General features: G+C 31.3%; 43 protein-coding genes, 8 tRNA genes and 2 rRNA genes (2 of these 53 cut by a window edge). 45 read left to right on the forward strand and 8 right to left on the reverse strand.

All coding sequences use genetic code 4. The features are described from left to right. The 5 genes from EXC45_RS03345 to EXC45_RS03365 form a co-directional block, all read left to right on the forward strand. Window positions 1-1,063 carry the 3' portion of an MAG1360 family OppF-related protein gene (locus tag EXC45_RS03345; protein WP_036434270.1) on the forward strand. The gene continues 1,358 nt to the left of window position 1, outside the view, so the window shows 1,063 of its 2,421 coding nt (coding positions 1,359-2,421); its start codon lies beyond the left edge, outside the window; it ends in the stop codon at window positions 1,061-1,063. Between the two features lie 125 nt (window positions 1,064-1,188). After that, complete coding sequence (gene deoD / locus EXC45_RS03350; RefSeq protein WP_036434267.1) at window positions 1,189-1,893, forward strand: purine-nucleoside phosphorylase; 705 nt, start codon at window positions 1,189-1,191, stop codon at window positions 1,891-1,893. A 1-nt stretch (window position 1,894) separates the two neighbouring features. Continuing rightward, window positions 1,895-3,190: a pyrimidine-nucleoside phosphorylase gene (locus tag EXC45_RS03355; RefSeq protein WP_036434263.1), complete on the forward strand. Its 1,296-nt coding sequence runs from the start codon at window positions 1,895-1,897 to the stop codon at window positions 3,188-3,190. 9 nt (window positions 3,191-3,199) lie between these two features. After that, window positions 3,200-3,862: a deoxyribose-phosphate aldolase gene (gene deoC, locus EXC45_RS03360; protein ID WP_036434260.1), complete on the forward strand. Its 663-nt coding sequence runs from the start codon at window positions 3,200-3,202 to the stop codon at window positions 3,860-3,862. A 92-nt stretch (window positions 3,863-3,954) separates the two neighbouring features. Continuing rightward, complete coding sequence (locus EXC45_RS03365; protein WP_036434257.1) at window positions 3,955-4,554, forward strand: FMN-dependent NADH-azoreductase; 600 nt, start codon at window positions 3,955-3,957, stop codon at window positions 4,552-4,554. Window positions 4,555-4,637: 83 nt separating this feature from the next. On the opposite strand, the gene EXC45_RS03370 is transcribed toward EXC45_RS03365, so the two are convergent. From EXC45_RS03370 to metK, 5 genes are all read right to left on the reverse strand, one after another. Beyond that, window positions 4,638-7,085 carry a DEAD/DEAH box helicase family protein gene (locus tag EXC45_RS03370; protein WP_036434255.1) on the reverse strand — a complete coding sequence of 816 codons (2,448 nt, stop codon included), beginning with the start codon at window positions 7,083-7,085 and terminating at the stop codon, window positions 4,638-4,640. Next, window positions 7,078-8,760: a site-specific DNA-methyltransferase gene (locus tag EXC45_RS03375; protein ID WP_036434253.1), complete on the reverse strand. Its 1,683-nt coding sequence runs from the start codon at window positions 8,758-8,760 to the stop codon at window positions 7,078-7,080. Before EXC45_RS03375 ends, EXC45_RS03370 begins: the two co-directional genes overlap by 8 nt. Before the next feature lie 127 nt (window positions 8,761-8,887). Then, on the reverse strand, window positions 8,888-9,439 hold the full coding sequence (locus EXC45_RS03380; protein ID WP_129693799.1) for a hypothetical protein: 552 nt from the start codon (window positions 9,437-9,439) through the stop codon (window positions 8,888-8,890). A 320-nt stretch (window positions 9,440-9,759) separates the two neighbouring features. After that, a complete protein-coding gene (locus EXC45_RS03385) occupies window positions 9,760-11,130 on the reverse strand; it encodes a dihydrolipoyl dehydrogenase family protein (RefSeq protein WP_036434248.1) in 1,371 nt (456 codons plus the stop codon). 157 nt (window positions 11,131-11,287) lie between these two features. Then, entirely contained in the window at window positions 11,288-12,439 is a 1,152-nt protein-coding gene (metK, locus tag EXC45_RS03390) for a methionine adenosyltransferase (protein WP_036434245.1), read from the reverse strand. Window positions 12,440-12,729: 290 nt separating this feature from the next. Between metK and EXC45_RS03395 the strand changes: the two genes are divergently transcribed. The 13 genes from EXC45_RS03395 (at window position 12,730) to EXC45_RS03455 (ending at window position 30,886) form a co-directional block, all read left to right on the forward strand. Beyond that, a complete protein-coding gene (locus tag EXC45_RS03395; RefSeq protein ID WP_036434244.1) occupies window positions 12,730-13,011 on the forward strand; it encodes an antibiotic biosynthesis monooxygenase in 282 nt (93 codons plus the stop codon). Window positions 13,012-13,234: 223 nt separating this feature from the next. After that, entirely contained in the window at window positions 13,235-15,535 is a 2,301-nt protein-coding gene (locus EXC45_RS03400; protein WP_036434242.1) for a P68 family surface lipoprotein, read from the forward strand. 67 nt (window positions 15,536-15,602) lie between these two features. Then, on the forward strand, window positions 15,603-17,009 hold the full coding sequence (locus EXC45_RS03405) for a thermonuclease family protein (RefSeq protein WP_051616951.1): 1,407 nt from the start codon (window positions 15,603-15,605) through the stop codon (window positions 17,007-17,009). A 13-nt stretch (window positions 17,010-17,022) separates the two neighbouring features. After that, window positions 17,023-19,110, forward strand: a complete 2,088-nt coding sequence (locus EXC45_RS03410; protein ID WP_036434239.1) for an ATP-binding cassette domain-containing protein — start codon at window positions 17,023-17,025, stop codon at window positions 19,108-19,110. Next, window positions 19,097-20,116 (forward strand): carbohydrate ABC transporter permease, encoded by a 1,020-nt coding sequence (locus EXC45_RS03415; RefSeq protein ID WP_036434237.1) that lies wholly within the window; start codon window positions 19,097-19,099, stop codon window positions 20,114-20,116. The genes EXC45_RS03410 and EXC45_RS03415 overlap by 14 nt, the downstream gene beginning before the upstream one ends. Continuing rightward, a complete protein-coding gene (locus EXC45_RS03420; protein ID WP_036434235.1) occupies window positions 20,091-21,119 on the forward strand; it encodes a carbohydrate ABC transporter permease in 1,029 nt (342 codons plus the stop codon). The genes EXC45_RS03415 and EXC45_RS03420 overlap by 26 nt, the downstream gene beginning before the upstream one ends. A gap of 2 nt (window positions 21,120-21,121) precedes the next feature. After that, a complete protein-coding gene (locus tag EXC45_RS03425; RefSeq protein WP_036434231.1) occupies window positions 21,122-21,394 on the forward strand; it encodes a hypothetical protein in 273 nt (90 codons plus the stop codon). A 3-nt stretch (window positions 21,395-21,397) separates the two neighbouring features. Next, window positions 21,398-23,143, forward strand: a complete 1,746-nt coding sequence (locus tag EXC45_RS03430) for a hypothetical protein (protein WP_051616950.1) — start codon at window positions 21,398-21,400, stop codon at window positions 23,141-23,143. Between the two features lie 70 nt (window positions 23,144-23,213). Continuing rightward, window positions 23,214-24,020: a TIGR00282 family metallophosphoesterase gene (locus EXC45_RS03435; protein ID WP_036434439.1), complete on the forward strand. Its 807-nt coding sequence runs from the start codon at window positions 23,214-23,216 to the stop codon at window positions 24,018-24,020. A gap of 139 nt (window positions 24,021-24,159) precedes the next feature. Continuing rightward, window positions 24,160-25,665 (forward strand): 16S ribosomal RNA (locus tag EXC45_RS03440). A gap of 282 nt (window positions 25,666-25,947) precedes the next feature. Continuing rightward, a 23S ribosomal RNA gene (locus EXC45_RS03445) occupies window positions 25,948-28,830 on the forward strand. Together the 16S and 23S rRNA genes form the textbook arrangement of a ribosomal RNA operon. Window positions 28,831-28,988: 158 nt before the next feature. Continuing rightward, window positions 28,989-30,662, forward strand: coding sequence for a PTS transporter subunit EIIC (locus EXC45_RS03450; protein WP_051616991.1), 1,674 nt, complete (start codon window positions 28,989-28,991; stop codon window positions 30,660-30,662). Further along, on the forward strand, window positions 30,662-30,886 hold the full coding sequence (locus tag EXC45_RS03455) for a hypothetical protein (RefSeq protein WP_036435268.1): 225 nt from the start codon (window positions 30,662-30,664) through the stop codon (window positions 30,884-30,886). The genes EXC45_RS03450 and EXC45_RS03455 overlap by 1 nt, the downstream gene beginning before the upstream one ends. 1 nt (window position 30,887) lies before the next feature. Here the strand turns inward: EXC45_RS03455 and EXC45_RS03460 are convergent, their stop codons facing one another. Then, window positions 30,888-31,634: a MurR/RpiR family transcriptional regulator gene (locus EXC45_RS03460; RefSeq protein ID WP_165163212.1), complete on the reverse strand. Its 747-nt coding sequence runs from the start codon at window positions 31,632-31,634 to the stop codon at window positions 30,888-30,890. A gap of 41 nt (window positions 31,635-31,675) precedes the next feature. Between EXC45_RS03460 and EXC45_RS03465 the strand changes: the two genes are divergently transcribed. The 17 genes from EXC45_RS03465 (at window position 31,676) to rpmA (ending at window position 40,527) form a co-directional block, all read left to right on the forward strand. Then, complete coding sequence (locus tag EXC45_RS03465; RefSeq protein WP_036435275.1) at window positions 31,676-32,509, forward strand: PHP domain-containing protein; 834 nt, start codon at window positions 31,676-31,678, stop codon at window positions 32,507-32,509. A 190-nt stretch (window positions 32,510-32,699) separates the two neighbouring features. After that, a tRNA-Pro gene (locus EXC45_RS03470) sits at window positions 32,700-32,776 on the forward strand. Window positions 32,777-32,781: 5 nt separating this feature from the next. Continuing rightward, window positions 32,782-32,858 (forward strand) — tRNA-Ala (locus EXC45_RS03475). Window positions 32,859-32,863: 5 nt separating this feature from the next. After that, window positions 32,864-32,940: transfer RNA gene (locus EXC45_RS03480), tRNA-Met, on the forward strand. A 29-nt stretch (window positions 32,941-32,969) separates the two neighbouring features. Beyond that, window positions 32,970-33,045: transfer RNA gene (locus tag EXC45_RS03485), tRNA-Ile, on the forward strand. Window positions 33,046-33,048: 3 nt separating this feature from the next. Beyond that, window positions 33,049-33,141 (forward strand) — tRNA-Ser (locus tag EXC45_RS03490). 21 nt (window positions 33,142-33,162) lie between these two features. After that, window positions 33,163-33,238, forward strand: a tRNA-Met gene (locus EXC45_RS03495). Window positions 33,239-33,241: 3 nt separating this feature from the next. Beyond that, a tRNA-Asp gene (locus EXC45_RS03500) sits at window positions 33,242-33,318 on the forward strand. A 4-nt stretch (window positions 33,319-33,322) separates the two neighbouring features. Next, a tRNA-Phe gene (locus EXC45_RS03505) sits at window positions 33,323-33,398 on the forward strand. A gap of 114 nt (window positions 33,399-33,512) precedes the next feature. Next, entirely contained in the window at window positions 33,513-34,166 is a 654-nt protein-coding gene (locus tag EXC45_RS03510; protein ID WP_036435278.1) for a hypothetical protein, read from the forward strand. Window positions 34,167-34,231: 65 nt separating this feature from the next. After that, window positions 34,232-34,711, forward strand: a complete 480-nt coding sequence (locus EXC45_RS03515; protein ID WP_036435280.1) for a hypothetical protein — start codon at window positions 34,232-34,234, stop codon at window positions 34,709-34,711. A 12-nt stretch (window positions 34,712-34,723) separates the two neighbouring features. Then, entirely contained in the window at window positions 34,724-37,399 is a 2,676-nt protein-coding gene (gene ileS, locus EXC45_RS03520) for an isoleucine--tRNA ligase (RefSeq protein WP_036435433.1), read from the forward strand. After that, the gene (locus EXC45_RS03525) at window positions 37,389-38,171 is read left to right on the forward strand and encodes a signal peptidase II (RefSeq protein ID WP_051616992.1); all 783 of its coding nucleotides are present in this window, start codon (window positions 37,389-37,391) and stop codon (window positions 38,169-38,171) included. The genes ileS and EXC45_RS03525 overlap by 11 nt, the downstream gene beginning before the upstream one ends. 57 nt (window positions 38,172-38,228) lie before the next feature. After that, the gene (locus EXC45_RS03530; RefSeq protein WP_051616993.1) at window positions 38,229-39,491 is read left to right on the forward strand and encodes a YitT family protein; all 1,263 of its coding nucleotides are present in this window, start codon (window positions 38,229-38,231) and stop codon (window positions 39,489-39,491) included. A 90-nt stretch (window positions 39,492-39,581) separates the two neighbouring features. Further along, entirely contained in the window at window positions 39,582-39,833 is a 252-nt protein-coding gene (locus EXC45_RS03535; protein WP_036435283.1) for a hypothetical protein, read from the forward strand. Window positions 39,834-39,950: 117 nt separating this feature from the next. Further along, window positions 39,951-40,250 carry a 50S ribosomal protein L21 gene (rplU, locus tag EXC45_RS03540; RefSeq protein WP_036435286.1) on the forward strand — a complete coding sequence of 100 codons (300 nt, stop codon included), beginning with the start codon at window positions 39,951-39,953 and terminating at the stop codon, window positions 40,248-40,250. Window positions 40,251-40,266: 16 nt separating this feature from the next. Continuing rightward, complete coding sequence (rpmA, locus tag EXC45_RS03545; protein ID WP_036435289.1) at window positions 40,267-40,527, forward strand: 50S ribosomal protein L27; 261 nt, start codon at window positions 40,267-40,269, stop codon at window positions 40,525-40,527. A gap of 24 nt (window positions 40,528-40,551) precedes the next feature. Here the strand turns inward: rpmA and EXC45_RS03550 are convergent, their stop codons facing one another. After that, the gene (locus tag EXC45_RS03550) at window positions 40,552-41,274 is read right to left on the reverse strand and encodes a hypothetical protein (protein WP_036435292.1); all 723 of its coding nucleotides are present in this window, start codon (window positions 41,272-41,274) and stop codon (window positions 40,552-40,554) included. Window positions 41,275-41,529: 255 nt separating this feature from the next. On the opposite strand from EXC45_RS03550, the gene EXC45_RS03555 reads away from it, so the two are divergent. The 7 genes from EXC45_RS03555 (at window position 41,530) to EXC45_RS03585 (ending at window position 52,060) form a co-directional block, all read left to right on the forward strand. After that, window positions 41,530-42,567: a 2-hydroxyacid dehydrogenase gene (locus tag EXC45_RS03555; RefSeq protein WP_036435295.1), complete on the forward strand. Its 1,038-nt coding sequence runs from the start codon at window positions 41,530-41,532 to the stop codon at window positions 42,565-42,567. Window position 42,568: 1 nt separating this feature from the next. Further along, window positions 42,569-43,537 (forward strand): aquaporin, encoded by a 969-nt coding sequence (locus EXC45_RS03560; protein ID WP_051616994.1) that lies wholly within the window; start codon window positions 42,569-42,571, stop codon window positions 43,535-43,537. Between the two features lie 73 nt (window positions 43,538-43,610). Continuing rightward, complete coding sequence (locus EXC45_RS03565; RefSeq protein WP_036435297.1) at window positions 43,611-44,339, forward strand: nuclease-related domain-containing protein; 729 nt, start codon at window positions 43,611-43,613, stop codon at window positions 44,337-44,339. Then, entirely contained in the window at window positions 44,332-46,479 is a 2,148-nt protein-coding gene (locus EXC45_RS03570) for a Tex-like N-terminal domain-containing protein (RefSeq protein WP_036435300.1), read from the forward strand. Before EXC45_RS03565 ends, EXC45_RS03570 begins: the two co-directional genes overlap by 8 nt. A gap of 84 nt (window positions 46,480-46,563) precedes the next feature. Next, on the forward strand, window positions 46,564-49,611 hold the full coding sequence (gene secA, locus EXC45_RS03575; RefSeq protein ID WP_084272244.1) for a preprotein translocase subunit SecA: 3,048 nt from the start codon (window positions 46,564-46,566) through the stop codon (window positions 49,609-49,611). A gap of 155 nt (window positions 49,612-49,766) precedes the next feature. Continuing rightward, complete coding sequence (locus EXC45_RS03580; RefSeq protein WP_036435303.1) at window positions 49,767-51,383, forward strand: ABC-F family ATP-binding cassette domain-containing protein; 1,617 nt, start codon at window positions 49,767-49,769, stop codon at window positions 51,381-51,383. Continuing rightward, on the forward strand, window positions 51,383-52,060 hold the full coding sequence (locus tag EXC45_RS03585) for a 16S rRNA (uracil(1498)-N(3))-methyltransferase (protein ID WP_036435306.1): 678 nt from the start codon (window positions 51,383-51,385) through the stop codon (window positions 52,058-52,060). The genes EXC45_RS03580 and EXC45_RS03585 overlap by 1 nt, the downstream gene beginning before the upstream one ends. Window positions 52,061-52,076: 16 nt before the next feature. On the opposite strand, the gene EXC45_RS03590 is transcribed toward EXC45_RS03585, so the two are convergent. Continuing rightward, on the reverse strand, window positions 52,077-53,039 hold the full coding sequence (locus EXC45_RS03590; protein WP_036435309.1) for a LacI family DNA-binding transcriptional regulator: 963 nt from the start codon (window positions 53,037-53,039) through the stop codon (window positions 52,077-52,079). A 265-nt stretch (window positions 53,040-53,304) separates the two neighbouring features. On the opposite strand from EXC45_RS03590, the gene EXC45_RS03595 reads away from it, so the two are divergent. From EXC45_RS03595 to EXC45_RS03605, 3 genes are all read left to right on the forward strand, one after another. Beyond that, window positions 53,305-55,056, forward strand: coding sequence for a hypothetical protein (locus EXC45_RS03595; protein WP_129693800.1), 1,752 nt, complete (start codon window positions 53,305-53,307; stop codon window positions 55,054-55,056). A 62-nt stretch (window positions 55,057-55,118) separates the two neighbouring features. Continuing rightward, window positions 55,119-56,924 carry a translation elongation factor 4 gene (gene lepA / locus EXC45_RS03600; protein WP_036435315.1) on the forward strand — a complete coding sequence of 602 codons (1,806 nt, stop codon included), beginning with the start codon at window positions 55,119-55,121 and terminating at the stop codon, window positions 56,922-56,924. An 8-nt stretch (window positions 56,925-56,932) separates the two neighbouring features. Further along, window positions 56,933-57,671, forward strand: the 5' end (the start) of a protein-coding gene (locus EXC45_RS03605) for a M13-type metalloendopeptidase (protein WP_036435318.1). 1,166 nt of this gene lie beyond the right edge of the window; only the first 739 of its 1,905 coding nucleotides appear in the window; it begins with the start codon at window positions 56,933-56,935; the stop codon falls past the right edge of the window.

Raw genomic sequence — 57,671 nt, forward strand, 5'->3', positions numbered from 1 at the left:
AGATTTAGATTGAAACAAATATTCTGAACAAAAACTTTACAAAAACGCACTAAAAAATAAAAATTTAAAAGTTAAAAAACTTATTTCAAATACTAAGAAATCGCTCAAAGAAGCTAACAACTTTTTTAAATTTTTCCGTGAATTTATAAATTCGCATCCAAATAAAAGTGTAGTGCTCTCAAGTGATGAATATATTAAATTTGAAAATTTCTTTACTCAGTACATTGATTTAGATTTATTTAATGATTTTATAATTCAACTTGGAGAATTTACACTAGATCGTAACAAAGGAAGTTCAAAATTTATCAATTACTTTGTAGCAATGATCAAGTTTGTTAAAGCTTATGAATACTTATCAATAAATAACATTAACTTTTTCAACCGATTTAAAGATTTAAACTTTCTAGAAGCTACTAAATTCAAACTAGTTAAATATTATTTAAACCCTACTAAAGTATTATTTATCGAAGATGATTCAAATATTAATAATTACAATATCAAAAATGAATTTCTAAGAGTTTTTAAAAACATTGCAATGGATAATGGAATAACATATGTGTTTTTAAGTGAAGATACTAAGTTTATAGTTAATAATTTTGAAGATATTCACATTTTTTACAACAATACAGCCATTGAAGGTGGTAAGTTAAGAGATGTAGTTAAAAATCCAATTCATCCAATTACTAAAAAGATTTTTAATAAGAGTGCTCCAAAGAGAAATTCACTTTTAAAAGAAACTGAAGATTATATTTTTAACGAAATTATCCCAATTGAAACTGATAGTGATCATTATGTTTACAGCAAGTACAAAAACTTTAAACAATGAACTAATTCTTTGATTGAATTTCATGAAAATTATTCAAACTCAAGCACTGGTACTTTTAATTTGAATTTAAATGATTTCATTAATACAAATTATCAGTCTTTTTTAGAAAATCAAGAGTTTTTATTGACTAATTTTCAACAAAATCATCGTCCTGAACGAAAAGTTTTACCTTTAGACTTTAAAAATGATCATTTTGAAACAAACAAAGAAACTGCAGATACCGAAAAACTTCTTTAACACCTTTAAGGGTGTTTTTTGTGGTAAATTTTTCATTTGTGCTGTTAAATCGGTAAAACTGGTAAAATTTATATGCAATCTATATATAAATAGATGTGTGCCAACGGTAACCAAAGGAGGAAAAAATGACACCACACATTAATGCAAAAAAAGGCGAAATTGCTAAAACAGTAATTATGCCAGGAGATCCACTTAGAGCAAAATTTATTGCTGAAACTTATTTAGATCCTGGATATAAATTAGTTAATTCAGTAAGAAATATGTTTATGTACACTGGTACTTACAAAGGGAAACCAGTTACTATTGCCGGAAGTGGAATGGGTTGTCCATCAATTGGAATTTATTCATATGAATTGTTTAAGTTCTATGATGTTGACACCATCCTCAGAATTGGTTCAGCTGGTTCTTACCTTAAAGAACTAGGACTTTATGAAGTTGTTCTTGCAACTGAAGCTTATGCTGATGGAGATGCTTTTAGAAGAATTGCTTTAGGAAAAGAAGGGAACGTTGCTTACCCTTCAACTGAAGTAAATGAAGAACTTCAAAGCATTGCCCAAAAATTGGGTGTAAAACTTAATTTAGGAAGAGTACACTCTTCAGATGTGTTTTATTCAGCTTTATCTGTGGAAGAAAGAATTAAACTTTCAGAGTCAATTTGTGTTGAAATGGAATCATATGCTTTATTTACTAATGCAGAAGCAACTGGTAAAAAAGCCGCTTGCTTATTAACCATTTCAGATAATTTAATCACTCATGAAGAAACTTCTGCACAAGAAAGACAAACAGCATTTACAAAAATGATGGAGATTGCTTTAAATTTAGCAAAATAATATGCGTGTAGTTGATATTATTGATAAAAAACGCCACAACTTAGAATTAAGTAATGAAGAAATTAAGTTTTTAATTACTTCATACGTAGAAGGTAAAACACCTGATTATCAAATGAGCGCTTTTTTAATGGCGGTTGTATTTAATTCAATGAATGCTCGTGAAATTGCAACTATGACCAAATACATGATGCATTCAGGAGATGTTATTGATTTAAGTTCAATTCCTGGAATTAAAGTAGATAAACACTCTACTGGTGGAATTGGAGATAAAACTACTTTAGCAGTAGCACCAATTATTGCTGCTTTAGGAGCTCCTGTAGCAAAAATGTCAGGAAGAGGACTAGGTCACACAGGAGGGACAATTGATAAACTCGAATCAATTCCTGGATTTAATGTTGAGCTTAGCGAAAGCGACTTCAAAGCACAAGTTAAGGAGCATTTAATTGCGGTTATTGGTCAAAGTGGTTCACTTGTGCCTGCTGACAAAAAACTGTATGCTCTTAGAGACGTAACAGCTACTGTTGAATCTATCCCTTTAATTGCTTCAAGTATTATGAGTAAAAAATTAGCTACTGGTGCTGATGCAATTTTACTGGATGTTAAATGTGGTAATGGAGCATTCATGAAAGATTTAGCTTCTGCCAAAGAATTAGCTACCACAATGATTAACATCGGTAAAGAATTAAATGTTGATGTTAGAGCTGAAATTACTAATATGTCAAGACCAATTGGTCGTGAAATCGGAAATAAAAATGAAGTTCTCGAAGCTATTTTAACCCTTAAAGGACAAGGTCCTCAAGACTTTAATGAATTAGTATATTCTTCATGTGCAACTATTTTAGAACAAGCTAAAATTGCCTCTTCACATGAACAAGCTTTAGAAATGGTAAAAGAAGCAATTAAAAGTGGTAAAGCATTAGATAAATTCTATGAATTTATTGCTTTACAAGGTGGAGATGTTAAAGCGCTTCAAGATCCTAACTTTTGAGCTCCAAAATACAAATTAGAAGTTATTAGTGATCAAGAAGGCTATTTAGAAATTTTTGATGCTTTAACTTTTGGAATTGTTTCAATGAAATTAGGTGCTGGAAGAGCAACTAAAGAAGATTCAATTGATTTTGAAGCTGGAATTACTTTAAACAAAAAAACTAATGAATTGGTTCAAAAAGGTGATGTATTATTTACTTTATACTCTTCAAAAGAAATTGATCCAACATTAGTAAACGAACTTAAAGAAGGTTACAAATTTAATAAACAACCAATTGAAAACAAAATTATTTTGGATAAATTGGCATAAAGGAAGAAGATGAATTACAACAAAATGATTGATCATACATTTTTAAAAGCTGAAGCAACACACAAAGACATTGACAAGCTTGTGGATGAAGCTAAAGAATATGGATTTAAAACTGTATGTGTAAATTCAGCATATGTAAAATATGCTAAAGAAAAATTACAAGGTAGTGACATTGGTATCACTTCTGTGGTCGGATTTCCTCTTGGGGCTATGATTACTCAAGCTAAAGCTTTTGAAGCTAAATTAGCAATTGACCATGGTGCTGATGAAATTGACATGGTGATTAACATCGGAAAATTCAAGCAAGGTGAATACGAATATGTTTTAAATGACATTAAAAAAGTTAAAGAAGCATGTGGAAGTAAAGTACTTAAAGTAATTATTGAAACTGCTCTTTTAACTACTGAAGAAATTAAAAAAGCTACCGAAATTGTTATGAAATCAGGAGCTGAATTTATTAAAACCTCAACTGGATTTAGCTACCGTGGAGCTACTTTAGAAGATGTGCAAACAATGAAAAGCGTTTGTGGAGATTCTTTATTAATTAAAGCTGCTGGTGGAATTTCAAATATGGATGATTTAGTGGCGATGTATAATGCTGGAGCAACTCGTTTTGGAACCAGCCGTTCAGTAGCTATTGTTAGTGGAAAAAGCGCCAAAGGCGGATATTAATTTTTAAGATGCACATTTGTGCATTTTATTGTGCTTTTAGTAATTATGGTTTATAATTAAAATATTAAAAATACAAAAAAAGGAGTAAATTTATGGCAAAAGTGTTATTTTTAGAGGGAAACCTTAGTAAAAGTGAAGCATCATACTCTTCACAAATGTTATATGAGTTTTTAAACCAATACAAAGTTGCACACCCAAATGATGAAGTGGAATTAGTTAATTTAAACGAAACTGAATTTGCTAAAACTTTCTTACTTAATTCAAATATGTCAACTTTTTGGACTGATGTAAATTCAGATAAATGAATTAATAAACTCAAAGAAATAGATAAAGTTGTTATTTCATGTTCAATGACTAACTTTGGACCTACTGCAGTGGTAAAAAACTTTATTGATGGAGTTGCGGTAGCAAATAAAACTTTCTCATACAAATATTCTAAAAAAGGTGAAGCTAAAGGTCTTTTAGAAAACCTTTCAGTGATGGTTGTAGCTTCTCAAGGAGCTCCAAGAGATTGATATTTATGAGGAAGCCACATTGAATGACTTAAAGGAACATGAAACTTTTTAGGTGCTAAAAAAGTGGATACAATTGAAATTGCAGGAACTAAATTGGCTCCAGTAAATGAAAAAACTCCACAAGAATACGCTGCAAGCAAACGTGAAGAATTACTTGAAAAAGCAAGAAACTTTTAATTGATATTTTTAGAACATTCCTTTGCGGGATGTTTTTTTATACAAAAAACAACACACCGAATTTTGATGTGTTGTTGAACATATTAATCTTCAAATAGTTCAAAAAATGAATCTAAATGTACACCATCATCATTTTTAAGAAAATCATTAACCTTATCAATTGAACTATAACCATCTAATTTGACAAAATAACTGTTTTCATTAACTTTACAAATGATCATTGTTAGAGATTTCACATCTGATTGTGTTGCATTTTTAAAGGATTTAACATAATTTTCATACGAATTTAATAAATTCTGAGTTTTATTGCTATCTATATCTGAATTTCCGCTTTTTATTTCAACAAATAAAGCATGTTTAGCATTAATTAAAAAGAATGTATCAGGATAAGATTTTCTAATTGTATTATCCTCTTGTGTTTCTAAATAATCAAAAGATGAACCAACTAATTTGGGATTGATACTTCATAAAGTTACTTTTTCTTTAACTTTGTTTCTTTCTTTTAATATGGTTGTAATTAATGAAAAAAACTTTTGTTCAGCAGAAGAGTCTAAGTAAAGTTTTTTATCTCCCTTAGTACTGATTTTTTCATACGCAAAACTTTTAAATTCATCTGATTTAGTGTTTACCTGATTAAGTGCCTTTATGTTTTTGTTTTCTAACTCAAGCATTGCTAAATCAACGGATTGATAAAATAATTCAGGAATATCTTTAAAACCTAAATTGTAAGAATCATTTGATATATTACTATTTGCTAGTTTTGTATAGTATTTAAACTGCTCGATAATTAAAGGCATCAGTTTTTTATAAACAATATATTCGAAAATGTCATATGAAAAAATGTCGTTATTAATTTTTTGAGACAAACTTTTGTAAATATCCTCTAAAAAAGATTCATTAAACATATTAAAATATTTGTTTAATTCTTTTTTTTGGTAATTTACATAAAATCTTAAGTCTAATTGATTTAATAATTTTGAAACAATATAAGTTTTGGTTTGACCATTTCCAATATTATAATTTCTCTCTTCTCCTATGATATATCCGTGAGTATCATAATATTTAAGTAAATAATCAAATTCGTGATTTATGTTAGTATAGTTTATTATTTCAGAAAGTTTTTTTGCATAAGAAGTTTTATCAAAATTAATTGTTGTTAAATTGTAAACTAATTGTCCGATAGGAACAGAATAATTCTGCTTTGCGATTTTTTTCTTAAGTCTTCAATAATCGGTCTTTTTGTTAATGGTAGATGTGGCATTTGAATATATATAATAATTTAAGGCAACACTATTACTTGAAAATTTAAATTGAGGGTTTGGGTTTCTTTTTATTCTCCCGATTGTTTGTATGTTTAAAGATTCTGAAAACACCTTACGTAGTTGAACAAGCATGCAAGCACGAGGTATATCTCAACCTGTTGCAGGACCCACTTTAAATATGATAACATCTATAGAAGAACTATTATCAGAAAGTGTGTTTAGAGTTATTTTTTCTCTAGTGTTTGAAGAAGTCTTATTTTCACTGAAATATTTAGCTCAAGTTAATCCGTGCTTTTCGATTATTTTAATATATTCTGTAACTACGAGATCGTATTTGTCCTCTTCTTCAGGTTTTAGATCTTTATCTTTTTTTCTGCTTCGTACTTGTATTAACATTGCAGGATTAATTCCTAGTAAACCAGGCTCTTGTTTTTCATTTCCATATTCTTTTTTTAAAATTTTAAATCTTTCACATGCTTTTTCTAAAAGAAAAATATCATCTAATGATTCAGCATTTTCCAAATCTATATTAAAAATGCTGTTTCTTTTCAGAAGAATAATATCGTCATCAAAAATGTCTTCTTCGGTTATTTCTACTAAATTTTCATTTGATGTAGGAGTTGCAGTCATATGGACAGAAAAGGAAGCAACATCAGACACTAATTTTTCAAAATTATTAAGATTTTCGAGTTCCTTTTCATCATTAGTTTCGTTAGAATTCTTTTTATTATTATTTGATTTTGTTAGTTTTGTTCCAATGTGTGCTTCGTCACGAATGTAAATCAGATCTACGCTAGGATCGTTTTTTATTTCATCTAATAACGCTTCGAAAACTCCCGTTTCAGAATAAATTCTTCCTGATCCAAATGAAGATTTTCCGACTATCATTACATCGGTATTTTTATAGCTTAAATTTAAATTTTTGTCTTTTGTCTTTGTTTCTTCATTAGAAGGAGAATTTACATACAAAATGTTAATACTGTTATTTTGTAAGAAATTCTTATATATATTAAATTTATATTCTAATTGTTTAGGCAATTCGGCAACTGAAATAGTAGCTACTAAAAAGAATATTTTTTTATTGGTAAAGTTATTCGAAATTACTCTATCAATAAAGTTTGCTATTATAAATGTTTTACCGCTTCCGGTTGGAGCTTTAAAATTTACTTTTTTGTGTTCGTGATCATTGTTCCTATTTTTTCAATAATTAAATAAATTGGATACAGTATTTTCTTGTGAATTAGATAATTTATACTTAAAATTACTCATCTTCTTCACCTTTCGATGAAATAGGCAATAATGATCTAAGTTTAGGAATAATGTTGTTGAGTTCGGAAATAGTAATTTTTATATTAAAATCATTAAGCATTTTTTGAATTTCATTTAATAATGATTCAACTTTATTCGTCTTACTTAAGGATATATTTGAATAAAGTACTCCGTATGTATTTAAATTTTGATTAAATGGATTATTTGTATTTATTCAATCAATATTTTCTCCATTTGAACCTTTCCCGATGTTTATTCTATAAAGCCTTTCAAATGTAATATTTTTCCCAATCTTATTTTCATCATTTGTTATTAAAGTAAAAATTCTATTCCCTTCATCACTTTTGTTTAATTCTAACACAGCATGTCCGGTGGTTCCTGATCCTGCAAAAAAATCTAAAACTCGAGCATTTTTATTTGGATGCAAATTTAAAAGGTAAACCATTAAATTCACTGGCTTAGGATGGTCAAACACTTTTTTTCCGAAAATCGCTTTTTGTTCGTTTGTACCGACTGAATTTTTTACTCTTTTGTCATTTGGCACGAAGTTTTCAAACAAGGAAGTTTTGCTTTTTAAATTATCTCAGTTATCAACAAATTGATAACTTTTAACCTTTATACTGTTTTTATCGAAAACGATATAATCGTTTTTTATTCCTCATTCTAAGTGATCTTTTTCTCACATTCATGTTCAATCTTTTTCTGCACGTATTCCATTTTTTCTATCAAGTCACCTTTTTTCGCTTCCTCCTGGATAATATTTAATTTTGTTATACTCAAAGCAATAATCTAAAGATTTGCTTCATCTATGTGAAGCGTTATCTAATTTGGTTAAATAATATAATCCCCTTCTGTCAAAATGTTTGTCTTTTAATTTGAATTTTTTGTTATGTATATCTGCAGGTTTTTTGTTTATTTTAACTACATTTATATCTTTTGCATATAAAAGAACATATTCAAAAGTAGTTTTAATAAATTTGGCGTCGTTTGAACCGGTAGTGTTCTGTCAAGTCAAATTGCAAATAAAATTTTCTTCACCAAACACCTCGTCCATCAATACTTTTAAATAAGCATGTTCATGATCGTTAATAGAAATCAAAATAATTCCATCGTTTTTCAAAAGTTGTTTAGCCAAAAGCAATCTTTCGTTCATCAAGTTCAATCAGCCATTTCGACTAAACTTATCACGATAAATAAACTTTTTATTTTTGATAAAGTCTTTGTCGTTAGCAATGAAATTACCTTCAGCAAGAGAATGTTCAGTATTATAAGGAGGATCGATGTAAATTACATCATAACGAGCGTTAACGCTCTCTCTCTCTCTCTCTCCTTCTATAAATAATAGGTTTTTAAGAGCATCATAATTTTCACCGATAATTAAGGTGTGTTCTAAATTTGAATCATTTAATTTAAATGATAATTCTTCATTTTTCTTTAAATATGCGATAGTATCTACCTTAGCAGTTGGTGCTGCGTCAAAAGTAAATCCAATTTTTACCCTTTGGATTAAAAGTTGGTAAACATTTTGCAACATTTCTTCAGTTGCGTCTTCTTTTTGAGCAATAGTTCTTAAAATTTCTTTAATTAATTCTTTTTGATCTAAATTTAAATTTGATTTTGAAATCTCATCTACTTTGAGTAGATATTGATTTAAAATTTCTTTAATTTGACTCATTGTTCCTCCAATATAATATTTTTAAAATTATAACGATTTATAATCTAATGTTTGTTTGATTTTTAAAAATGAATAAGCATTTAAGTAAAAACTACATTAAAAAAGAGGTCAACTGACCCTTTATGCTTTAGACCTCTTTACGAAATTGGTTTTTAATTATTTTAGAAATTAATACTCAAAATAAGTAAGCAAATGCTCAAATTGTGTTTACAAGTGAAACTACAGTAATCGCTGAAACAACTCCATGCAATCAATTAAATAACATTGGTTTTTCCGAATACAAACTATGAGCGTTTCATTTAGGTGATAAATCATATGTTCCACCACTTGTTAAATAGTTATTAGTAAATTTGTCATCAAATGTAAAGGAAGATTCTAATAAAAGAAACATTACAAAGAATCCTATCATTGAAATACCAATAAAAAAGACCCCTAAATTATTAATTTGAATTTTTCTATTATTTTGCAGATGCTTACTTTTTAAATATCAAAATGGAATAAGCATTTCAAGTATGCTTATATATTTTTGTTTGATCAAATACAATGAGTAAATAAGTTTTAAAAAAGAAATTCAAAACAAAATAACTAGCGAAACACCAGATAAATATGAATATAAAGATTTTGAATAATTGTGATTTATGTTGATGCTTAGAGCTAAAAGATAAAAAACCCAAAACATTATAAAAGCAGAAAGTAATATTAAATCTATAAATACAAATTTTAATTTGGTTTTTACCATTATTTAATCCTTTTGCTCTTGTTAAAGAGCTATTATTTTTTAACTATAATTAAATTTTACAGAACTTTCAACATAAAAACCTAATATCAGATAAAAACGAAACAATTGTGAAAAGAAATTTCATTTTTTAACATTTTCTAGCGAAAATTTAATTTTTATTAATTGTATATTACTTTGTATCTTGATTATACGCGGATACTTTAATATAAAAAAACAACCCGATTCTATTTGAAAAATCGAGTTGAGTTACTTATTTAACATTAATCAAGAAGTTCGTTTAAAGATTCAGTAAAAATAGGGTGAGTGTAAATAAAATCTCTTAGTTCTTGATATTTAAGTTTTTTAGAAATTGCAAGCGATAAAATGTTAATCATTTCGGCAGCTTGATAGTGGAACAAGGTTGCACCAATGATATAACCATTTTCATCAATTAACACTTTTGAAAATCCAGCAAGCTCATCAATTACATGAGCTTTAGGAATTTTTGCTGTTGGAAGCATTTTAACTGTGTAATTAATATTTAAAGCTTTAGCTTGTTTTTCGTTTAAACCAGTACGCGCATATTCAGGATCAATAAATGATGTAAAAGGCACATTAGTTCTATTTGTTAAATTATATTCAACTTCTTTACCTAAAATTTGTGGCAATACAATTCTACTGTCATCTAGAGAAATATAGGTAAATTGAGCTCCTCCCTTAACATCTCCTACGGCTCAAATGTGTGATTGTGAGGTTTGTAATTTTTCATTTACAGCTACAGCATAGTTTTTAACTTCAACTCCAGCAGCTTCTAAATTCAATCCATCATAATTTGGAGTTCTACCCACTGACACAAGCACTTTGTCAAAGTTGTGTAATTCACCGTTAATTTTTACATTAACTCCATTTTGAGATTCCTCAAAACCTTCAATGTTAGCGTTAAACACAAATTCAATTCCTTGTTTTTGCATTTGTTCTAATACTGCTTTAGCATCTGATTCATCTTCAGAAGGCATGAATAAATTGTTGTTTTGAGCAATAGTTACTTTTGTTCCGAAGTTATTAAAGTAAGTAGCAAATTCTAAACCGATAAATCCAGCTCCAATAACAAGCAATTTTTCTGGTAATACATCTAAATCTAAAATTTGATCACTAAGTAAAACGTTAGGGTTGTTTCTACCTGGTAAGTTAATATCACGAGATTTAGCACCAGTGTTGATAATAATTTTATCTGCTTGAATCAAGTGTTCTTGATCAAGTGATTGCACTTTTAATGTATTTTGATCTACAAAAGATGCATCTCCTAAAAGTAAGTCTACATTTGCTTTGGTATCTAAATTAGCAAAGTTAACTTTATTTAATCTAGCCACAAAGTCAAATTTATGTTTAATAGCATGTGCATATGCTTGCTTGTTTAATTCAAAATCTCTTTTGATTCCTAATTTTCTTGTTTCTTTAAGCACTTTTGAAAGGTGTGTAAGCGCTTTAGTTGGTAAACATCCAACGTTAATGCATGTTCCTCCATACATTTTAGGGTCTTTTTCAATTACAAGTACTTTTAAATTAGTGTTACCTAATTTTGCAGCAATTGTTTTTCCACCCTTTCCTCAACCAATAATGGCAACATCATATTTTTTAACTAATTTTTCCATACTTTAATTATATGTCTATTGGAATTTTTATTAGGTTTCTTAAAAAGTTTTTTGAGTGCTAAAAATGTAAACAAAGGAAATTTTAATTTAAAAAATAAAACACACTTAAAATCAAAAAGTGTGTTTTTGCATATTTTTTAGGTAAAAAATGATGTTTTTACTTATTTAAATGTTTTTGGACATATTCTTGTAATTGTTCTACTTTATCAAGTCTCTCTCAAGTTAAATCAACATCAGTTCTTCCAAAGTGACCATAATAAGCAGTTTGTAAGTATTTTGGTTTTCTTAAATCAAGTGATTCAATAATTCCTTTAGGAGTTAAATCAAAAAGTTCATTAATAGCTTGTTCAATTAGTTCATTTGGGACTTTGTTGGTTCCAAATGATTCAACCATTACTGAAACTGGTTTAGCAACTCCAATAGAATAAGCAATTTGAATTTCAATTTTATCAGCTAACTTTGCTGCTACGACATTTTTAGCAATTCAGCGAGCAGCATACGCTGCTGAACGGTCCACTTTAGTGGCGTCTTTTCCTGAGAAAGCTCCTCCACCATGACGAGCCGCTCCTCCGTAAGTATCAACAATAATTTTTCTTCCGGTTAATCCTGTATCACCAATTGGTCCACCAATTACAAAGTTTCCAGTTGGATTAATTAATAATTTATCTGGAGCTTCCATATTGTATTTTTTAAGCACTTCTCCTACAACATTATTTTTGATGTAGTTTTCAAACTCTTCTTTGTTGTATTTTGGAGAATGTTGAATACTAAATAAAATAGTATCAATGGTTGTTTTATTAGGATTTGTGTAATCTAAAGTCACTTGTGATTTCATGTCTGCTTTAGCTCATTTAAATTGACCACTTTCTCTTAATTTATCAGCTGTTTTTACAATTTCGTGAGCAAGCATAATTGCTAGTGGCATATATTCTGGAGTTTCATTAGTTGCATATCCAAACATAATTCCTTGGTCTCCAGCTCCGAGTTCTTGTCCTTTTTCGCTACCAAGTTCCACCCCTTGGTGAATGTCGCTTGATTGCTCTTTAATGTCAACGATAATACTGGTTTTATATGAATAATATCCCAGTTTTCTTAAAATATTTTTAGCAATGTCAATTACATCAATATCCACATTAGAATTAACCTCACCAGCAATAACAATCATATTTCCGGATGCTAAAGTTTCAATAGCTACTTTCGCATATGGATCCAATGTTAAATATGAATCTAAAATTGCATCAGAAATTTGGTCACATACTTTGTCGGGGTGACCTCTACCTACTGATTCGCTAGTAAATAATTTTCTCATAAAAAAATCTCCTCTCAAATTAGCAGGAGAACATACATGTATTCAAGCATGCTGGATTTCTCCCTGACTATCCACCTTACTTAAAAGGTTGGCTACGGTCAATGCTGTCAAGCTACCGTACTCTTTATGCTAATTGGACTTTAATTATAACATACACAAAAGCAAAAATAACATTAAATTAATATTTAAAATTTTAATTTTTTAAGGGTTTTAGTGTTGATTTTGATAAGATTAAATAGGCAATTTGGTTGCGACATTTACAGAATAATACCATCATAAAAGGAGAGTTTATGATCTTTGCTAAAGCATCACTTTATCAAGTCAATGAAGAAAAGCTAAAAGGTTTTATTGACTATTTATATGTTCTTACTAAGAAGACCCGTATGCTTGCGAATAATTTATCATTTGAATACGGCTTTAATGGCAAAGAAGTTATTCTAATTGAAAGATGAACAAATGCTTCAGATTACGAAAATCACATCAAAACTGAAGAATACTCAAAAGAACTTTCAACTTTAGCGAAAATGTCAAAAAATGTAACCGTTTTATATCAAATGGAGACACTATCATAAAAATAGTTAGCATCACTTATTAAAAGTGAACCCTTTTGCTAGCTATTTTTTATTTATCACCAAAGTGCATAAATGAAAAATGTTCTTAGATCACTGTAAAAATGTGGAAAATTTGTGGAAATAAATAGCTAATTTCGCATGAAAAAAACGAAACTGCTATAATTGTATTACCTTACTACAGGTAAGAAGTAAATTTAAAAATTTACAAATAAAGGAGAATTAAATGACTTCAAAATTTAAAAAAATTATATTAGGTACAGCTACCATTTTAGGAGCAACAGGTATTGCTGCTTCTTGTGGTTCATCAAATAATGCTGATACACCTATTAAAGAAGGAGGAAACACAAGCGGAGGTTCAAGCAATTCAAATCAAACAATCAGCGAAGCTGAACAACTTAGAATTGATAACGCTTCTAATGGAGCAAATCCTTCAGCAGACGGAAGATTTAACACCAACGTTCAAGACACAATTAAATTAGGAACAACTTTCTCTTCAGGAGGTGCTCAAGCTCAAACCCTTGACAAAATTCTAGAAGTTTATAATAAATTAGTTTCTGATAAATCTGCAGATCTTTCTGAAGGAGCAAAAGCTGTAGAACAAAAAAACCTTGGTTCAGGATATGATAAAGGGTCAGAAAAAGTTACTAGTGACTTAAATGCTAGAAACACTGATAATTTCTACAACCTAATCATGAACTATGGAGATGTTGCTGCTAAATTAGCAGAAAAAAACATGCTTTTAAGTTTCAATGATGAATTAGACGGATATAACGTAGATATTGATGACTTTTCAAGCGTGTTTGCAAAAGCTAATACAAGCATTGAAAATGTGCGTAATGAATCTACTTACTTAATTCCTTTAGCTAAAAGTACTAATTTTTTAGCTGTTAATGCGCCAGTTCTTTCATACCTTATTGACTCAATGGTAAGCGCTGGAGCAAAACTTGCTGATGATCAAGAAACAAAAGAATTTGTTGACACTATTAAAGCAAAAGGAGAAGCAGATAGAAGTGGAGTTGTTTCTATTTGAGGAAATCCACGTAGTGGAGTTTCAATGAGTGATGTTACTATTTCAAAACAAACATTTGAAATCTACAAAGATACCTTAGACTTTGCAGCCAAAGCTCAATCACTTTTTGAAAATTCATACAATAACAATGATCCGGTTAATGCTCAAGTTCACGTATTTGGAGTGGATGGTTCACCTTCATTATTATTCCAATCTCTTTACTCAGAAATTGATGCAGAAGATTTAAAAATGATCTCTTATGCAACTAAATCTGAAGGAATTACACAAGTAAACTTTGGTTCACTTAAAAACACCGCAAGTACCGCTTACACAAAATCATCTGAAATTTATTCAGAAATTGCTAAAGCAGTTCAAAGTGGAGGGTTAAAACTATTCCCTGGTGGACAATTCTCTTCTGGAGACCAAACACACCACAGAATTGCCTTTTCAACTGGTTCAACTGCTGGATACACCCACAACTATATAGCAGATACTAAAATTTATTCAAAAGGTTCATCAATTAAATTTAATGGAGATTTAATTCAAGATAGATCAACAATGGTAAGTATCAATACCAGAAAAAATGGAACTGATGAAGTCGCTCGTTTATCAAGATTTGGAAACCCATTGTACAAATCAACTCACAAAATTGATAAAGACGATAAATATGGGCTTATTTTCTTGGATGCAGAAAATGAAAAAGCATTTACAGATCAATTAGCTGCTTCAACTACAGTTAATGGTAAAGACTTATTAATTAAAGTTTTATACAATGAAGATGTTCAAGAACACAAAGATTTCCTTAAATTAGTTAAAGAAAAAGGTGTTTTTGGAGGACTTGTAAGACAAGCTAATGTTGATGCTACTACTGGTTCAAGATACATGCTTATTTATGTAAAAGAAGGTAGAGATTCATTAACAATTAACCAAAAAACTAAAGATTTATTAACTAATGACTTACAATTAGTTGAATCTGGAAAAGACAGAACTAAAGAACTTAATAGAGAAGAACTAGTTTCAATGTATACTCCTCTTAAATGAAGAAAAGAAAATAAAGTTAAAGTTATTTACGGTCAAGGTCCTTCTTTAATTGGAATTCACGCAAATGATACTGATGATAAAGCTACAAAAGCATTTGTTAAATGATTATTCACAAATAAAACATATACATTTGCTTCACCTGTTGGTTCAGATGACAGTACATACACATTAACACCAATTCAATTCTTTAATAAATTCGCTTCTTATGTAACCCCTTACAAAGGATTTGAAACACAAGATTCAAGCGAATTATATGGTGACAATGAGTACTTAAAAACAGCAGCTGACTTATTTAAAACTGCTACATTAAACCCAAAAGAATACGTTGTATTTGAAGAACCTTCATCAATTCACTCTTCATTATTTAGAAAATCAATTGAAGCCGGATTTGATTCACTTCAAACAGCAGCAGTTTCTAAGAAAACTCAATCATTTACCGAATTTATTAGCAAAATTTCTTTCCCTAAAAACTAATTGAACTTATCCAAAAATAAAATTTACTTTTTAAGTAAATTCTATTTTTTAAACTTAAAGGATTTTTATGAAATTAAATAGAAAAATTAGAAAAAACTTACTAGTTTTTTCAAGCGGATTTTTGCCTGTGGTTTTCGCGCTTTCAGCTACCACATGTGCAAAACCAGAACAAAAAACTAGTGGTCCTTCACTTCCTGGAAAAAGCACCACAAGTTTTGATTATTCATTACGTCAAAATGGTTCTTCTGATAATTACAGAATTGACTATAACAGAGATGCATTAAATGCTTATATTAATTATGGTTCAGAATCTATTTCAGATCAAAATCAAAGAAACTCATATATCTCAAAGCGTAGAAATGAATATATATCTGCTTGAAGAGCTGCTTTTGAACAACAAGCAAAAGAGCTTCAAACTAAGTTTTCTCAAGAATATTCAAGCAAATTAGAATTTCAAAATTTAGATACATTTTCTGTATCTTCAGAAAACATTAAGGATTTTCAAAAAGAAATTCAAATCGATTTTTATGGTAAAAAAGCTACTTTAAAATTCGTTCAATTATCACACGTAATTGAAAATACAGATTATGTAACTCCGAAATTACCTCAAGCTAAAAGAGATTCTTTAACAACCGAATTAGAAAATGCCAATAGTGTTGGTATTGTTGTAAAACTTAGCTACGAAATGTTTCTTGATGATAAAAAAATCACTAACATTGGATTGACCTTAGAAAAAAACGCAAATATATCACTAGCTAAAACAATCGGGCAAGCTTATAAAGAATTAACAGCAAATCTAAGTGATTTACCAAAATTAAATATCGATTGAAATAACCAAACAGTAAAAGCTAAATACTTTGACGCTTATTTATCAGGAACTTCTGATGGAGATACAATTACTGTAACTGCAAGAACAGCTTTAGATTCTCAAAATATTAAAGTTGGAGATACTGTTAAAATCAGATTGGCTGGAATTGACACCCCTGAAAAAGCGGTAAGCTCTGAACTTTCAGCACCATTAGAAAACTCTTTTGCCGTAATATCTTCAAAATTTGCAAAGGATGTTTTAGAACAAACTACTTCTGCAGGCAAAGTTGTTAAACAAAACCTTAGAATTGGATTTGTTGAAGGTAAAGACGGATATGGTAGAGTCTTAGCTGATGTATTCTTTGGTGATAATTACGAATATTCATACAACACTTCAATTGTTAGTCAAGGATACACCCTTCCATATATTAATGGTTTTGGTTGAGTAAATAAAATCAACGAAGCTAATACTTATGAAAATGTTCTTTATCCTTATATGTATGACGCTTTTAATAAAGCAATCGAAAACAAAAAAGGATTCTTTAGATTCTTTAATTCTCCTGAAGATGTCCAAAAATTTGTGTACTTAATTAAACCAAACAATGAATGAAGACCTTTCTGAAGTCAAACAGAAGATAATGTCTTAACAAAAATTACTAAAAACTAAATAAAAGGAACTTATGAAAATAGTAAAGAAAATTAATGATTTAGTTAGTTATTTAAAAGTTTCTGAGTCTGATTTATATGTTCAAACTCTTCAGCAATATAGAGAAGAATACAACAAAAGAGACCATCAATCAATTCCCGCTATTGAGCTTAAAAATTTAAATATCGATTTTGGTGAAACTCTTGCTGTTGATAATGTTAGTTTTAAAATCCCAGAAGGGAAACTAGTTACTTTACTTGGTCCTTCTGGTAGTGGAAAAACTACTACTTTAAATGCTATTGCTGGTTTATTAACTGCTACATCAGGAAAAATTTTATTCCGTGGTAAAGATGTTACCGATTATACTCCTCAAAAACGTAAAATCGGATTCGTTTTCCAAAACTATGCTTTATACCCACACATGAGTGTTTACGCTAATATTGCTTTCCCTCTTAAAAATGACATGGAATGACAAAAGAAAATGTTCATGAAACGTTTAAAAGCTAAAAATGATATTAGATGTATCTATTTAAAAGCTTTGGGAGCTTCTGAAGAAGAAATTCAACAATTACAACAAGCGTATTTTGATTGAAAAATTGTTGAAAGAGAATCAAAAACTAAATTAGATGAAAAATATGCTGAATTAGTTGCCGAATATGAAAAAGCAAACACTGAGTACAAAGTAGTTAGAGTTCATGAAACTTCAGAATTATCTCTTTTAGCTAAAAATGTGCTTAAAACTAACGGTTTAACTAAAAAAGATACTAAAAACAAAATTCAAGTTGTAAAAGACAATTACAAACAAGCAATTGCTAATAATGTATTAATTGAATCAGAACTTCAAAAATCACAAATTTTAGCATCTCTTGATAAAAACATTTTAAAATTCCAAAAAGATCTTAATAAGGAACAATCAGACGCTAAAGTGCAAGAACTTCTTGATTTAAATGCTCAGTTATTAAATGAAAATTTTGATAACTTAACTTTAAAAGATAGAATTGAAATAATTAAATTAGAAGAAAAAATTGTTAATTTAATAACAAGATATCGTTATGAAGTTAAAGTACAAGAAATAATTGCCAAATACAAAGTCTTAAAACATGAAACTCATCTTAAAAACAAAGAAACTAAAGATGCCTTCAATAAAAGTTTAAAAACTGATGCTGAGTACAAAAAATTATTAGACTTAGATAAAAACCTTAAATTTTACGCTGAAAAACACTTTAGAAATTTAGTTAAGGAACTTGAAACTAAATATGCACTTAAAGAGGCTCTTAAAAAAGAAAGAAATTCTTCAGAAAGCATCTTAACTGCTGAGCAAAAAGAACAAGTAAAAGAAATTTCTAAAGCAGATATTCCTTTAAGCAAATCAATTCATAATGAAGTTATGGAAGTTGCTAAAAGAGTTGAAATTGTTCCAATTTTACAAAAGAAACCAACCAGATTATCTGGTGGTCAACAACAAAGGGTTTCAATTGCTCGTGCTATTGTTAAAAAACCTCAAATTCTTTTAATGGATGAACCTCTTTCAAACTTAGATGCTAAGTTGAGAATTTCAACTCGTCAATGAATTAGACAAATTCAACAATCTCTTGGAATTACCACAGTATTTGTTACTCACGACCAAGAAGAAGCGATGTCTATTTCAGATATTATTGTCTGCATGTCTACAGCAAAAGTTCAACAAATGGGTTCCCCACTTGAGTTATATAACAAACCTAAAAATCAATTTGTTGCTCGTTTCTTAGGAATGCCTGAGATGGGACTTTTTGCTTCAGAATACAAAAACAACAAACTTTTTGTAGCTGGTAAAGAAATTAAAGGAGTTACTTTTAAAGACAAAGATGCTCTTTCACTAAATGTGGGTGTTCGTTCAGAAGACTTCCTTATTAAAACAGCTAAAGAAAAACATGATTTTGTTGGAACTGTTTTAGTTCAAGAAAACTTTGGTAAAGAAAGTAAACTTGTAGTTGAAATTGAAAACGTAGGTAAAATTAACTTCTTATTAGATAACAATTACAACTACAGTGTAAATGACAAAATTTACTTTAGTTTACCAATTGAAAAACTTCATGTTTTTGACTCTCTAACAGAAGAAAGGCTCGAGTATGAAATTATTTAGTCCAGAAAGAATTAATTTTCTGACCAAAGTATTTCCTTTTACATACAATTGAGCGTTAAAAAAACTTGCTTCTGCTAAAGGAACATTATCTTATTCTATTTTAGATAGAAGAAGTAACATGTTAATTCCACTTATGCTTTTAATGCCTGGAATTATCTTGTTATTAATGTTTACTATTGTTCCTATGGGGCTAAACATTTATAGCTCATTTACTGATGCAAAAGGGAACTTTACTCTGCAAAACTATGTTAATGTTATTACTGATACAAAATTTGCATTAGGGGTAAGAAACTCATTTATTTACGGAATTTTCACACTACCAATGGTTATGATTATTTCGCTGGTAGTTTCATCAATTATTGCCAAGTTATATCGTAATTATGCAAGAGGATTTTGACAAACAGTATTCTTCATGCCTTATGTTACTAATGGTGTTGCTGTTTCTCTTGTATTTATCCAATTATTTAGTCCAACTGGAATTTTAAACTCAGTACTTGGAACTAAAACTGGATGATTAACTTCTGGAGATGAAAATTCATTTAATGCTTTAGTTGCGATTGTGATTAATGGAATTTGAAATGGTTTAGCGTTTAACATTCTTATTTACACAACTGCAATGTTATCAGTAGATAAAAACTTATACCGTTCTGCATCTATTGATGGATGTTCAGAAATTAAACAATTTTTTACCATCACTTTACCTTCAATTAAAGGAACAATTAACTTTATTATTACCTTAGGAATCATCGGTGGACTTAAAGTATTCCCACTTGCATTATTTGAAAACAAACCACTTAATGCCTTTAACAATGGTGGGGCTTCAATTATGCTTTATGTATACTTGATGACAACTCAAGGTCAACTTGCATTAGCTGGAGCCTCAAGTATTTCGCTATTTATCATTGGAGTAACCTTCTCTTCAATTATTCGTGGTGGATTCTTCATGGCTCAAGTAACACTTAATGTTTTAGGAGAAAGAAATGTTTGAGTTAAAACTAAGAGCTAATCGTTATTTTGTTGGTAAAAAATTAAAAAGAAACCAAGAACGTGTTTCTTCACAAGTTAGAGAAAAAAACCTTTATTCAGTTATTTTATCTAGCTTACTAAAACTATTTGTTTTATGTTTATTTGGGGTAGCAGTTATTTTCCCGTTCGTTTTTATGATTTTAATCTCATTTATGAACGATACAGAAGCTGGTTCTCTAAAAACTACATTCACTTTACTCCCTTCATTTAAAGGAGGAACTTCATATGTTTATGGTGAAGGTAATGTAAATTTAGACACTTGAAGTGCTGTTGTAGCCAACACTTATAATAAAGCCATTTCAAGTGGATACTGAGATTCATTCATTTTAACCACCGTTAACGTATTTGTATCAGTATTCTTAAAAGTGTTTATTACTTCTTTAATGGGATATGCATTTTCACTTAAAACTTGAAGAGGTAAAGGGCTTATTTGATTCTTAGCTCTTGCTTTATTAGTGCTTCCAGAAGTAGCATTATTATCAGGTCAATACATTGTTGTTTTAAAAACTGGATTATTTAAAACATTCTTCTTATTCGTTATTGCCGTAGCTGCTCCTTTTAGTGCAAGCATTTTCAATACAGTTATGTACAAAAATGCTTTTGAAGCAATTCCAGGAAGAATTAAAGAAGTTTCTCTTGTTGATGGAGCTTCAGGAGCTAAATATTTCTTTAAAATAGCTCTACCAATGGTTGTTCCAACAACATTAACTATTGTTATTTTAACTTCACTTTCATCATGAAATGCTTACTTGTGACCATCAGTTATTTCAACAATTGGTGATACTAAATTTGAAGTTATTTCAGTGTGATTATTTAAAGCTGGATTAAACCCAGATGATCCAAACTCAGGAGCTAACATTGCTGTTAACGTTAAATTAGCCGCAAGTATTATTGTTATTTTACCGATGTTTATTGTGTACTTATTTGCTAGAAAATGAATCATGAGAGCTGTATCAAGACAAGGATCTACAATTAAGGGGTAAAAATGAAAAATTATAAAAGAAAAGTAATTATTTGATCAATCCTTAGCGTAGTTGCCTTTATAGGAATTATTTTGCTTTCATATTTGGTTAACTTATCACAATCTACTTTAGATTCAACTGCTAATGTTAATTTAGATGAACAAATTTTATCAATTTATAGATTTGTCAAAGCTTATGCGATAGGAGGATTAGCGTTTTGCTGTATTTTACTTGTCATTGGTTCTATCATTACATATGCTGGAATTAGATCTTGAAAATACGCTGAAATGTTTTAGATTATGAAAAAGAAAAATCTATTTAAATTTTTATTTGCTAGCGTTGCTGTAACTTCGACCTCAGCATTTGTAGCTTCATGTTTATATGAAAATCATCCGACTGTTGTATACGCAAAAAGTTATAGAGACAATAATGCATTTTTAAACAAACAAAAAGTAGCAACACAATACAACATCCCATCACTTGTTCAAGCTGAAAATGAACTATTTAAAAGTAAAATCTTAACTTTAAACCTTAAAAACGTTTCACTAGGGATTGAGAATTCTTTTAGTGCAAACAACAACCACATCAGAGTCTTTTTGAATGATACTTTATCAGTTCAAACAAAAGATGTTAATGCCAACGCAGAAATTATTAATGGTATTCAAAATGATAATGCCGTTAAGTTATACAACCAATTTTTAAGTAATTTAAAAGAAAAAATTAAGCAATATTATCAAAGTCATCCAGATGGAAAAACAGTTGCTGATCTTTTAAAAATTGATTATAACGAAACAAACCCAAACAAGATTCAATACTCTCCAGAAGAAAAGGAGATTTACACTTTATTTAACAATATTAATAGTTTTTCTTATTTAAACAAAAGCGACGATAATAAAGTTCTAACTGTTGAAAAATTCCAACAAGTAGTTTCTAATTATTTAAAAGGAACCCCTTTATATACCAAATTTATTGAATCTCTTAAATATCCTGAAGATGATCCTAAATCAATGCTTAAAGTTGTTAGAGATGACCTAGGGGATATTTCAGCAATTACTTTTGAATACAATTTTAGAGTTCCTTTTAATGCAATTCCATATGATCGTTTCATGCACGTTGCCAACCAAATAAAAAATCCTTTAACTGCAAATGAAATTGAAGATTCTAAAAATGTATATTTAAAAATGTTTGAGTACATGAAAACTCAGCAATACAAACTTGATGACTCTTCTAATTCAGGAATGGCAGCTGGATTTGGACCTGTATCAGTTTTAACTTCAACTAACCCTGAAGATAATGCTAAATCTGATCGTTATGCTGTTTTTGCTCAACCTTCTGTGTTAAATGAAAATACCCCAGAAGCAGCATTACTTCGTGAAGAGTTTTTAGCTCATCCTACTGAATTTATCGAAAATCATTACGAATTACTTAATTACGCTTCATATATAAATGCTCAAAATACTCTTAATGGAGCAAAAGTAAACTACGAAAATTCTAAAACTGAAGCTGATAAGCAAAGAAACTATGCTAGATATGTTAGATTGCAAAATTCATTTAACGAAAGAGAAACTAAATTAAATAAATTCTTTGAAGTTTTTAGCGAATACAAACAACTTAAAGAAAATAATGCTTCTGAACAAGAGCTTGCTCAAAAAATGCAAGAGTTGCAAGAGTATAAAACATTCTTTGCTTCTGATTTAAATACAGTTAGAGATAATTTAAATTACGCTGTAAGACAAACTAAAACCAATTTATATCACTTAGTTGAACTTTATGGATACTTTATGTTTATTATGGGTTCATATCAAGTTCAAATTATCAAAGGAACATATACATATCCAAATGCTAGTGAGCCTAGAGAAACTTATTGACTTGAATTTTATGATAAAAAAACTAATAAATGATACATGGTTGATATCTATAAAGGATTTTTATCATATCAAGCTGATTCTTCATTTGCTTACAATCCTGAAGAAGAAATTTATACTTCTTTACCAAGTGGATATACAATTGATCAAGCATTTAATGATATTGCTCATGTTAAATAATTTTACCAAGCTTAATGCTTGGTTTTTTTATTTGTTTAAGATAGTTAATATTGTTTATAATTACTTTACTATGTCAAAGCTCAAAGTATTATTTTTTGGAGATATTTTTAGTCAACCTGGTATTGATACAGTTGAAAAATGCCTTCCTGAATTAAAAGCCAAATTCAAACCAGACTTTATTATTGCTCAAGGAGAAAATATCTCTGGACGCAAAGGACTCAAACAAAAAGATTATTTAAAACTTAAAGAGCTTGGAATAAATGCCTTTACAATGGGAAATCACGTATGAGCTCAAGGAGAAATTTTTGATTACATTGAGAATTCTGACATTATTAGACCTCTAAATATTGATAGTGATTATCCAGGAGTAGGAGCTAAAGTTTTTGATATTAAAGGAAAAAAACTTTTAGTTATTTCTCTTATGGGAGTGGCTTTTAATCCGCTTTTAGCTCCTTGAAAACAAGATGCTCCTAATAATTTCTTTGATTATTTTGATGAAGAAATTAAAAAACATAATTACAATTTTGTTTTTGTAGATTTTCACGGTGAAACCACCAGCGAAAAAAATGTTTTTGGATTATATGTGGACGGGATTGCTGATGCAGTGTGCGGAACTCACACTCATGTCCAAACTTCGGATGCTCGTCAACTTCCTAATGGAACTTTATTTATCACCGATGTTGGAATGTGTGGTCCGCAAGATAGTGCTATAGGTGCTAATTATGATGAAGTGTATAGCAATATGCGTTTTGGAACTCGTATGCGTTTTAAAGTTAGTCCCAACAACACTCAACTAAATGCTGTTTTTTTAACTTTAAATACTAATAAAAAGAAAGCAAAAATAAAAGTTATTAACCGCAGAAATGTATTAGCTTAGGCTAATATTTTTTTTGAAAAAAAATTAAGAAAAAAATTCAAAATTAATTTTGCAAAAATATTTTTTATGTATAATTAGAAAGCAAACATTGCAAAAGTTCTTTGAAAACTAGATATATACAAAATACATGACAGTCAATTTTTTCGAGAGTTTGATCCTGGCTCAGGATGAACGCTGGCTGTGTGCCTAATACATGCATGTCGAGCGGAGTTCTTTTAGAACTTAGCGGCGAATGGGTGAGTAACACGTACTTAACGTGCCCTCTAGATTGGAATAACGCTGAGAAATTAGCGCTAATGCCGGATACTTATTATTAACACATGTTGATAATATAAAAGGAGCGTTTGCTTCACTAGAGGATCGGGGTGCGGAACATTAGCTAGTTGGTAGGGTAATGGCCTACCAAGGCGATGATGTTTAGCGGGGTTGAGAGACTGAACCGCCACACTGGGACTGAGATACGGCCCAGACTCCTACGGGAGGCAGCAGTAGGGAATTTTCCACAATGAGCGAAAGCTTGATGGAGCGACACAGCGTGCAGGATGACGGCCTTCGGGTTGTAAACTGCTGTTATAAGGGAAGAAAAAGCAGTAGAGGAAATGCTATTGCCTTGACGGTACCTTGTCAGAAAGCAACGGCTAACTATGTGCCAGCAGCCGCGGTAATACATAGGTTGCAAGCGTTATCCGGAATTATTGGGCGTAAAGCGTCTGTAGGTTGTTTGTTAAGTCTGGCGTCAAAACTTGGGGCTCAACCCCAAATCGCGTTGGATACTGGCAAACTAGAGTTATTTAGAGGTTAATGGAATTCCTTGTGAAGCGGTGGAATGCGTAGATATAAGGAAGAACACCAACATGGCGAAGGCAATTAACTGGGAATACACTGACACTGAGAGACGAAAGCGTGGGGAGCAAACAGGATTAGATACCCTGGTAGTCCACGCCGTAAACGATGATGATTAGCTGATGGACACCATCGGCGCAGCTAACGCATTAAATCATCCGCCTGAGTAGTATGCTCGCAAGAGTGAAACTTAAAGGAATTGACGGGGATCCGCACAAGCGGTGGAGCATGTGGTTTAATTTGAAGATACGCGTAGAACCTTACCCACTCTTGACATCTTCCGCAAAGCTATAGAGATATAGTGGAGGTTAACGGAATGACAGATGGTGCATGGTTGTCGTCAGCTCGTGTCGTGAGATGTTCGGTTAAGTCCTGCAACGAGCGCAACCCTTGTCCTTAGTTAGATGATCTAAGGAGACTGCCCAGGTAACTGGGAGGAAGGTGGGGATGACGTCAAATCATCATGCCTCTTACGAGTGGGGCAACACACGTGCTACAATGGACGGTACAAAGAGAAGCAATACGGCGACGTGGAGCAAATCTCAAAAAACCGTTCTCAGTTCGGATTGAAGTCTGCAACTCGACTTCATGAAGTCGGAATCGCTAGTAATCGTAGATCAGCTACGCTACGGTGAATACGTTCTCGGGTCTTGTACACACCGCCCGTCAAACCACGGGAGCTGGTAATGCCCGAAGTCGGTTTTGTTAACTACGGAAACAACCGCCTAAGGCAGGACTGGTGACTGGGGTTAAGTCGTAACAAGGTATCCCTACGAGAACGTGGGGATGGATCACCTCCTTTCTACGGAGTACAATTATTAGTTAATTAATTAACTAACTTTACCTTAAGACTATTATTAACATTTGATCATGTACATTGAAGTAGTCCAATGATATATCTAGTTTTGAGAGAACTTTCTCTCATTATGTTCTTTGAAAACTGAATAGTAAAGATAAATTAATATAACAACGACATCAAAAAAACAATTAGTCAATTTGTTTTGTGATACCGAGTTGATAATTATTAGCAATAATAATTTATTAAAATGTCTTTGAATACATCAACAATAGGAAAATACATAACTTTTAAATAAGTAAGAGTTTGTGGTGGATGCCTTGGGTCTGGAAGTCGATGAAGGACGTGATTACCTGCGATAAGCCTCGTGGAGCTGGATATACGCTACGATACGGGGATTTCCGAATGGGGAAACCTAGTTAGGGGAAAGCCTAACTGCTCAGCGATGAATATATAGTCGCTGCAGACGAGACACGTTGTGAACTGAAACATCTTAGTAGCAACAGGAAGAGAAAATAAATAATGATTCCATCAGTAGCGGCGAGCGAACGTGGAAGAGCCCAAACCAACATATGTTGGGGTTGTAGGACTATCTACATGAAGTTACAAAATTTTGTTATAGCAGAATTAGTTGGGAAACTAAAGCACAGAGGGTGAGACTCCCGTATGCGAAATGGCAAAATCTTCTGATAGTATCCTGAGTAGGGCGGGGCACGTGAAACCCTGTCTGAATCTGCCGGGACCATCCGGTAAGGCTAAATACTAACCAGACACCGATAGTGAACTAGTACCGTGAGGGAAAGGTGAAAAGAACCCCGGGAGGGGAGTGAAATAGATTCTGAAACCACTTACTTACAATTAGTCAGAGCCCGTTAATGGGTGATGGCGTACATCTTGCAGTATGGACCGGCGAGTTATGTTATCATGCGAGGTTAAGTGGAGAAAAGCGGAGCCGTAGAGAAATCGAGTCTGAATAGGGCGTTTAGTATGATGACATATACCCGAAACCATGTGATCTATTCATGAGCAGGCTGAAGCTTGGTTAATCCCAAGTGGAGGGCCGAACCGTAGTACGCTGAAAAGTGCCCGGATGACTTGTGAATAGCGGAGAAATTCCAATCGAACTTGGAGATAGCTGGTTCTCCTCGAAATAGCTTTAGGGCTAGCGTGTGATGTTAAACTTTGGTGGTAGAGCACTGAATATGGAATGGCCGCGCCTAGCGGTACTGACTATAATCAAACTCCGAATACCATTGTGTATTGTCATGCAGTCGGAACCGGGGTGCTAACGTCCCGGCTCGCGAGGGCAACAACCCAGATCGTCGGCTAAGGTCCCAAAATTGTGTTAAGTCAGAAAGGTTGTGGGGTTTCATAAACAACTAGGAGGTTGGCTTAGAAGCAGCCATCCTTTAAAGAGTGCGTAATAGCTCACTAGTCAAGAGACCCTGCGCCAATAATGTAACGGGAGTAAACACAATACCGAAGCCACGGGTACGAAAGTACGTTAGAGGAGCGTTCTAATTGCGGCGAAGTCAGACCGTGAGGACTGGTGGAGCGATTAGAAGTGAGAATGCCGGTATGAGTAACGATTCGTAGTGAGAATCTACGACGCCTATTGGGGAAGGTTTCCTGGGCAAGGTTCGTCCACCCAGGGTTAGTCAGGACCTAAGGAGAGGCTGAAAAGCGTATCCGATGGACAACAGGTTAATATTCCTGTACTATCTATAACCAGTGATGGAGTGACGGAGAAGGATAGCACTACCCATTAATGGATTTGGGGGTAAGCTTTTACTGGTGAACATAGTTAAATGCGTGTTCTATAACCGGGAGAAGTGATGCATAGGCTTATGCCAAATTGTGTGATTTCATGCTTCCTAGAAAAGCTTCTAAGCGTTAAAGTTATAGGTACCTGTACCGAGAACGGACACACGTCCCCAAGATGAGTATTCTAAGGCGAGCGAGAAAACTAGTGTTAAGGAACTCTGCAAAATGACCCCGTAAGTTCGCGAGAAGGGGTGCCTAGTTTACTAGGCCACAGTAAATTGTGAGGGGCAACTGTTTATCAAAAACACAGCTCTCTGCTAAACCGCAAGGTGAAGTATAGGGGGTGAAGCCTGCCCAGTGCCCGAAGGTTAAGCGGATGCGTTAGCTTTTAGCGAAGCGTTGAAGTGAAGCCCGGGTGAACGGCGGCCGTAACTATAACGGTCCTAAGGTAGCGAAATTCCTTGTCGGCTAAATACTGACCTGCACGAAAGGCGCAATGATCTCTCAACTGTCTCAACACTAGACTCGGTGAAATTATGGTCCCAGTGAAAACGCTGGGTACCCGCATCAAGACGAAAAGACCCCATGGAGCTTTACTACAACTTCGTATTGGAACTTGGCCTAACATGTGTAGGATAGGTGGGAGACTTTGAAGTCAAGGCGCTAGCCTTGATGGAGTCGTCCTTGAAATACCACCCTTGGTATGTTGAGTTTCTAACCTGCTACCCTGAATCGGGTAGGGGGACAGTGCGTGGTGGGTAGTTTGACTGGGGCGGTCGCCTCCTAAAAGGTAACGGAGGCGTTCAAAGGTACACTCAATATGGTCAGAAACCATATGTAGAGCGCAAAGGTAGAAGTGTGCTTGACTGCGAGACCTACAAGTCGAGCAGGTGCGAAAGCAGGACTTAGTGATCCGGCTGTACGTCATGGAACGGCAGTCGCTCAACGGATAAAAGTTACCCTGGGGATAACAGGCTTATCTTGCCCAAGAGATCACATCGACGGCAAGGTTTGGCACCTCGATGTCGGCTCATCGCATCCTGGAGCTGGAGTCGGTTCCAAGGGTTTGGCTGTTCGCCAATTAAAGCGGTACGCGAGCTGGGTTCAGAACGTCGTGAGACAGTTCGGTCCCTATCTGATGTGGGCGTTGGAATATTGATGAGAGCTGCTCTTAGTACGAGAGGACCGGAGTGGACGTACCGCTGGTGTTCCAGTTGTTCCGCCAGGAGCATAGCTGGGTAGCTAAGTACGGAAAGGATAACCGCTGAAAGCATCTAAGTGGGAAGCCTCCTCAGAGATAAGTATTCCCTTGAAATTCCTTGTAGACTACGAGGTTGATAGGATGGAAGTGTAAGTGTAGTAATACATTCAGCTGACCATTACTAATAAATTGATAGGTTTAAAAGTTAAGATGTACTTCAAAACATTTTAATAAATTATTATATTACTATTCAGTTTTCAAAGCGCATAAGTGCCTTCTTGGCACATTTTTTTATACTTTTTTATTCTTTAAAGGAATAAAAAAAGACACCTTTAATTTAATAAAATTAAATTGGAGGTGAAATATGAGTATTACTCAAAGTCAAATCAATTCTGGATTAAAGAATGGTTTTCAAAAATTCAGAAAAGGTTTGGAACGTTTTGGTAGAAGTTTAATTGTTCCAGTTTCAATTCTTCCAATTATGGCCATAATTGGAGCAATTGGATACATTATGATTTCTGCGGGTAGCGCTGCAGGAAAAGATGCAATTTATCACACTTCTAAAGCTTATAAAGGTATTGCTAATGCCATCAAGCTCATTGGAATGTCTCCAATTTACAACCTAGACATTCTTTTTGCTATTGGTTTAGCCACTGGACTAGCTAAAGATGAAAAAGTTTCAGCTGCCCTTTGTGGAATTGCAGCTTTAATTGCTTTCTACTTTGCTGGTAATGTTCTTTTTAAATACGCTAACATCGGATCTGTTCTTCCTAAAACCTTAGTTGGAAAACTCCAAACTATTGAACGTTTTGGAAAAGATTCTAATTCATTTAATTTAAACGCACTGGGGGGGATTCTAGCAGGGTATCTAGGATACTTTGTACATAAATATACTTACAAATTACAATTCCCAACTGCGATTGCATTCTTTGGAGGACCTAAATTTTCTCCAGTTGCTACTTTTTTATGTTCTTTCTTAATCGGACTTCCTTTTACTTATTTTTGAGTTTATATTTACTATGCAATTGCAAAAATGGGACAAGGAATTAGAGCACTTGGTGCTGGAGGATCATTCCTTTATGGATTAACTAATAGATTGTTACTTCCTTTTGGTCTTCACAATGTGCCTAATGCAATTTTACGTTACACCGCTGCTGGTGGAACATGAACTTTTGATGGTACTACTTATGAAGGATTCTATGCAATTTTACTTGCTAAATTGCAACACGGTCAAGCTATTTCAGCTCAAGACTCAATGATTTCAAATGGTACATACCCAACAAATATTTTTGCTCTTCCAGGAGCTGCTCTTGCTATGTTCTTAGCTGTACCAAAAGATAAAAGAAAAATTGCAGCTCCTATTATCTTTGGAGCAGTATCTTCAGCGGTACTTTCAGGAGTTACCGAACCAATTGAATTTACATTCGTTTTTGCAGCACCAGTACTTTGATTGGCTCACTGTTTAATGACAGGATTTACATACATGTTTATGTATCTAGCTGGAGCTGGAATGGTATCTGGAACTGGTGAAGGATTAATTACTTGATTCATTTACAACGCACCAGCATATAAAATTGTTTCAAGAGTATGAATGCTTTGAGCATTAGGACCTGTATTCTTTGTTGAATACTTCGTGGTATTCTACTTATTAATTACCAAAATGAATCTTAATACCCCAGGTAGAAATGATATGGTAATTAAATTAATGACCAAAAAAGAATTCCGTGAAGCTAGAGAAAAACAACATGAAACTAACTCTGCTGAAGCAGAAGCGCTTCAAGGCGAAAAACCTGAAGATATTACAATGGCATATCAATTAATTGAACTTTATGGAGGATTTGAAAACATGCTTGAAATTGGTGCATGTATTTCAAGACTTAGAATTTCAGTTAATGATAAAGAAAAAGTTAAACGTGACGAAATCAAAGCTTTAGGAGCAGCTGGAGTGGTTGAATCTGGAGATCAAATTCAATCAGTCTTTGGAGCTAAAGCTATGGTTTACGCTCGGATTATGAATAATATTAAGAAAGCTAGATAATGTTAATTTTTGGAATTATGTGTGCAGTTATTGCGACATTGATGTTTAGTCTTGCATTTTGGATTTATCATCGTCGCAAGGTCAAAAACATTAAGTATGTTGTAGATGAAAATGGAAAATACACCCATTCTCTTTATCAAACATTCATGAAACAACTACCACTGATTTTCTCTTTGGTAGGGATTGTATGTATTATTGTCTTTATTAAAGCTTTATTGCCATAAATTAAATAGAGTTAAGTAATAAAGTATAAATTAAAGCTAAATGTAAATTAAATGATAAAGCATCAATTTTAGTTGAACAATACTTTTGTAAATTGATTTTCAAATGTGCTTTATCTAGATCTGGAATTTCTTTAGCACTAATATAAACAACTTTAAGTCCTTTATTTAAAGATAATAAAGTAGGAATTAAAGTTTCAGCAGTTTCTCCAGAACGTGAAATTAATATAACTAAAGTATCTTTATCGCTAATAACTGATTGGTGATAACGATCTGAAAAACTTACAGGTGCTAAAATGTTATATCCCATTCTTTGGAGTTGAATAACAAACTCATTATGAGTACGTGATGCACCCCCGGAAGAATTTAAAATAATTTTTTTAGATGATTTAATCAACTCAATTACTTCATTTAAATCCAAAGCAGCCACATTTTTTAAAAATTCAATATTAGCTGCAATTAAGTTAGAATTTTTGACACTATTGTCATTGCTTGAATATTGAATTAATTGACGATATTTAAGTAAGTTACTTTTAAACTCACTAAAACTTTCATATCCTAAATTGTTAACAAATTTAGAAATGGTAGATTGAGTGGTAAAAGCTAAATCAGCAATATCAGTTGAATTGAGTTTTTCAATTTGGAAGATATTAGTTAAAATTGTTTTAGCAATTATCCCGCTAGCATTATCACGATGTGACATGTTAAGTAACTTTTTAATAAGTGCAGATTCTTTAATATTATTAATCATGTAAAAATTATAATTCATTTATTTAACAATGGAGGTCTTTTATGAAATATGACTACCACAATCATACTTATTTTTGCAAGCATGCAGATGTTTCAGCAGCTGAACTAGTTTCGCATTATGTATCCCAACAATACAAAGAAATTGGAATTTCAGATCACATTCCATATCCAGGTGAATTAGATTCTAAGGATAATTCTCGAATGTATTTAAGTGAAATGAGTGAATACTTAAGACAAATTAAAGTTCAACAACAATTACACAAAGATAAAGTTACAATTTATGCTGGATTTGAAAGTGAATATTTTCCAAATCAAGACGCTTGGTATCGCCAAGTACTTAAAAATGAAAATGTTGATTATTTAATTTTGGGTATTCATGCTGTTGAAAATCTCGATCCACAAAACAATTACAACAAAAACTGTACCAATAAATATGAACTTCAGCGCTATTGAAAATCATTAAACGAAGGAATGCGCACTGGATTGTTCTTATATGCTGTGCATCCAGATTTTTACATGAAATCATATGAAAATTGAGATGACGACTGCCAAGAATTAGCTGAAAAAATTTGTGATTTAGCTTTAGAGCTAGATTTCCCGCTTGGTTTTAATATTAATGGATTTTGAAAAGGTCCTCGCCAAATTGGAAATGCCTTTCGTAATAAATATCCAATTCATGAATTTTGAAAAGTAGTTAAAGCCAAAGGGGTGAAAATTTTACTTGAATCAGATACCCATCATCGTAAACAACTTTATGACAATGAAATCATTCCTAAAACTTATGAATTACTCAAAGAATGAGGAATTGATCATCTTTTAATTGAAAAAGTTGATATGCATGCATATAAGGCCAAAATTAACGAGCTTTTAAAGTAACCTTTTAAAGGTTGCTTTTTTCTTACTTGCAAAATATTTTTTTCTGGAATAAATAAACTTTTGATATAGATATAAAAAACATTTGTGCTATAATAATCAAGCAAGCTGATAAAGCAAAGAAAAAACTTCAAAAAAATATTTGGAAATTATTAATTGTTCTATATAATTAATATGCACCAAAAAGCAAGTTGGAGAAGTAGCTCAGCTTGGCAGAGCGCTACGTTTGGGACGTAGTGGTCGCAGGTTCAAATCCTGTCTTCTTCACCATTTATGGGGGGTTAGCTCATTTGGCTAGAGCGCCTGCCTTGCACGCAGGAGGTGGTGGGTTCGAATCCCATACTCTCCACCATTTATGGCACTGTAGCTCAGTTGGTTAGAGCATCCGGTTCATACCCGGAAGGTCAAGAGTTCGACTCTCTTCGGTGCTACCAAAACAAACAACAAACCAACTCGGTCTTTAGGACCTATAGCTCAATGGTTAGAGCAACCGGCTCATAACCGGTCGGTTACAGGTTCGAGTCCTGTTGGGTCCACCAAGTGGGTGATTACCCAAGTCTGGCTGAAGGGACTAGTCTTGAAAACTAGCAGGGGCTTCACGGCCCGCGGGGGTTCGAATCCCTCATCACCCGCCATGTTCTTTGATTATTTATTATAGCGGAGTGGAGCAGTTGGCAGCTCGTCGGGCTCATAACCCGAAGGTCACAGGTTCAAGTCCTGTCTCCGCAACCAAACGGTCCAGTGGTAAAGTGGTTTAATACGCCTCCCTGTCACGGAGGAGAACGCGGGTTCGATCCCCGTCTGGACCGCCATTATGGCCCTGTAGCTCAGTTGGTAGAGCAACAGATTGAAGCTCTGTGTGTCGCTGGTTCGATTCCTGCCGGGGCCACCATAAAAAATACTCTTTTTTACTTGCTATTTAATAGTAACTAAAAAAGAGTATTTTTTTTCTTTCTTTTTTGTTATAATTTTATGATTTCATTTATAAAAAAAGAAAGGATTTAATATGTATAAATTTGTTACTGATAAAAAAAGTATTAAAGAAATAAAAACTTTTTCTTTAAATTTGATAAATAAATTAGTTGTATCCATAAATAAAGAAAAGAAAATAAGTGTGCAATGAAGATTAGTGGGTAGCGGCGCAAGAAATTTGATTACTGAAAACGGAAAAAAAGAAATAGATTTCGATTTTAATTTAATAATCAATAAAATAAAAGAGCCTCAATATGAAGATCTTAAGAAGCTAAAGGATTATGTAAGAATGCATCTAAACAAAAAATTGTCCGATTTTGGTTATAGGGATTCCGAAGACTCTACATCATCGTTAACTACTCATTTAATAAAAATTAAAAAAAGTTCAAGAGAATTTAAAATAGATATAGCTATTGTTAAAGTTGAAAAAAATTCTGATTGATATAGATTGATTCATAAGAAAACAGGTGATACTGACAAAGATGAATGAAAATGAGAGAAAGGTCCTAATTCAAATGAATTAATCAAAAGAGCACAAATTTTGAAAAAGAATGGATGATGATTAGAAACAAGACAAGCTTACTTGACCAAAAAGAATTTGTATTTATCAAGAGGTGATAAAAATCACAGCTCATATATTTGCTTTTCTGAAGCTGTTAATGAAATATACAACAAATACTCTAAATAACTATTTAAAGAGTATTTTTTCTTTTTTAGTATAATTTAAAATAAATTATAAACCTAGGAGGAAAAGTGAAAAAAACGATTAAAACGTTGCTACTTGGTGGCTTTTTAAGCTTTTCGTCTTTTAGTGTAATTTCATGTGCTAGCAATAAGGAATTTCAGCTTAAAGAACAAATTGCTAGTGCTTTAAATAATGTGCCGTATTATCAAATTCGTCCAATTGTTTTTATCCCTCAAGAAAACAAACAAGTAAGTGATTATACTTCAGAAGCACTGGATTGTATGGGATTTATTCAAGGAAATACCTTTACAGATTCAAACGGAGTTACATATCATTCAAAAATAATTTCAATATTGCAACAGCCACTAAGTGATTATGCTGAAGTGAAAACTCAATGATGAATAGCCAATCAACCAGAATTTATTAACTACAACATAACTTTTAAATTGAACGGATTTAAACAAATTCCGCTCAATCACGTGCATTATGTACGTAGTGATCAAAAACTTTCTTGTGAAGAATGTTTAGCTAAATACAATGGAAATTAGGAGTAAAAAATGATAGATTATAAAAAAACTTTGAACATGCCTCAAACTGATTTTGAAATGAGAGCTAATTTAACAACCAAAGAACCAAAATACCGTCAAATGTGGCTTGATAAGCAAGTGTATAAAAAATTACTTGTGCGTAACAAAAATAATAAACCTTTTATTGTGCATGATGGTCCTCCATATGCTAATGGTGATTTACATTTAGGGCACGCGTTAAACAAAATTTTAAAAGATATTGTTGTTCGTTATAAAACAATGCAAGGTTTTTATTCACCATTTATTGCTGGTTGAGATACCCATGGACTTCCTATTGAACATAAAATGTTAGCTGAAGCAAATCTTTCACAAAAATCTCTTTCAGTAGTAGAACTTAGAAAAAGAGCTGGTGAATATGCTTTAAAACAAGTGCAAAACCAAAAACAACAATTTGCACAATTATCACTTCTTAGTGATTTAGAAAAAATTTATGTCACAATGGATAAAGGATATGAAGCTAAACAGCTTATGCTCTTTAAAAAAATGGTGATGAACAATTTAGTATATAAAGGACTCAAACCTGTTTATTGATCACCTTCTTCTCAAAGTGCACTTGCGGAAGCCGAAGTTGAATATCAAGATGTTGTTTCACCTTCAATTTATGTGGCTTTTGAGATTGTATCTTCAGATTTTGCGAAATTAAACAAAGGTGATTTTGTAATTATTTGAACCACTACTCCATGAACTTTAATTGCTAATGCTGGAGTTGCTTTAGGAGAAAATATTGAATATCTTAAAGTTCAAGTTAATCAACAAAATTATGTAGTAGCTTCTGAATTGCTTGATAAAGTAGCTCAAGCACTAAAATGAGAAAATTATGAGGTAGTTGAATCTTTCTTAGGAAAAGAAGTAACTAAAGTTGAGTATAAAACTCCTATTTTAGATAATATTGCTCCTGTTGTACTTGGTCATCATGTTACCACCGAAAGTGGAACTGGACTTGTTCACATTGCTCCTTTATTTGGGGAAGATGACTTCTTAATTGGTAAAAAACACAATTTAAACATGATCATGCACATTGCTGATGATGGAACTATTGAAAAAACTAACACAATTTTTGATGGACTTTTTTATGAAGATGCCAACAAAAAAATCTCTGAGTTTTTAGGTGATAAAATGCTGGCTTTTGCTCGCTTAAAACACTCATATCCGCACGATTGAAGAACACATAAACCAATTATTTTCAGAGGAACACCTCAATGATTTGTTTCAATTGAAAAAATCAAAGAACAAATTTTAGAGCAAATTGATAACCACGTTATCTCAAATTCGTCCTGAGGTAAAAAGCGTTTAATGAATATGATTGAAAATCGTCATGATTGAACAATCTCACGTCAAAGATCATGAGGTGTACCAATTACCATTTTTTATGATGCTAATAAAAATCCAGTTTTTGAAGAAGAACTCTTTGATCATGTTATTGCCTTAGTTGAACAATATGGAAGTGACGTGTGATTTAAATGAGATACTGAAGAGTTACTTCCAGCTAAATACCAAAATAAAGGATTCACACGTGAAATGGATATTATGGACGTGTGATTTGATTCGGGGGTATCTTCACTTGCTGTAGATATTGATGGATTTGCAACTCCTTATGATTTATATTTAGAAGGAACCGATCAATACCGTGGATGATTCAACTCTTCAATTATTAATGCAGTGGCTTGAAATGGCAAAACTCCTTACTTAAATTTAGTGTCACATGGATTTGTTGTTGATGCTAAAGGTGAAAAAATGTCAAAATCAAAAGGGAATACCATTTCACCTCTTCAAGTAGTTACTGAATCTGGAGCTGATATTTTACGTTTATGAGTTGCTAATAGTGAATATTCAAACGATATTAGCATTTCTAAAGACATATTAAAGCAAAATTCCGAAGTATATCGTAAGTTAAGAAACACAATTAGATTCTTGCTTGCTAATATTAACGGATACAAATTTAATCCAAATACCAAGTTAAGCGGAATTCACTTATACATTAATGAACAGCTTAAAGAAGTAAAAAATAAAGTGTTGCAAGCTTATGATGAATTTAAATTTATTAGTGTAATTAAATTAATTAACAACTATGTTGTTGAGTTATCGGCTTTTTATCTTTCAATAATTAAAGATGCTTTATATGTTAAAAAAGCTAATGACGAACAACGTTTAATGGCATTACACAATCTTTATTTAATTGCAGAATTCTTAATTGTAGCACTTGCACCAATTTTACCTACAACAGCTGAAGAAGCATATAGTTTCTTAGATAAAGAAAATAAACAAGAATCAGTATTTTTTGAAATGTTCTTTAACAAAGAAGAGAATGTTAATGTTGAGTTATTAAATACATTTAATGAGTTTTTCACATTAAAAGATCAAGTAAATGTTTTAATTGAGCAAGCTATTCAAAAACAAGAAGTAAAACGTTCAAATGAATTAAAAGTTACTTTACCAAAGAATTTACCAACTTTTATAAAAGAGTTAGATTTAAAAACTTTATTACAAGTTGGAGACGTTGAATTTGGAGATTTACTAGAAGTATCTAAATTTGATTCACTAAAATGCCAAAGATGTTGAAACCATTTTTACGCTCAACAAATGCAAAACGATCTTTGTCACTCATGTGCTGAAATTGTGTCTGAAATGGGGTTAACTGATGAGAAGTAAAAATTATTATCAAAAATTTCTCAATCACGTTAAACATAATTGAAAAACAATTTTATTCAATTATGCAGTATTGATATTAATTTTTGGAATTCTACTTTTAATTGATCAACTAACTAAAACTTATCTTTTTCATCATGGTGATGTATTTACATTAGATGCACAAGGATTTTTTGAACTTCCAGACGGAAGCAGAGGCCAACCAAGTGATATTTATCCTTTAGATCCTTCAAAATGAGCCGATTATAAAATTATTGGTTTTAGAAGCGTTTGACACAATGGTGTTACTTTATTGAAAAATCCTAACTTTGAGTTAATTCAAGGACTTAGTGTTTTAATTGTTTTGTTTGCTTTTGTAGTTCCTTTATTTATGGTTAATGGATATCGTAAAACTTTAATCGCATTTTTAGCTATTGTTTCAGCTGGAGCAATGGGAAATGCACTCGATCGTTTTATTTTTAACAACCACGTTAAAGACATTTTCTACTTACCATTTTTTGATAGAGGAACATTCAATTTCGCTGATGTAGCCATCATTGTAGGAATGGCTCTCATTATTATTTATTTAGTGATTGCTACTATTAAAGATTGAAAAAAAGAGACCAAAGAAGAACAAGAACAAGCTAAAGAAGACACTAAAATGATCGCACAAATTAAAGCCGCTGATCAAAAGATTGAATTTTTAACTAACGCAAGAATCAAAGTTAATCGTCGTAATTCTAAAATGTTAATTAGTCGTAGAAGTTCTAAAATTTCAAACCACAAAAAACTCTAATGCTCTATTAGAGTTTTTGTTATTTTTAGTATAATTTTTTCATTTAATAGGATGATTATGGCAGATTTAAATAAAAACTTAAAACCTGAAAATAACCAGAAAAATATCTTTAAAATGTCGCTTAGTTTCATGAAAATGAAAAAGCCATCTTTAAAGTTAGCTGAACTACCTTTAGACCCGATGAATTGCACTGATGTGGAAAAACAAATAGCGCTTTTAAATTACAAAATGGGTCAGTATTTAGCTAATAATAAAGAAGCTAAATTAACAAGCAAGATGTTTTTCAAACGCTATTCGTGAAGAATTTGTTTGGTCGTTTTTGCAGCGTTTTTATTTAACTTTTCAATTCAAATTTTTCTCTCTCGTGCTGATACGGTTCCTTCGGGATGAACAGGGTTTCCAACTTTGCTACAAAACTTACTTCCAGTAATTCGTCCTTATTTTGCACTAATTTATTTTGGAGCTAATTTACCTTTATTTATTATTTTTTGAAGAAAGATAAAAAAGAGTTTTCTCTATTTAACTTTATTGTTTATGGTCTCACAAATTTTGGCCAACTTAATTTTCACTCAAGATGTTATTTTTACACATATCACTGCTTTTTTTGACTTAGTTGGTGATAAATTACTTACTAAAGACGAAAATGGAAATCCTGTTCATATTGAAGTTGCTTTAAAATTACTTAAAAAGCAATGATATGAACAAAACAAAACTTGACCCATTTTACTTTATTGTTCAATTGGAGCATTTTTTGTAGGAGTGGCACTTGCTTTATCTTGAAAAGCAGGGGGTTCAACTGGTGGAACAGATATTATTGCGTATTATTATGTAACCAAATCTAAGAAATCAATTAGTACTATGCTGTCAATTTTTGGTTTTACTACAGCTATGATTTTCTTAGTTATTTGAGGTGTTGTAGAGCATAGCGATAAATATAAAGATGAGTTACTTATTCGCGATCCAGGAACCTTCATTGGAGCCAGAGAACTTTCAACTTTCTTATACATTTTAATTAGTAATTTAGTAGTTGGAATTTTATATCCAAAATACAAAAAAATGAAAATGACTATTATTTCAAGTGATATTAATAAAGTAATAGCTTATTTAAAACTAATCGAATATTGACACAGTTACAAGATTGTTAGTTTTACTTCAGGATACAATGGAGAAACTAAATATAAAGTTGAAACAGTATTATTGCTTCTTGAATCAAAGAACTTAATCAATGATTTAAAATTAATTGACCCAAACATTTGAATTTCAATGATTCCGGTACATCAAGTCATTGGTAAATTCAACACCCAATTTGTCGAACAATAGCAATCCAACTTGGATTGTTTTTTGTTGCATTTAAATTAATTATTTTTTTAATATCTATTAAAAAACTTATTACTAATATGAGGAGGTTAAATGAAAATAAACGAGCTACCACAAGTTTCAGAAGAAGATTTAAACCACATAAATCCAGGTTTTTCATTGGTGGCTTTAGCTACGGCGTTACCACTTATTGTTGAAGCAATTGCCCCAATTATCGGATTAATAAAATCAAGTTTGGCCATTAGTGGAGAAATTAAAGACAAAAATAATAGCTTTAAGTGAGACAACTCTAAAAAAGTAGAAAAAACATCCACAAACACTTTAAATAAATACATCAGTTTTTAAAACTGATTTTTTTAAAGTGATGTATAATAACAAATGTTACTCTAAGTAACCGTACCAAAAAGGTTTTATAAGCATCTTTATGCACCTTCAGGACGAGCCAACTTCGGAGGTATTGCAATGGTAGCAATTATCGAAACAGGTGGTAAACAATTATTAGTTGAGGAAGGTCAAACAATCTTCGTTGAAAAACTTGAAGGCGAAGAAGGTTCACAAGTAACTTTTGATAAAGTTTTACTTGTTGATTCAAAAATTGGTCAACCTTACGTTCAAAATGCAGTCGTAACTGGTGTAATCGAAAAACAAGGTAAAGCGAAAAAAATCGTTGTATATCGTCACAATGCAAAATCTACTCACAAAAGAAAACTTGGACACCGTCAACCATACACAAGAATTAAAATTACATCTATTCAAGGATAAGGTTAGGTTTTAGAAAATGGCAAAAACAAAAGCCGGTGGTTCTACTAAGAACGGTCGTGATAGTCATAGTAAGAGACTAGGTGCTAAGTTAGGTGATGGACAATACGCAACAGCAGGTTCAATTATTTACCGTCAAAGAGGAACAAAAATCTTCCCAGGTGTAAATGTTGGACGTGGTGGAGACGATACATTATTTACCAAAATTGATGGTTACGTTAAATACGAAAGCAGAAGAAACAGAAAATTTGTTTCAGTTTACCCAGAAAAACAAAAATAAAATGTCTCAGGACATTTTATTTTTTTATACATATTGACATTCTCCAATAAAAGTAATTAATTGTACTCCTTGTTTGATTAATTCGTTATTAAAGGAATTGTCATTATCACTAGGGAAGGAATATGCTTGTTTATTTAAAGACGCAAAGGCTTCAATTAAAGCGTTGATTTTAGTTTCTAAAGTAGTTGAAAAGATAATAATTTTCTCACTTAAAACAGCTGATAAATAATTACTTTCTTTAAAATGTTTTTTTCGAGTATGTTCAAATAATGGATACAAGCTAATGTGTAATACATTAGGTGCAATTAAATTGGCCGGAATCTTATCTAACCCTTGTTTGTGGATTAAAATAATTGAAGCTTGTTTTTCAATTAAGTATTGCAGTAGTTTATGCTCGCTTTTATATCCGTTAATAACAATGGTGTTTTGAGTTGTTAATTTATTAATATTATCTTTTGTAAACTCGTTTAAGTTATCTTCAGCTACTAAATATAAGCGGTGCGGATTATCCAGTATTTTTATGTTCCCAATACTTCAAAAGCCTAAAAAAGCAAACTCTTGGTAATTTAGTGCAATTGGAAATATGTTGCTATAGCAGTTGGTAAAGTTAACATTGTATTTTTGGTATAAAAGTTTAACTTGTTTAATTTCATTTTCAATTTTTTCATCAAAATGATTAATGTTTTGAAAAATTAAGCTTACATTATTTTTGTATTTATGTGCTAAATATTGTAATAATCAATTCATTTTTTTCTCCCTATTAAAAAAATAAAAATTCTAATAAAAAAGTCAAAAAAAGAAAATAAATTATTTTTTCATTTTAAGCTATATAACAAAAAATGCTTATTATTCCTTTTTTATAAGCAAAAGAATGCATTTTTGATTATTTTGAATTTTCTGGAAAAATTCCACACAATAGAATTCAAAACAGATGGGGTGACTTTAGTTAAATTATAATTTAATATAATTTGCATGCTTATTTATTTCAATATAGGAGAGATTATGAAAATTGCATTTTTTGATGCGAAAGACTACGATATTAAATATTTTGATCAATTTAATGATGGTAGACATGAAATTGTATATTTTAAAGAAAACCTTAGCTTAGATACTGTCAAAAAAGCTAAAGGATTCGACGCAGTTTGTGGATTTGTTAACACTTACGGTGACAAAGTTATTTTAGAAGTATTACACAAATTAGGTGTTAAATACTGACTTCAAAGATCAATGGGGTATAACAAAATTGATATTGCCAAAGCCAATGAATTAGGAATTGAAGTGTTTAGAATTTTCAATTACTCAGCTGAAAGTGTTGGAGAAATGGCGATGGCTGGTTTAATGGCTTTAAATAGAAATTTACTTAGAGCTAACAAAAGAGTTACTGATTATAATTTTTCACTTAATGGACTTGATGGAATTTGTGTTAACAACTCAACCATTGGAGTTATTGGTAGTGGAAAAATAGGACAAACTTTCATTAAAATTGCTAAAGGAATGGGTGCAAGAGTTATTGTATTTGATGCCTTTGCTCAAGATAACTTTCCTGATTTAGCCGATAAAATGGGATTTGAGTTTGTTTCACTTAGTGAATTATTCAAAGAAAGTGACTTTATTTCATTGCATGCACCACTTTTACCTTCAACAAGATATATCATTGACAAAGAAGCAGTTAAAATTATGAAACAAGGAGTAATTATTGTTAATACTTCACGTGGAGAATTAATGGATATTACTGCTGTTCTTGAAGGACTTAAATCTGGAAAAATTCGTGGACTTGCAACTGATGTGCTTGAAAGAGAAGAAGGAAGATTTTACGAAGATATTTCAGAACTTAAAGATCAATTCCAAAAACTTGATCCACAATGAAAAGAATTAATTGAAATGGATAATGTGTTAATTACATCACACCAAGCATTTTTAACCGATTTAGCATTAACTCAAATTGCTAAAACTACTTTAGATAATGCTGACGCAGCTCAAAAAGGAGACTTTACCAACGCTTTAAAACTTATGGAAGATGGTAGAGTGAAGAACGGATAATATGAAAAGCTCAATTATAAAGAACTTATTTTCATTTTTTAAATTATCAGCTTCCCAGCGTGGTGAAGCGCTTAAACCAATTGATTTAAGAACCTGAATTATTCATGGTATTAGTGAATTTATTGGAACTATTTTTATTTCAATGGGTCTAGCAGGACTTAGTATTTATGTTGGACATCACACTGTTGAACATTGAGGTTTATTATCAGATGGATTAGTTGGATTTTTTGCAGGATTTGTAGTTGTAGGACTTTGTTTATTTATTTTCTTACGTTGAAGTTGCGATCTAAATCCAATTGTAACTATTACTAGATACTTAAAGGGATTGCATAATGGATGATATGCTTCATACAAAATATTCATTCAAGTGTTAGGTTCATTTGCAGCTGGGGGAATTATTTTATTAATTGGACACTTTACTTCAAGTAATGATTTGCCAAATGCACCAATTAATGCATTAGCTTCTGCTAAAAAAACATTCTTGACTGAAGTTTCAACCATTGAACCTTCAATGGGTCTTGGAGTAGTTGTTATCTTCTTTACCGAAGTATTTATTTCAGCCATTTTATTATTTTCAATTTTCTCACCTACAATTCATTCTAAATATCGTGATTTTATGATTTTATTTATCATTTCAATGTCAGTTTGACTTGGTATTTTTGGAGGAAGTGCAGCTATTAATCCAGCTAGAGGGCTAGCACAGCAACTTCCAACATTATTCTTGGCTGCTGCTCAAAATGAAAACGCATTAAAAATCATTAATGAAGTTTCTGTTGCAACTATTACAATGATTTTAGGAGATTTATTTTCAACCGTATTTTATGTATTTATGCAAGGATTTAATGAACATTACTTCAATCCAATGCTTCACAAAATCATTTTATACAAAAACAATCATGCTAAATCAATGATTTCAAGCAATGATTTCAAGAAACTTTACAACAAAGAAGAGGATCAAAAAGATAAATAATCCTTAATTAATTTGAAGGTATTAAATACCTTCTTTTTTATACCTTTGCTATAATTAAAAAACAAGGAAAGATATGATACAAAAAATAACATTTTTACATGAAGAAGCTAATAAGATTTTAACCAATAATTACTCAAGTAAAGTATCAGCTATTGTTGCAATTGTGTTAATTTCACTTATTTTAATTTCATTAATTAGTTTATGAGTTTGGTTTAAATTCAAAAACACAAAAACTAAAACCAAAGGGTTCAAATTCGAACATAAAGTAAGCGAGTTAATTGAAGATTACGCTAAATCAACTTCATTTACTTATGTACACGGAGGAATTTATTCATATGATTCTAAAATGTATGAAATTGATGGTTTGCTAGTAAGTGATAGTTTAATTGTTGTGCTAGAATATAAGGCCTTTTCAGGATATATGTCAGGGGACGGAGCAAGTGAATACATATTTTTAAGTTCTAAAAAAGGAAAAAAAGTTCGTTTTAAAAACCCGATTTTACAAAACGAAAAACACATTAAACACTTGTGAAATACCATTGGTAAGAAAGTGCCGATTGCTTCTTTTATTATTTTTCCAGATGATTTAAAATTTAATATTTCTAATTTGGATTCGCATGTTCTACTAAGTAATTTAAATGATATTAAAACTAATTTAAGTACCTTGGAAACATCAGCTAAAAGTTTGGTTCCTCAAATTAATAAACAAGATTTTTTAACTACTTTAAAAGCAATGAAAATCAGATCAAAAAAGGAACAACAAAAATTTAACCAAATCATACAAAAGGACAAACATGAATAAAACTAACGCTATTGAAATTGTTGCTCAAGAGTTAAATATTAAAACCGACCAAGTGCAAGTGGTTTTAGATATGTTAGCTAACGGAGACACTGTTCCGTTCATTTCACGTTATCGAAAAGATGCCACTGGCGGACTTGCTGATGAGCAAATTTACAAAATTGAAGATCTTTATAAATACCAAAATGAATTACTTAAACGTAAAGAAGTAATTTTAAAAACATTACAAGAAAAAAATCTTTTAAGTGAAGAGCTACAAAACAATATCTTACAAGCTCAAACCAAAAGTGAGCTTGAAGCGTTGTATCAACCATACAAAGAAGGTAAAATCACCAAAGCAACTGAAGCCATTGCTTTGGGTCTTGAACCATTAGCTAAAAGCATTTTTAACAACAAAGATCCACATTTTCAGCCAGAAGTAGAAGCTAAAAAGTATTTAAATGAAAAAGTTACTTCAGTGGAAATGGCTCTTGAATATGCTTATTACATTATTGCTCAAATGTTGGCTCAAGATTTAGATTTACGTAAAAAAACCAAAGATCGAATTTTACAATATGGATTTATTGTCACTGCTAAAAATCCTAAAGCAGTTGATGAAAATGAAACTTTTAAAATTTATTATGAATATCGTTCATTAATCAAATACATCAAAAACCACAACATTATGGCTATTAATCGTGGAGTTGATTCTAAAATTTTAAAGATGTCTTTTGAATATCAAAAACAATATATTGTAGATGATTATTTATGAAAATACGATCGTAAGAAAATTAACCGTACTTCAATGCAAATTTCGGTTGAAGATGCTCTTAAGAGATTGATTTTACCAAGTTTGGAAAGAGAAATTTTCAGTGATTTATTTGCTAAAGCTGAAAGCAGTGCGATTGTTTTATTTTCAAATTTAGTTGAGAAAATGCTAAATGGTCCTGCTGTCCAAGGGCACAATATAATTGCAATCGATCCAGCTTTTGCAAATGGATGTAAGTTAGCACCACTTGATCAAAATGGAGTTGTTTTGGATGAAGTTGTTAAAATTTTCCCTCCTTTTGCTGCTAAATTTACTTCTGCGAAAAATGTGGAATTAGCTGAAAAAATCACTCTTGACTTAATTAAAAAACACAACATTAGCATTATTGTAATTGGGAACGGGACAGCATCTAGAGAAACTGAAAAATTCATCAGTGACTTAATTAAAAAACACAATTTAAAAGTCGAATATGCAGTTGTCTCTGAAGTAGGAGCTAGTGTGTATTCAGCTAGCGAAAGTGCTAGAGAAGAATTTCCAAATTTAGATGAACAGCAAAGAAGCGCAATCAATATAGGGAGAAAATATCTTGATCCACTTAATGAATTAATTAAAATCGATCCTAAGTCTTTAGGTGTGGGTCAATATCAACACGATGTAAATCAAAAAGAATTGCAAAATTATTTAGATTTTAAAGTTCAAAAAGTTGTATCTTCAATTGGAGTTGATTTAAATACCGCAACAAAAGAAATCCTCACTTATGTACCTGGTTTATCAAAAAAACATGCTCAAAACATTATTGATCACAAAAAAGAAAATGGTGTATTTACCAGTAGAAATGCTCTTAAAAAAGTTAAAGGAATTGGCGAGAAAACTTTTGAACAAGCCATTGGATTCTTGCGAATTTTCAACTCAAAAGAATTTTTAGATAAAACATTTATTCACCCAGAATCATATAAATTAACCAAATCAATTATTAAAGACTACAATTTAGTTCCAACTGAAGAAGGAATTGATGTATCACATTTAAGTGCGCAACAATTAGCAAGTAAATACAACAGCAATGTGTATGATATTGAACTAATTTTAAACGCTCTTTCTTCCCCAAGCAAAATTATTCGTAATTACAAAGGCGGATTTATTTTAAAAGACTCTATTATGTATGATGAGGATTTACGTCCTCAAATGCAAGTTCAAGGAACAGTTTCAAACGTAACTGATTTTGGAATTTTTCTTTATATTGGAGTTAAAAATAGTTTATTTATTCACTCTTCAAAACTTAATTTAAATAAAGAACAAACACCAGCAGATGTGTATTATCCAGGAATGGTACTTGATTGTTTAATTGAGACTGTAGACTTAGAAAAGAAAAAAATCTCTGGTGTTTTATCACAGTAACTCCTTCAGTGGAGTTTTTTTGTTGTTTTTAAGACACTAAAATGAACGTTATAACTTAATATTAAGTTATAATTAAAATTAACTATGAAATCTGCAAAAAACTTATTTGACTTTAAAACAACTGAAATGCGTATTGCCGAAAGAGCGCTAAAAGATATTAACAAACTTGAATCTTTTGTGGCTCAAATGAGCGATGAAGAACTCAAATCGCAAACTACTAACTTTAAAGAATTACTTTCTCAAGGGTATACTTTAGAGCAAATTCGTAATGATGTTTTTGCTGTTGCTCGTGAAGCGACCAAAAGAGTTTTAGGGAAAAGACCTTATGACGTACAAATTTTAGGTGGTTTACTTTTAGATTTAGGTTCTGTGGCTGAAATGAAAACTGGAGAAGGTAAAACCATCACTTCAATAGCTCCGGTTTACTTAAATGCGCTTTTAGGTAAAGGAGCCATTGTTTCAACAGTTAACGAATACTTAAGTGAACGTGATGCTGTCGAAATGGGTGAAGTATTTAACTTTTTAGGATTAACTGTAGGAATTAACAAAGCCCAAATGAATCCAAACGAAAAACGAAAAGCTTATGCAGCTGACATCACATATTCAGTGCACTCAGAACTTGGATTTGATTATCTAAGAGATAACATGGTTGAAAACATGAGTGAAAAAGTGCAAAGAGGATTGCAATTTTGTTTAGTTGATGAGGTTGATTCGATTTTAATTGATGAAGCTAAAACTCCGCTTATTATTTCTGGTGGTGAGAAACAAGATGCAACCACATATTTTGCAGCTGACCAATTTGTGAGAACTTTAACTAAAGATGATTATTTAATCGATGAAGAATCTAAAGCTATTACTTTAACTCACTCAGGAATTGCTAGGGCAAACAAATTTTTCAAAGTTGATAATATCTATCACATTGAAAACTCTGAAACTGTGCATTTAATCCAAAATGCTCTTAGAGCTCATAAAATTATGCGTAATGATGTTGAATACATTGTTCGTGATGGAAAAATTGAACTTGTGGATAGTTTTACCGGACGGATCATGGATGGACGTAGTTATTCAGAAGGACTTCAACAAGCCATTCAAGCTAAAGAAATGGTAGAAGTTGAACCTGAAACCCAAACTTTAGCAACCATTACTTACCAAAACTTCTTCCGTATGTTTGTTAAGCTATGTGGAATGACAGGAACTGGAAAAACCGAAGAGCAAGAATTTATCGATATTTACAACATGCGGGTGAATGTAGTTCCAACTAACAAACCAATTCAACGGGTAGATGAACCGGACGCTATTTTTGCTAGTTCGCTTGATAAATGAAATGCTGTTACTGAAAAAGTTAAACAACTTTACGAAAAAGGACAACCAGTATTAATTGGAACAGCTCAAATCGAAGATTCTGAAGAATTGCATAAACATTTACTTCAAGCAGGAGTTCCTCATACAGTTTTAAATGCTAAACAAAATGCTTCAGAAGCTGAAATTATTTCTAAAGCAGGGCAAGTTAAATCAGTCACAATTGCCACAAATATGGCAGGTAGAGGAACTGATATCAAACCATCAAAAGAGGCTTTAGAATTAGGTGGTTTATACGTTATTGGAACTGATAAAGCAGAATCTAGAAGAATTGACAATCAGCTTAGAGGTCGTTCAGGTCGTCAAGGAGATGTGGGAACCAGTAAATTTTATGTTTCAATTGATGATCCACTTATGCAAAGATTTGCTAACTATGAAAGTTTCAAAGAAGCGTATGCTGATTCTCATGGGAAAGAAGTTACAAATAAAAACTTGCGTTTTGCTTTCAATCATGCTCAAAAGAAAATCGAAGGATTTAACTACGATTCACGTAAATCAGTTCTTAATTATGATGACGTTATTCGTCAACAAAGAGATTTAATTTACTCTCAAAGAGATCTGATTTTAGATGCAGACGATCCTGAATTTATCATCGAAAGAATGATTAAGCATACTACTAATTCAATTGTTAATTTTCCAGCGTACAAAAGCAAACATTCTTATAATTACGCTGAACTTGTAAAGTTCTTAAATGAAAATATTGGTAACTTAATTGCTTTTAATTTTTCATTAAAAGAAATCAGTAGAATTTATGAAAAAGATCTTCCTGAATATATCTCAAACGTTATTATTCAAGCATTTAGCAAATGAAGAGAAAACGCTTTAAAAAGTGCTCCAGCAGAAGAAGTAAATTACATTGAAAAACAAATTATTTTATCTACATTAGATGAAAAGTGAAAACGTCATATTAATCGTATGGAAAAGTTGCGTTCAAATGTTAACTTAGTTCAATATTCACAAAAAAATCCATATCAAATTTATACCGAAGAAGGAACTAAAATGTTTGAAGCAATGATTGAAAATATTGCTTTTGATGTGATGCTAAGAATTTTCTCAAACCGTTTAGGAGCTCGTTCATTAATTACTCGTGAAATGGAAAACGATCCAATCTTCCAAGAAATTATGCAAAGTTTTAACAATGATTTAACTAAATCTCCAGCTGAAAGAGAACAAGAAATCATTAACGTTTACAATAGTGTAAAAGCTCGAATGGAAGAAATAGCAATGAGTTTGAATATGTACAACGTTACAAATGATAAAGAAGATGAAGAAGTTCCAGTTGAACAACCTCCAATAAGTGAACAAAGCAATTCTCAAAGTATTCAAAGTGTTGAACCACAAAATTCAGCTCAAGAAGAAAAAGAGACTTCAACAACTTCTGATGAAGAAATGCTTGAATTACTAAAAAGAGATTTTGAAACACTCAAAGAAGAATTTGAAGAAACTACCTTGGATCCTAAAGTCCATAATCTTATTTTTAATGAACAAGAAAAATTGCAAGATGATTCAAATGTTGAAACTCAAAATGACATTACTCTTTTAAAAGAAACAGTTCAAAAAATTGAGAATGATGCTGCAGAGCAACCAAAACGTAAAAGAGGAAGACCTCCAAAAAATAAAGATATTCAACAATCAGAAATATTAGAAAGTAAATCAACTAAATCAAAACCAAAAGCAAGCAAAAACAAATCAACAGCAGAAACTAAGACAAATAAAAAAACTCAAGCATCAACAAAGAGAACAACTTCAAAGGATAAAGCCGTTGATAAATAATACTTATTTGTGCTAATTAGTGTTATAATTTAGAAGAGCCGACATCGAGATTCGAATGAATTTTGTGTCAAATAAGTCTGTTTTACAGACTTTTTCTTTACATTTTTAGCACTTTTTTAATATAATAAAAAGTAATTGTATTTTAAGGGGTAAACATGTTAGAAGTTCAAAATTTAAGCAAAATTTTTAGTGATAAAAAACTCTTCGAAGGAGTTAATTTAAAATTTACTGAAGGTAATACATACGGAATTATTGGAGCAAATGGAGCTGGGAAATCAACTTTTTTAAAAATTCTTTCTGGACAAGTTGAACAAACTAGTGGAAATGTAATTATTGAAAAAAACAAGCGGATTTCAGTTCTTTCTCAAGATCATAATGCTTATGATGATTTTGTAGTTACTGAAGTAGTAATCATGGGTAATACTGATTTATATGCCATTAAGGAACAAAAAGATGCCATTTACGCCAATCCAGAAGCAACAATGGAAGATTATGAAAAAGCTGCCGAATTAGAAGAAAAATTCGGAGAACTTGGTGGATGAACCGCTGAAAACGATGCTCAAGAGTTACTTTCAAATTTAAGCATTCCTAAAGATAAATGAAATTCTTTAATGAAGGATTTAACAGCCAATCAAAAAATTAAAGTACTTCTTGCTAAAGCTTTATTTGGAAATCCAGATATTTTAATTATGGATGAGCCAACTAACCATTTAGATCTAAGAAGTATCAAATGACTTGAAAACTTTTTAATTGACTATCCAAACGTTGTTATTGTTGTTTCTCACGATAGCGATTTTCTTGATTCAATTTGTACTCACATTGTTGATATTGATTACAATGAAGCTAAAATTTACACTGGTAATTATTCATTTTGAAAACAATCATCTGAATTAGCTAGAGAAATGATGAAACAATCAAACATGAAAAAAGAAGCACAAATTGAAAAACTTAAAGAATTTATTGCTCGTTTTAGTGCTAACGCTTCTAAATCTCGTCAAGCAACTTCAAGAAAAAAATCACTTGAGAAAATTCAACTTGATGAAATTAAACCTTCTAATCGTAAATATCCTTATGTTCGCTGAGACATGAATCGTGATCATGGTAAACAAATTTTAACTGTTGAAAACCTTACTTACAAAAATGAAAACGGGGAAGTACTTTTTGAAAACCTTTCATTTACATTAACACCTGGTGAAAAAATGGTTGTTATTGGAGAAGATGACATTGCTAAAACCAAATTACTAGCTATTTTAGCTGGAGAATTGCAACCAACAAGCGGAACTGTTGAATGAGGACAAACTATTAAAACCAGTTATTTCCCAAATGATAATGCTAAATACTTTAACTCAGATATGACTATTTTAGAGTGAATTTCTAAATGACCACTTGAAAATACTTTAGAGGAAAACAAAGATGTATCCGATTCAAGAATGCGTGGATTCTTAGGAAGAATGCTTTTCTCAAATGATTCAGTATTTAAAAAAGTTAATGTTACAAGTGGAGGAGAAAAAGCTCGTTTAATGTTTTCAAGAATGATGCTTTTAGAAAGTAACTTTATTATTTTGGATCAACCACTTGATCACTTAGATGCTGAAAGTATTGACTCAGTAATTGAGGGGGTTAAATCATACCGTGGAGGGGCTATTTTCACCACATATAACCGTGCTTTCGTTAATCAATGTGCTGATGTTATTTTAGAACTTAAAAACCCTCAAGAAAGTTTCTTATTTAGAGGAACTCTTGAAGAATACGAAGAAGCAATGGAGTATTAATGAATCGCTTTTTTGTTTTTGAAAAACAAAATGATTACTTTATTTTGCCTAAAGCAACCTTAGAACATTTAAAAGTAATTCGAGTTAAAAATAAAGAGTTTATCTGTGTGTTTGAAGAAAATTTTTATGTTTGTGTTTTAGAAGAAAATAAAGCTAAAATTGTGTCTAAACTAAATTTAAATCATGAATTTAATTTTGAAGTAACTTTGGCTATGTCTATTATTAAGTTGGATCGATTTGAATGAATGCTCCAAAAAGCTACTGAACTTGGAGTTACAAAAATTATTCCAATTGCTAGTCAATATTGTGATGGAGATTTGGTTAAATACAAATTTAATAAAAAAAGAGAGCGTTTTGAAACAATCTTACAAAATGCAGCTGAACAATCTTTCCGTAACAAAATTCCTGTTTTGCTACCAATTACTGATTTTGAACAAGCAGTTAAAATACCAAGTAAATACAAATTTATTGCTCATGAAAAAGTAAGCGTTCAAGATTCTAAAAGAGTGTCAATTGATGATGAATGCTTGCTATTTGTAGGGCCTGAAGGTGGATTTTCAGACGCTGAAATTTCTTTAGCCGAACAACATGATATCAAAGCAATTTCACTAGGAAAAAGAATTTTACGTGCAGAAACTGCCGCTCTTTATTTACTTTCTCAAATTGAACAAAAATAATCACCTATTTTGGTGATTATTTTTGTTCAGGAGTTAAGATTTTAACTTTAACAGATTTAGTTTGTGGTTTTTTCTCTACTGAATGAAGAAGTAACATTTTTTCAATTTCGATTCCAATTGAAGGGTAATCAATGAAAATTTTTGAACGATAACTACTGATACGGTCATAAACAGATTGATAACCAATATCGGTTAATCTCAAGTTGTTAGTTACTTGCACACTTAATGCAATATATGATTCATGTGAAGAACACACAATGTTTGAAATGTTTTTTTCTTTGGTTAATTTAATAAAGTCAGAGACATTTTTTGAATTGTTAAAAGCTACTTCGTATTTTTGGAATGAATATCCTTTTTCTTGGCAAGCACGCATAAATCCGGCATAACGATCTTCTTTTTGAGTTAGTGAAAGTTTAGCATCTTCTAAGAATAAAATACTACTTCTTTCATGAGAAACTGTACTAATTAAAGCTTTAGTTACATCATAAAAGGCGGCTGTTTCATCTACTTTAATTCAGCTTAAACCATTTACTTGGTGCTCATAAACTACAATTGAAACATCTTCTACAGTTTTAAGAAAATCAAACAATTTTGAATCGTATTCAGGATTAAAAATTACTAATGAGGTTGGTCTTCAAGAAAGAATATAACGAACAGTTTCAATATATTCTTCACTACTTTTACCAGTGAAAGTAATTGTCACTCTTCGATTGTTTTTTTTGCATGCTGCTACAATCCCGTTTACAATTGAAAAGTACAAGTTTTGAGTTCATTCAGGCATGATAATAAAAATTGATTGATCTCTACCTCTAATTAACCTTGCTCCATGATTTGGATAGTATTGATGCTCTCTAACAACGTCCTCAATTTTTTTACGAGTCTTTGTTGATACATAACCATTATTGTAATATCTACTTATTGTTGAAATAGATACTCCAGCTTGTTCGGAGATATCTTTATATGAAATTTGTTTACTCATATTTTAATTATATAGTATATATCTCAAATGTGAAAAATTTGCCACTTTTTTAAAACGGATTTTTAACAACAAAAAAACCTTCTTCCGAAGGTTAAATTATTACGTGAAAGGCCTTTGTATAATTGGCAAGCAGCGATTCTTTCCGAATCCCATTCTTGTTTTCACAAGCATTAGTTAAAGTATAGCATACAAAAAGGAAAAAAACAAATATTTTTTTAAGATTTCTCCTGTTATTTAATTAATTAAATAAGTTTATAATTAAATTATGAAACAAACTAATTTAATTGTCTCATCTATGTTAAAACTCACATTTTTTGCTCCGATACTTGTTTTAACTTCTTGCTCTACAAATCCAAAAAGTATCACCGTTGAAGTGGCTACACAATATGATAGTAATGATTTAAAGAATGATTCTACACATTTGATTGATTATAGTTCTTTTGTTCATGAAGCAATTGAATCAGCACAAAATCAATATCCTAGCGTATTTTTTTCTCGCAATGCCGCACAAGTATATACTGCTTCGTTTATGCAAGCTCTTATGCAATTGCAACTTTTACATAAAAATCCGCAACCTAATCCATACAATGATGTTTTATATTTAATTTATAATCAAACTAACAATTATGAAAAAACTATTAAAGGAGAAAAACAAAGATTTAATTTCAATCCTATATTAGAAAAATATGGCGATGAGGCCTTGAAAAATTATATAAATGAGTATAACATTAAAAACGGAAAAATACTGCTTTTAGATTCACCTAAATACATTGGTAATTCAAGTGAAAATTATTGATTATTTCCTAAAAGTTTAGATGAAATCCAAGGATATTTAAAACCATATTTAGATGCAGGAGTAAATTTATTTGATTTTTACATCTCAGATGTTTCATTAATTGATATGCCAAATAATGTTAGGGATTGAATGCTTGCTCATGCCAATAAATTAGTGATATTAAGTGATGGAAATGCTCAACCATACTATTTTATGAATGGTAATTACGTTCCTTGAGCAAAAAAACAAAGCAAAAGTTATTCTAAGGAAGAATTGTTAGCATCATGAAACTCACTAAAAACTTCAACTCCAAACAAAATTGATTTTAGATACTATTACACTTTAACTGATAAGGTAAGAATTTATAATTTAAGCAACAAATACATTGAGTTTTTCAACAAAGATTTACAAAAAGCTAACAGAAGCTGAGCTCAATTAAAAGTGTACAATAGTCCATTAAATTACACAACTTTACTTAAAGATTTTAAAGAATTTTCACAAGAAGAGTTTACTTTAGATTATCAACAATTAAATCACTTGTATAAAAAAACATTTCAAGATTTAATAGTTCATGGTAAAGAGCACTTAGATAAAAACAAGAAAAACATTGTTTTCATTGGATCAAGTTTGTTTAAAAAAGATCAAAATGGAAACACTAAAGTAGTTACTGATCCAAGAATAAAAGCAGAAGTACACGCTTATTTTGAGAAAATTCGTCAATTGTATCCTGAAAGTGAATATAACTATTTGTATAAACTTCATCCCGTGTATAAAGATCAAGAAGCTATTGAATATGTTAAATTAATCACTAACAATCATGATCAAAACGCTATTATTTTAGATCCAAGCATTTCTTGAGAAAATATGCTTACTTTAGAGTTTCAAGCTTTAGAAAATAATGAATCAATTTTGTTTAGTAAAGATGATTTTATTGCAAACACATCCAAAACTATGCTTTTTGGCTTTCAACCTACTACCACAGTGCTGCTTTCTACATTGGTGATGCTTCAGGCTCAATTTAACATCGATTTAACTAAAGCGTTATTGTTTGTTAATCCTAACAATTTTCCTCTTGCTGGTTCCTTTAACATGATAAATAGAGCTTCCATATCTAATGATGAAGTAGGGTATAAAACAAATAAACAACAACTTTATAGTGTTTATCAATACTTTATTCAAACACAAGCTTTCCCAAAGGTGGAGGAGTTTCCACTTATGAAGGATTTTTTAACTTCTAAATAAGTCAAACAACATGCTCTCTTAATAAGAGAGCAATTTTTATAAATTTAGTAAAATATAAAAATATGAATAAAGATAAGATTAAAAACTTTTCAATTATTGCTCACATTGACCATGGTAAAAGTACTTTAGCTGATCGGATTTTGGAATTAACAAATACTGTTTCGCAAAGAGAACTTAAAGCCCAATTTCTAGATTCAATGGATTTAGAACAAGAAAGAGGGATTACCATCAAATTAAATGCAGTGCAACTTAAATACAAGGATTACACTTTTCATTTAATTGATACTCCAGGTCATGTTGATTTCACTTATGAAGTATCTCGTTCGCTAGCAGCTAGCGAAGGAGCTCTTTTACTTGTTGATGCCACACAAGGAATTGAAGCACAAACTTTAGCGAATGTGTATTTAGCTATTGAAAACAATCTTGAAATCATTCCAGTTATTAACAAAATTGATTTACCAAGTGCAGATGTTGAACGGGTAAAACAAGAAATTGAAGAAGTGATTGGAATTCCAACCGACCATGCTGTTCTTGTATCGGCTAAAACCGGTTTAGGAGTTGATAAGTTGCTTGATGCTATTGTTGAATACATTCCTTCACCAAAGCATGCTGATGATAATAAACCGCTTAAAGCTTTAATTTTTGATAGTTATTTTGATCCGTATCGTGGAGTGGTGCTTTTAATTAGAATTTTTGAAGGTAAGTTAAAAGTCGGTGATAAATTTAAATTCATGTCACATAACACTAAAGCTGAATATCATGTTATTGATTTAGGAGTAAGAAACCCTCATGAATCTAAAAAAGAATACCTTGAAGCTGGAGAAGTTGGATGAGTATCAGCGGCTATTCGAGATGCTAAAGAAGTTTCAGTAGGAGATACCATCACTTTAGTGGATAATCCCACTTCAGAAGCTCTTCCTGGATACAAAAAAATGAAACCAGTTGTATTTACTGGATTTTATCCAATTGATACACGTGATTATTCAGTGCTTAAAGAATCACTTGAAAAAATTTCGCTTTCAGATTCTTCAATAACCTGAGAACAAGAAACCTCTAAAGCTTTAGGATTTGGTTTTAGAGTTGGGTTTTTAGGAATGTTACACATGGAGATTTTACAAGAGCGTTTAGATCGTGAATATCAAGTAGGTATCATAGCGACATCCCCTTCTGTTGAATATAAAGTACATATGACAAACGGAACTCACGAATTTATTTCTAACCCTACTTTACTTCCAGATCGAACTTTTATTGAATACATTGAAGAGCCTTATATTGAAGCAAGCATTTTTGTGCCTAATGAATACATTGGGAATGTTATGGAACTGTGTCAAAATCAACGGGGAATATATAAAGCTCTTGAAGTAATTGATGATAAACGAACTAGAATTATTTATGAACTCCCTCTTGCGGAAACTATTTTTAATTTCTTTGATCGTTTAAAAAGTTCAACCAAAGGATATGCATCCTTTGAATATGAGTGAATTGGATATCGTACAAGTGATTTAGTTAAGGTTGACATTTTATTAAACGGAGATAAAGTTGACGCTTTTTCTATTATTACTCACCGTGATAAAGCTTATGAAGCTGCTAGAGAACTAACTAAAAAACTTAAAGATGCTATTCCAAGACAAAACTTTGAAGTTCCAGTACAAGCAACAATTGGTGGAAAAATTATTGCTCGTGAAACAATTAAAGCTTACCGTAAAGATGTTACTGCTAAGCTTTACGGAGGAGATGTTACTCGAAGACAAAAGTTGTTGAAAAAACAAAAAGAAGGTAAAAAGAGAATGAAGAAACTTGGATCAATTGAAGTTCCTCAAGAAGCTTTCTTATCAATTCTAAAAACCAATACTGACCCACAAAAATAGGAGAAATTATGTCAAACCAAAAACAATTATTAAAAGATGATTTTTACGAATACATCAATAAAGATTGATTAAAAACAGCAAAAATCGATTCAGATAAACCAGCTATTTCAGCTTTTGGAGAATTGGATAAACAACTTGAAAAGCAACTTATGTCTTTAGCTGATGAATTAGTCAAAGATGCAAACAATCTACAAGGCCCACTTGCAGAATTTGCAAAATTTTACAAAATGTTTAAAAATTACAAAAAAAGAAATGAGTTAGGTTTTGAACCAATTAGAGCGTTTATTGCTGAAATTGAATCGTTAAAAAGTTTTGAAGAATTAGCTGAAAAACTAGTTTCAAAACGTGCCACTTGAAGTTATTTACCAATTAACTTAGAAGTGGATAGTGATTTTGTTAATCCAAATATCAAAGTTCTTTGAATGGGTGAACAATCAATCATTTTACCTTCAAAAGAGTATTATGAAAAAACTGATTCTCGCAAACATTTAAAGGTTTTTAAAGACATGGCAATTGAGTTATTGCACAAATTTGGTTATTCACTAAACAAAGCCACAGCCATTGTAAAAAAAGCTTTAGAATTTGATAATTTAGTTAAAGATTATGTTTTATCTTCTTTGCAAAAAGCTGATTATACAAGTTTATACAATGTTGTTAAACTTGAAGAACTTCAAAATTCTTCAAAATACTTTGACTTAGAAAAATTAGCCAAAGAAATAGTAGGAAATAACATTGATAGCATTGTAG

It is taken from the genome of Mycoplasmopsis columboralis, assembly GCF_900660675.1.
GTDB classification, from domain to species: Bacteria; Bacillota_I; Bacilli_A; order Mycoplasmatales; family Metamycoplasmataceae; genus Mycoplasmopsis; species Mycoplasmopsis columboralis.